The sequence below is a fragment of the Nonomuraea recticatena genome, assembly GCF_039533245.1.
Classification (GTDB): Bacteria; Actinomycetota; Actinomycetes; order Streptosporangiales; family Streptosporangiaceae; genus Nonomuraea; species Nonomuraea roseola.
Genome location: NZ_BAAATE010000036.1, coordinates 1 through 56,163 on the forward strand (window position 1 = coordinate 1; position 56,163 = coordinate 56,163).

A 56,163-nucleotide genomic window follows, 5' to 3' on the forward strand; every position below is an offset into this window, starting at 1 on the left:
TACTGCACTCGGGAGGGTGTGGGAGAGTAGGTCGCCGCCGCGCAATCTTTGTATGGAAGGGCTTCACCCGTTGGGTGGGGCCCTTTCTGCATTTCCGAGGTCGTTTCTGTTGTCCGGGCGGCCTCCCCTGACTGGCCCCTGGATCGGCTTCGTCACCTGCTACATCCCCTCCAACCCCTCGCCTGACGTTCACCGGACGCCCTGAATACGTCTCGACCGACCGCTTGAGCGCCTCTTCAGGACGCCCTGGCGGCGCTTGTCGCCGAGTCAGCTTCGAAGGGCAAGGTGTCGGTGCCCCTCATAACCGTGACAGCGCCCGGCCCGTCCTCGGGCCGTGGCGCCCAGACCCAGCGCCCCAGACCCAGCGCCCCACACAGGGTGATCCGCGGCCGGTGATCCGACGGGATGTTTCGGCCTCGACGGGATGTCTCGGCGCGGTTTCGTAAGACAGGCCGGATTACGGGGTCTCGCGTCCGTAGCCACGCCCTCTATGAGGCGGTGCTCGACGCAGCGGGCGCACTCCGTCGACTGCACGCCCTGGCACCACAGGTCCATTCCCGCCAACGGCGTTCACCGCTTGACTACACCGCATGCTCGTGTGCGCATCCGAAGTTGAGCGTCGCGTGACCGATTAGTTCGGGAGCCGATGGTGATGAGCAGTTGCTCTAGTTGGAGAGCGTCGCTGACTGTCTGCTCTTCGATCTGTCACTGGTCCTGCTGATGGAGAAGGGACATGATCTCAAGATTGTCAGAGGGCTCGGTTAGGTTGCCTGGCATGGAGTCTCAAGATCTTCTCGCCCATCTGCATCGTGAGCTGGTGGCGTTTCGAGCGTGTCTGGACGTCGATCTCGAGGCGCCGATCGAGCACTGCGGTGACTGGACGCTTCGTGATCTCGCCGAGCATCTGGGTGGGTCCAATCTGTGGGCGGCTGTGGCGGTCAGGGAGAGGCGGGGTGATTATGTGGCTCCCGCTGCTCCGAGAGATCGTGACGGGTTGCTGCGGTGGTTCGACCATGCGTCGGTGACCTTGCTTGAGGCGCTGGACGGTGATCCGGCGGCTGAGGCGTGGACGTTCCATCCGCCCGGCACGGTGGGGTTCTGGCGGCGGCGCCGGTGTCTCGAGGCGCTTGTGCACCGGTGGGATGCCGAACACGCTCTGGGTACGGCCGGCATCCTCGATCCGGAATTGGCGAGCGAGGGGGTGGCTGAGTTGTTCGACACGATCGCGCCACGACAGGTCATCCGGGGACGGACGCGTCCACCTGAGTGCGCGGTGCGGCTCGACGCGACCGACACAGGGTCGTCGTGGACGTACGGACCTGGGGCTCCCGTTGCCAAGGTGTCCGGTACGGCGGACCATCTGCTGCTGATGTTGTGGGGTCGGCGACCGATGACCGATGAGGTGTTGGTGTGGGAAGGCGACAGGGACGCGGGTCTCGAGGTGCTGACGGGTCCGCTGACGGGCTAGCGATCGACGCTGGCATCGAGGGCGACCGGCGAGGTGGGCCTGGGCCCCGGGGGTACGGCCGGTTCGCTGATGGGCTGGAGGCCGCCGCCGAGTGGGAGGGCGATCGGGTGAGGTCTTGGGTGCTGGCCGGTCCGCTGACGGGTTGGTGATTGCTTCCCGAGTGGGAGAGGCGACCGGCCAGGTGGGTCTGGGTCCCCTGGTACGGCGGCCGGTTCGCTGATGGGCTGGAGATTGCCCCCGAGTGGGCGGAGCGCCGGTGAGGCGGGTCTCGGGGTGCGGCAGGTGCGCTGATGGGCTGGAGGTCGCCGCCGAGTGGGAGGGCGATCGGGAGGAGGGCTTGGGTGTTGGCCGGTTTGCTGGCGAGATCTGAACAAAGTCGCGGGGGAGAGCGTCTCATACAGAGTGATGGCACTGGATGGAGGTTTTCTACGCGAATCGTCGTTCGCGAGGAATGTGAGGTGTCTTTGCGGGCAGTGACCGACGGCGCGGGACGGAGATCCTTCCGCGTGAGCGGTCACCACCGCGCGGAGGGCGAGCGCTCTCGGGGCGGGTCGCTGAAGGTGTGGGTCGGAGGAGGCTCCCGTGAGGGAGCGTCGGAGGTGCGAGTGAAGTGGTCTTGTGGGAGCGATCGCCGAGACGCGGAGGGGCACCTTCCGCGCCTCCGCCCACGGCCCGAGGAACAGCGTGCCTGTGAGCTCACGCTCAAGGGACAACGGTCCCGTGGTGCTTTGTCTGATGAACAGCGTGCTGGCGAGTTCACGCCCGGGGGACAGCGTGCCCGTGGCTCAGGGCTGGAGGAACGGCGTGCCGGCGAGTTCACGTCCACGGGGCAGCGTTCCCGTGGTTCCTGGCTTGGGGAGTTGGGTGCCTGCGACCTCCTGCCTGAGGGGCGGGGTGGCTGTGGCTCAGGGGTTGAGGAGCAGGGTGCCCTCCATCACCGTTACCGCGTGGCCGGCCAGGTCGACGCGGTCGCCTCGAAGGGTGGTGCGGACCAGGCCGCCTCTTGCCGACAGCTGGGCGCCGAGGAGGGAGTCGCGGCCGAGCCTGGCGGACCAGTACGGAGCGAGGGCGCAGTGGGCCGAGCCGGTGACCGGGTCCTCGGCCACGCCGACGCGTGGCGCGAAGAAGCGGGAGACGTAGTCCGCGGCGGTGGAGGAAGCGGCCTGGGCGGTGACGATCACGCCTCTGGCGTCCACGGATTCGAGGGCCGGAATGTCGGGCCTGAGGGAGCGCACGCTCTCCTCAGATTCGAGCTCCACCAGCAGGTCGAGCTGGCTGCTGCTCACGCTCACCACCGCAGCTCCAAGTGCCTTTTCGAGGCCGTCAGGAACTGTGGCAAGCGTCACTTCTTTGGCCGGGAAATCCATCGTGATCAGTCCGTCGTCGGATGGATTCACGGTGAGGATTCCACTCTTCGTCTCGAAATGGATCGCTCCGGTGGCCGCGCCTGTGGAATAGAGCACATGAGCCGTGGCCAGCGTCGCGTGACCGCACAGCGATACTTCGACCGCCGGAGTGAACCAGCGCAGCGAATTACCGAGCAGGAACGCCGTCTCCGACAGGCCCATCTCGGTCGCCAGAGACTGCATCCAGGTGTCGGAAGCGCCTTCGTTCAGGAGGCAGACAGCGGCAGGATTACCGTGGAATGCTGTGTCGGTGAAGGCATCGACCGTGAACAGGCGCATGTGGTCGATGATATAGGCGGCGATATCCAGTCGAAACCGGGACGCTTGCCGTACAAAATGGAATATGTGTTGGGCGTGTCGCATGGCGAACGCCGAAGCGTCGGTTACCGTCCAATGTGTAGGGACGTGCCGATTACGGTGAGTTCCTGAGGAAAGGACAAGCCGATGGGGGCAGTGCGCAAGGTGGTGAGCTACCTTGGCCTGGGCGGGATCGATCAATACGACGACGGCTACGAAGACGAGCAGTACGAAGATGAGTACGTGCCGGCTTCGGAGCGTGCCGCGAAGCGGTGGCGTGCCACCGTCGAGTCGTCGCGGATCGTGATGGTCCAGCCGCTGAAATACAACGACGCACCGATGATCGGGCAGCACTTCCGTGAGGGGCAGACCGTCATCATGGACGTCACCGGCATGCCCATGCCGGAGGCGACCAGGATGGTCGACTTCGCGGCCGGGCTGGCCTACGGGTGCGAGGGTCGGATCGAGCGCATCGCGGACCGGGTGTTCCTGCTCGCGCCCGCGCACGTGGAGATCGAGAACACCTGAGTCAAGCGGCGGCCCGTGAGGGCCGCTCTGTGAGCGTACGCTGGGCCGGCTGGGGGGCTGGTCTGGTGTGTCCGCAGGCGCTGCCGCTTGCTCGGGTGGGCGCTTGCCGGTTCCTGTGGAGCGGCGGGCGACTCCACCGCGGGTGCGGGCCTGCTGCGCAGAGGCCGGGCGCATGGCGAGGCCGGGCGCATGGCGAGGCCGGGCGCATGGCGAGGCCGGGCGCGCGAGGCGCGGGCTCTGTCCATGAGGCGACGAACCGGCCGCGCACCTCCAGATAGAACCGGCCGCACCCCCAGATGGCGGGAAGCGACACCGCGGGAAGACCGGCTAGGCGGCGCGGGGGCCGCGGCGCAGGAGGCGGATGAGGCCGGCGGAGTCCTCGGCGGCCTGCTTGGCCCGATCGTCCGCCTCGCGGGCGTACGCGTGCAGCGCCCAGATCGCCCCGTCCGCGAGGTCCTTGAGCTCGGCGAGTCGTGTCCCCACGTAGGCCTCGTCGGAGCGGCGCGCCTGCTGGAGCTCCCACAGTCGCCAGGCGCCCAGGCCCGCGCTGGCCACCCCCAGGACGGCCAGCGGCCACCACACCACGATCGCGCCCGCCACCAGGGCCACGCACAGCGCCATGAGCGAGTAGGCCAGCCACGGCGGCCGGCGCTCGGGGATCCCGTCGATGATGATCGCCCGTTCGGCGGCGGCCATCGACTCGGGGTCAGGCCCCTCCGGCAGCAGCACCAGGCGGTGGCCGAGGACGGGGACGGTGATGGAGTCGGGCGGCGTGAGCTGGGTGTCGGCCTCCAGCTCCGCGGCGACCTCGCGCAGGATCGGCGCGGCGACATGGAGCGCGATCGCGGCCAGGTAGGGGTCGGAGCCGGGCCGGAGGTCGTCGAGCAGGTGCCCGATGAGCGAGCCCATCGGGCCCGAGGGGCCGGCGAGACCGGCCAGCGAGCGGAGCACGGCCAGGGGCTCCTCTTCCGCCCAGGCGGTGGCCGGGGTGGCGGCGGAGTTGGTGAGCGGCGTGCGGGAGTCGTGCTCGGCCTGCCTGGTCATGGTGATCTCGGCGCAGCGGGCGCGCAGCCTGGACAGGCGGGCGGCGGCCTGGGCGGGCCTGGCCAGCTCGGGGATCTCGGCCAGCTCGGGGAAGTCGACGAGGGCGGCGGGCACCACGACCGAGGGCTCGCCGGGAGCGAGGGCCTGCAGCCACTGCGCGGTGTCGGCCTGCGTGGGGATGGCCAGGGCGTCGAGCTTGCGGAGGACGAAGATCTTGCCGGCCGGGCCGTACGCGCCTCTGGCGGCGGCCAGCCACAGCGCACGCTGGCCGTGGTTGACGGGGTGGTCCATCGACAGCTCGCCGAAGGCGGTGCCGAGCCAGGAGGCGTGGATGCGGTCGCCGTGCCCGGCGACGGCCAGGGCGAGGCAGAGGAACAGGGCGGTGTTGCGCTGGTCGCGGTTGGCGGCCGTGGTCAGCGGTTCGAGGGGGTCGTCGCCGGTGAGGATCGCGACGAGCGCCTGGACGGCAGGCGGCAGCCAGAAGCCGGGGATGTCCTGGAAGGCCGGGGTCATCGAGGGCGCGGTGCCGTTGGCCGCGAGGTTGGCGAGCAGAGCCTCTGTGTAGCGGTGGAGTTCAGTCGTGGCTGGCGGACTTGCGCTCAGTTCCGTTGCCAAGGTCGAGAACTCCCCCAATGTCGGCCTCACTTCATGACCGCGTAAAGCCTAGCCGGGGGGCGCGCCAACCATGGGGAGGCGCGCCCATCCCTTACATACGGTCCGGAACGGGGACTCCCAGGAGTTCCAGGCCGGTTTCCAGCACGCGCAGGGTCAGCGCGCAGAGGGCGAGCCTGGAGGCCCGCGTCTCGGCGTCGACGCCCTCCTTGAGGACAGGGCACTCCTCGTAGAAGGTGCTGAAGAGGCTGGCGGTCTCGAACAGGAAGGCGCTGAGCCTGTGCGGCTCGACCAGCGCCGCGACCTGGTCGACGACCGCGCCGAACCCGAGCAGGTGCAGCGCGAGCGCGCGCTCGGCCGGCACGCCGAGCACGATGGGGCCGCGAGCCGACTCCGGCTCCACCCCGGCCCTGCGGAAGATGGAGCGGATCCGCGCCGTGGCGTACTGCATGTAGGGGCCGGTGTTGCCGGCGAAGTTGAGCATGCGGTCGAAGTCGAAGACGTACTCGCTGTCGTGGCTGATCGACAGGTCGGCGTACTTGACCGCGCCCATGCCCACCGCGTGGGCGATCTCGCCCTTGGTCTCCTCGTCGTAGCCCCGGTCGGCGATGATCACACCGGCGCGGTCGACCGCCTCCTGGAGCAGCTCCATGAGCTTGACCGACTCGCCGGAGCGGGTCTTGAAGCGGCGGCCGTCCTTGCCCAGCATCATGCCGATCTGGACGTGCTCGGCGGAGACCGAGTCGGGCAGCCACCCGGCCTGCTCGGCGGCGGCGAAGACCATGCGAAAGTGGAGCGCCTGGTCGGCGCCGACGACGTAGAGGATGCGGTCGGCCTTGAGGTCGTCGACCCTGTAGCGGATCGCCGCCATGTCGGTGGAGGCGTAGCCGTAGCCGCCGTCGCTCTTGCGGATGATCAGCGGGAGCGGCTTGTCGTCCGAGCCGGTGAAGCCCGGAGGGAACAGGCACAGCGCGCCTTCGCTCATCACCGCGACGCCCATGGCCTCGAGGTCGTCGCAGGTCTTCTCGAGCATCGAGTTGTACATGCTCTCGCCCGCGATGTCGGCGTCGGTGAGCGTGACGCCGAGCATCTCGTAGACCTTGTTGAAGTAGCGGATGGTGGCTTCCATGAAGACGTGCCACAGCCGCATGGTCTCGGGGTCGCCCGACTGGAGCGTGGTGACCCGCTGGCGGGAGCGCGTCTTGAACGACTCGTCGCTGTCGAACTTGGCGCGGGCGGCCTGGTAGTACTCGGTGCCCTGGCCGGCCTCGAGCTGCGCGACCGCGGCCTCCTCGCCGATGTCGAGCAGGTGCTCGATGAGCATGCCGAACGGTGTGCCCCAGTCGCCGAGGTGGTTCTGGCGTACGACGGTGCTGCCGAGGTGCTCGTAGATGCGGGCCATGGCGTCGCCCACGATCGTGGTGCGCAGGTGGCCGACGTGCATCTCCTTGGCCGCGTTGGGCGCGGAGTAGTCGATCACGATGCGCTGCGGCGGGGTGGCCGTGCCGATGCCCGTGCGGGGGTCGGCGAGCATCTCGGTGGCCTCGGCCGTGATCCAGGCCGGGTCGAGGGTGATGTTGAGGAAGCCGGGGCCGCTGACCTCGACCGTGCCGGGGAAGTCGGCGAGCTGGTCGGCGATGGCCTGGGCGACCTCCCGCGGTGCTCGTCGCAGGCGCTTGCCCAGGCTCATCGCGACGTTCGCCTGGAAGTCGGCGAACTGGGAGGGCCTGATCAGCGGGTCTGCGTCGGCGTACTCGGAACCGAACGCGTTGGCCAGCGCCTGCTGGACGCGCTCGGTGAGCACTATCTGCGGGTCGGTCATGGTCTAAGGGTACCGGTGAGCTTGACTGCGGCGCTGATCGCAGCGGCGGCGACCGCGCCGATGGCGACGGCCGCCCAGCCGCCGGCTCCGAGGGCGAAGAACTGCCTGGTGAACGGGACGGCGAGGGCCAGCGCGAACAGCACGGCCATGACGCCGATCAGCAGGACCTTCCACGGCCTGAGCGGCCTGGCCACGAGCGCCAGGATCCACCAGGTGACGATGAAGAGCGTGACGACGGCCGAGGTGCGGTCGCCGCCGCCGGCCCAGAACGACAGCATGACCGCGGCGGCGGTGATCAACCCGGCCGGTACGGCGAAGCGCAGCACACGCGGCACGAACCCTGATTCGGCCCGCTCGAGCGTCGGCGCGAGGGCGAGGAAGAGGGCGGGAGCGCCGATGGTCAGCGCGTTGACCAGGGTCGAGTGCCTGGGCGCGAAGGGGAACATGACGCCGAGCACGCCCACCACGAGTGACAGCGCGATCGCGTAGAAGGTCTTGGTGAGGAACAGGTTGGAGACCCGCTCGATGTTGGCGAGCACCCTGCGTCCCTCGGCCACGACCTCGGGCAGGCTGTCGAACCTGTCGTCGAGCAGCACCACCTGGGCCACCGCCTTGGTGGCGGGGCTGCCCGCGCCCATCGCGATGCCGAGGTCGGCGTCCTTGAGCGCGAGAACGTCGTTGACGCCGTCACCGGTCATCGCCACCGTGTGACCGCGCGACTGCAGGGCCGCCACGAACTGCCGCTTCTGCTGAGGGGTGACCCTGCCGAAGACGGTGTTGTCCTCGAGGATCTCTGCGAGCTTCTCCTGGTCGTCCGGAGGAAGGGTCCTGGCGTCCACGGCCCGCTCGCCGCCGGGGATCTCGAGCGCTGCGGCGACCGCGCCGGGACTGTCCCCCGAGATGACCTTGACGGTGACGCCCTGGGCGGCGAAGTACTGGAGGGTCTCGTGGGCGTCGGGTCTGATCCGCTGCTTGAGCGTGATCAGCGCGACGGGCTCGTTCTCCTCCGTACGGCAGAGCGCGATCACGCGGGCGCCGGTCGCGGCCAGGGTGGCGGCGGTGCCGTACGCCTGGTGGTCGGGGGAGAGGAGCACGTCGGGTGCGCCTAGCGACCAGGAGCCGTGGCCGTCGAAGGTGGCGCCGCTCCACTTCCTCGCCGAGGAGAAGGGCACCAGCTCGGTGGCGGTCCAGCCAGGCGGGGATGCGTAGCCGGCCTGGATGGCCTGGGCGGTCGCGTTGGGGTGGGAGTCGACGTGGGCGAGGGCGCCGAGCGCGTCGTCGATCGGGGCGTCGTCGCGCAGCCTGATCACCTCGCCGAGCTCCATGCCGCCCGCGGTCAGGGTGCCCGTCTTGTCGAGGCAGAGCACGTCCACTCGGGCCAGGCCCTCGATGGCGGGCAGCTCCTGGACGAGGGCGTTGCGCTGGCCGAGCCGTACGACGCCGACGGCGAAGGCGATGCTCGTCATCAGCACCAGGCCCTCGGGGATCATGGTGACGATGCCGGCGACCGCCCCCGTGATGGCCGAGCCGAAGTCCTCGTCGTTGCGCACCTGGCTGTAGAGCAGCAGCGTGCCGATCGGGATGACCAGCCAGGTGATGTACTTGATGAACTTCGTGACACCGTCGCGCAGCTCGGAGTGGGCGAGGGAGAAGGCGCTGGCCTGCTCGGTCAGCTGGGCGGCGTAGGCGTCCTCGCCGACCCTCGTGGCGGTGAAGGCGCCCGAGCCCGCGACCGCGAAGCTGCCCGACAGCACCTGGTCGCCCGGCTGTTTGCGGACGGGGTCGGCCTCCCCTGTGAGCAGCGACTCGTCGATCTCCAGCCCCTGGGCGGCGACGACCTCGCCGTCGACGAGCAGCCTGTCGCCCGGGCCGAGCAGGATCAGATCGCCGAGCACGATGTGCCTGGAGTGGATCTGCTGGTCCCTGCCGTCCCTGCGGACGGTGACCGGCGCCTCGTTCACCACGGCGAGCCGGTCGAGCGTGCGCTTGGCTCTCAGCTCCTGAACGATGCCGATCATCGCGTTGGCCACGATGACCAGGCCGAACAGGCTGTCCTGCCACTCGCCGAAGATCAGGATGAGCGCCCACAGGACGCCGATGACGAGGTTGAACAGCGTGAGGACGTTGGCCCTGATGATCGCCGAGAGCGATCTGCTCGTCCGGCGCGGAACGTCGTTCGTCTTGGCGGCCGCTACCTGTGCGGACGTGAGGCCCTCCACACGATCCCCCCGAATGCCGTGGTGACGATCACCATAGCCGGTGGGGCCGAGGCGCCGTGGAGAGCCGTTCGCCGATCCTGGCGACGATGCCCTTGCGTGAGAGGGTGGCGGCCAGCTCGCACGCCGCGCTGACGGAGGCGGCCTTCGACGCCCCGTGCGCGACGACGACCGTGCCGTTGAGGCCGAGCAGGGCCGCGCCGCCGTACGCCTCGGAGTCGAGCCTTCTGGACAGGTCCTTGAGCCTGCCACGCTGCATGAGGGCGCCCATCCTGGCCATCGGGCTGGCGCTGATGGTCTCGCTGAGCTCGGTGAAGGCGTAGCGGACCGCGCCTTCCATCGTCTTGAGCGTGATGTTGCCGGTGAAGCCGTCGGTCACGATGACGTCGGCCGTGCCCGAGAGCAGGTCGTGGCCCTCGACGTTGCCGACGAAGTGGATGCCGGGGGTGGCTTTCAGCAGCTCGTGGGCGCGCTTCACGAGCTTGTTGCCCTTCTCGGGCTCGGAGCCGATCGTGAGCAGGCCGACGCGGGGGGTCTCCAGGCCGTAGGCGGTCTCGGCGTAGGCGGAGCCGAGATGCGCGAACTGCACCAGCATTTCCGGCTTGACCTCGGCGTTCGCGCCCGCGTCGAGCAGGATGGTGGGCGTGGGCCTGGTGGGCAGGGCGACGGCGAGAGCGGGCCTGATCACCGACTGCTGGGTCTTGAGCCTGAGCTTGCCCGTGGCGACGACACCGCCGGTGGAGCCGGCCGAGACCACGGCGGAGGCGTCGCCGCGCCTGAGCAGATGGCAGGCCACGGCGATGCTGGAGCGGGGGCGGCGCAGGCTGGCCAGGGCGCCTTCGTCCATGGCCAGCGCCTCCTCGGCCCTGATGATCGGGATCTCGGAGGTGGCGTCGTGGTCGGCCAGTGACTCGTAGAGCACGCGGGGGGAGCCGACGAGGACGATCGGCAGGCCGCGCTCCCTGACCGCATGGACGGCGCCTGCCACGATCTCGTGCGGCGCATGGTCACCGCCCATGGCGTCGAGCGCTATCGGCGGTTCGGAGTCTGGCACAGTTCGAATCGTATGGTTGTTATGCGAGATTCCAGTCAGTGACCCCGCGGGCCACGACGACCTTTCCAAAGGTCACCCTTCCGACGACCCTGATCACCGGCCCGCCGCTGCCCGCTCCGCCGGAGACCTGACGCTTGGCGAACAGCGCGGCCACCTCGTCGATGACCTCGGCGTCGTCGGGGACGCGGATGATGAGCTTGGCGGCGTAGGCGTTGACCGTCAGGGTGATCTCCCTGCCGGGCAGGACGGCATCGGACAGGTCGACGATGAGGGCGCCGTAGGTCGCGCTCAGCGTGGTGTGGCGGGAGGCGACCCACCGTCCCTTCCTGATGACCTTGCTGAAGACCGCTCTGACGGTCTGCTGATCGACCAGGGCGGGCCGAGAAGTGGTCGAGATGTCCGGAAGGTCGTGGATGATGGGGGCGAGCTCGCCGACGGTCTTGGCCGAGTAGGCGGCATCCAGCCGGTCGGCGTGCTCGACGCTGGTCAGTCTGCCCGTGGCGAGGGCCTCCCCGAGCACGGCCGCCACGCGGTCGCGGTCGGAGTCGGCGGCTCGCAGAACTGCGTCGTCGGTCACAGTCCGCCAGTCTATGTCCAATCGCGATATGTCGCGAGTGGTTGAGTCTCGACAGAAACTTGGGCCACGGCGGAACCAGAAGTGGTCTGTGCCGCGTCCGGGTATAAGGACCCGTAGACGCGCCACAGGGTCCACAGGTTTACATCCGATCGAACAAAAAAGATGGGAAAGGCCTAGTGATCTTGAACCAAGCGGGAACACGGCGCTTCAAGGCGTACACCTCCAAGCACCTCGAAGAGTTGCTGCAGCGTACGGAGCTGGACGAGGCGCAGCGGTTGAAGGTGAGGGCGGTGGCTACCGTGCTGCCCTTTCGGACCAACGCCTACGTCGTGGATGAACTCATCGACTGGTCGGCCGCACCCGACGATCCCATCTACCGCCTGGTCTTCCCGCAGGCGGACATGCTTCCCGCCCCTGACGTGGACAGGCTGGCCGACCTGCTGAAGGCCGAGGCGCCCAACGCGGAGATCCAGGCCGAGGCCAACAAGGTCAGGATGAAACTCAACCCGCATCCGGCGGGGCAACTCTCACTCAACGTGCCGCGCATCGACATGGAGCCCGTGCCCGGCATGCAGCACAAGTATCCCGAGACCGTGCTGTTCTTCCCCAAGCAGGGGCAGACGTGCCACGCCTACTGCACCTACTGCTTCAGGTGGGCGCAGTTCGTGGGCGACGCCGACCTGAAGTTCGCCTCCGACGACGTCGGGCAGCTCCTGTCCTACGTGCGCGCGCATCCCGAGGTCACCAGCGTGCTGCTGACCGGAGGCGACCCCATGATCATGGGTGAGTCCGTGCTCAGGCGCTACGTCGAGCCGCTGCTGGAGGTCGGGCAGCTGGAGTCCATCCGCATCGGCACCAAGTCGCTGGCCTACTGGCCGCAGCGCTTCACCACCGACCCCGACGCCGACGACACCCTGCGGCTGTTCGAGCAGGTGCAGGCGGCGGGCAAGAACCTGGCGTTCATGGCCCACTTCTCCCATCCGCGCGAGCTCGACTCACCGCTGGTGTCGCAGGCGGTCTCGCGCATCATCTCCTCGGGGGCGACCATCCGCACCCAGGCGCCGCTGATCAGGTCCATCAACGACGATCCCGAGGTGTGGTCGTCGATGTGGCGGCGCCAGCTCGGGATGGGGATGATCCCCTACTACATGTTCGTCGAGCGGGACACGGGGCCGCAGGACTACTTCGCGGTGCCGCTCGCCCAGGCGTACGAGGTCTTCAGGGACGCGTACGCGTCGGTGTCGGGGCTCTGCCGTACGGTGCGGGGGCCCTCCATGTCCGCGACGCCGGGCAAGGTCTGCGTGGACGGCGTCACCGAGATCGCCGGGCAGAAGGTCTTCGTGCTCCATCTCATCCAGGCGCGGGATCCCTCACTGGTCGGAAAGCCGTTCTTCGCTCATTACGACCCTCGGGCCGTGTGGCTGACCGATCTGCGACCCGCCTTCGCCGACCGATTCCCGTTCGAGACCGTCGTACAGGACGCTCTTCTGTCGGCCTGAGCGGTCAAGCGCATATCCCGCAACCGGAAAATCTGAACCCCCGGCCCGTGGCATTTGTTTTCCGAGCCGTTGTAACGGGCCGGTGGGGAGCGGTCGATCGTCTGGGAGACGTCGGCGGAATTTCGGAAATCCACCCTCTCTATATCCGGACTTGTCACCCGCCTTCTTGATCCGATGCTGGGGTCCCAACCCTCGCTACCGCCGAGTTTTCCGATCCTCCGGGCTACTCGCAGTGGTGATACAACTGCGTCAGTAGCTCAGCCGGACGGCGCGCGCTCCCTGTGGCGCCCATAGCGCGCACGCCGGCTTTCGGGGACTTCGATTCGCGATTCGAATAACGAACCTCGTGAATCGAAAACGAGCCGGGAAGGCAATCATGAAGCGCATTATCAAGACGGCGGTAGCCGTCGCCGTTTGCGGGCTCGCCGCGGCTGTGGCCGTGCCCGCGCAGGCCGACAACTCCATCCGCGTCAGCGGGAGCGGCATCGTCGAATCCTTCGGTGTCACGGGCAAGACGGCAGGGGTGCACAACTTCGCGCCGTTCACCGAGCGCGTCTCGGTGAGGAGCAAGATGCTGGGCGCCGGCGACGCGGCCGGGAGCGGTGTCCTGCTCAACGGCCAGGACGTCCCGACGGCACCGCAGACCGGGGACATCGACATCGAAGGCCCCTCCGAGGAGGGGGTCTACCACTTCATCGAGCGGGCGCTGGGCCTCTCCCCGAAGGATCTGGGCATCTCCCCGTCGGAGCTGTACGACGCCACGACGCGCAAGAACCCCGTCAAGCAGCCGGTCACCGACGTGGGGAATCTGCTCGACACCGTCAAGGACATCTACTCGGACTCCGACGCTCGTGAGGAGATGAAGAGCGCCGAGGACGAGCACATGACGGATGCGCTGAGGCTGGCGCCCGTGGTCCGCGAGGCGGCGCCCGCCGAGGTCGCGCCGATCGCCGACTCGCTGCCCGGTGTCGTGGGCGCCGCCACGCTCGACGAGGTCGCCCCGCTCGTCGATGCCACCACCGACGTCGTCGACAACAACACCCACAGGAGCGCCAACTCGGCCGGCGAACTGCAGGGCGCGGTGACCGAGTCGATCGCTCAGACGAACGACCTCGTCGCCCAGCACTGACAGCGGGGCGTCGTGGTGCCCTCCGCGCGATGCCTCCCCTGGCGGGGGTCGCACCCAGCACGCCTGACCGCGGACATGTCCTCCTGGTGCCGGTAGGGCAGGAACCGCGGGTCGCAGCCGGTGCCGGCGGGCGTGACACCGTACAGCAAGCCCGGCCGAGCGCCTGATCAGGTGCGTGGCCGGGGAGCGTCGCTCTCCGGAAGCGCCCCTTCCGCGCCGACACGGCGCCCGTGACACCATGAACCGTTCGACGAGATGGGACGGCACGTCGAACGGGCGGGGCGATCAGGGGCTGGAGAGAGAAACGGCGGCAGCCGGCACCGAACGGCTGGCGGGTGAGTGCCACGCGCTCACGGGACGGACCGCCAGCCGGTCGGCTCGCCGCTCTACACTCCGCGACGCGATCGTCACGGTTGGCTCCACGAAACCGGTGGCCCGGATCGGGCCACCGGTTTCGCCATGTGCGCCGCGACTGGTCCGCGGGCCGCGCTCAGCCCGCGGGACGGTGGAAAAACGACCGCAGGCTTGGCTCGGCCTGCGGTGGACAGGTGAGCGCCTGGCTCCACTCGCGACGTGGACGACCACGTGGGCCTGGCTCGGCCTCCGTGGCGGTGGACAGACGGCTGCGAGCCGGGCGCGGCCGACAGCGGCGGTGGAGGGACGGACGCGTCAGGTGATGCGGACGCCCGTGCGACGGGCGATCTGGGCCTGCAGCCTTGCCATCTGCCAGTGAAGCTCGATGAGTTGCTTGGCCAGCTCGGCCCTGGGAATCTCGGAAGGGTCCTCGATGGCCAAGTGGTCAATCGCGGTCGACAGCTCTCGCATCGCGCGCCCCCACTCCATCACGTTCCAGATCGAATTTACGTTCGAATCATAGCGGAACAGTGAGCGCGGCGTCAGTTGTTCGCCCCTCCAGACACTCAGACCTCGTACACAGGTGCGAGATAGCCTCTGGCGAGCGTGTTCGCGGTGATGTTGAAGCCGACCACCGCCGGCGGGGTGTCGGGGTCGAGTCCCAGCGAGTCGACGCCGAGCGCGTGCACCGCGAACAGATAGCGGTGCGGGAATCCGGGCGGAGGGGCCGCGCCGCCGTACGCCTTGATGGAGTAGTCGTTGCGCGAGTGCGTGCCGATCTTGGTGTCGGCCGTGCCCGCGCCGGTGGGCAGCTCGGTGACGTCGGCGGGGATGTCGAACAGCAGCCAGTGCCAGAAGCCGCTGCCCGTGGGGGCGTCGGGGTCGTAGCAGGTGACCGCGTAGCTCCTGGTGCCCTCAGGAGCGCCGGACCAGCGCAGGTGCGGGGAGAGGTTCTGGCCCCGCATGCCCCAGTCGTCGAAGACGTGGGCCTCGGAGAGACGCTCTCCGTCGCGGACGTCGTCGCTCTCGACGGTCAGGGCGGGGACTTCGGGCAGGAAGTCGTAGGGGATAGGTGGCCTTGCGGACAAGATGCACCTCCGGTGGATTCGCGGGTTGTCCGCTTCCCATCTTCCACCCGGGAGCGCCGCGGCGGTGATCGCCGCAGGCGCGTGTCAGCCCTTGTTGTATGCGGCGATGACCTCTTTGGGGTCACCGTCCATCTTGATCTTGCCCTTGTGCAGCCAGATGACCCTGTTGCAGGTCTCCTCGATCACCCTGAGGTCGTGCGCGACGAGGAAGACGGTGCCGGCCGACTCGCGGATCTGCTTGATCCGCTGCTCGCTCTTCTTGCGGAACTCCCTGTCGCCCGTGGCCAGCGCCTCGTCGATGAGAAGCACGTCGTGCGTCTTGGCCGAGGAGATGGCGAAGCGCAGGCGGGCGCCCATGCCGGAGGAGTAGGTGGACATGGGCAGCTGGACGAACTCGCCGATGCCGGAGAAGTCGACGATCTCGTCGTACTTCTCCTTGACCTGGGCGGGCGTCATGCCCATGGCGTAGCAGCCGAGGACGATGTTGCGCTCGCCCGTGAGCTCGCGCATGAGGGCCGCGTTGACGCCCAGCAGCGACGGCTGGCCGTCGGTGTAGACCGAGCCCGAGTGCGGCGGCAGCAGCCCCGCGATGGCCCGCAGGAGCGTGGACTTGCCCGAGCCGTTGCGGCCCACGATGCCGATGGCGTCGCCGTGGTAGGCCACGAAGGTCACGCCCTTGACCGCGTGGACCTCTTTCATCTGCGGGCGCCCCTGGCGCTTCAGCAGGCGCGTGAGGGCGTGTACGGCGTTGCCCTTCTCGTGGTCGCTGGTGGCGCCGTAGACGCGGTAGACGATGTGGAGGTCGTCGACGATGACGGTCGGTGTTCCCGTCGTGGGAGCCGGGGGCTCCGGGTTGGGGTGGACCCTGACGTCCTTGTTCGGGACGTTGGGCTCCTCAGCCTTCACTTGGGACAGCTCCTCGGTCAACTCAGCCACGGCCGTATCTCTCCTCGGCACGCCAGAAGTACCAGAAGCCGAAGGCGAGTGCGAACACCGCCCAGAATACGCAGCTCACCCAAGCCCACGTGGGAACAGGGTGGTCAGGGATCAGGATGTCCCGCATGAACTCGATGTAGGAGGCCGCGGGGTTCGCGTACATGATGTTCGCCACCCACTGCGGCATGTGCAGCGACTCGACCACCTTCTCCTGGATGGAGAAGAAGACACCCGAGGCGTAGAGCCAGGTGCGCATGATGAAGGGCAGCAACTGGTTCATGTCGCGCATCGAGGAGCCCATGCGGGCCATGGCGAGGCTGGCCCCGACGTTGAACATCGTCTGCAGCAGGAGCACGACGGGGATCATCAGCCAGAACAACGTGGGGAGCGAGCCTGTGGATACGACGACGAGCACCATGAGGATGCCCATGGAGATGGCCAGCTGCTGGAGCTCCTGGATCGCGTACGCGAGCGGGAGCGCGGCTCGTGGGAAGTGGAGAGCTCTGATCAGCGAGAGGTTGCCCGAGATCGACTTGGCGCCCGCCGTCACCGATCGCTGTGTGTAGGTGAAGACGAACATCCCCGTCAGCAGGAAGGCGGGGTAGTGCTCGATGTTCCCCTGTCCGCCGAGGATGAGGCCGAACATCACGTAGTAGATGGCGGCGTTCAGGAGCGGGGTCAGGACCTGCCACAGCTGGCCGAGGGCCGAGCTGCTGTACTTCGAGACGTTACGCGAGGTCGCGTACGTCATGATGAAGTGCCGCCGCTCCCACAACTGGCGCAGGTAGGCGGGAAACCTCGGTCGCGCGATGGCGCGACGAAGCCCATATCGCTTGGCGAGCTTGCTCAGCGGCTCCTGCCCGCTGCGGCCGCCCGCCTGGGCGTCCGCGACAGCGGATTCCGGCTGGCTCATGGCATGGACTCTATTGGATCCAGATAGGTGAGATGCCTCGCGCGACGGTTTGCCGCAGACACTTGGACGTCGCCTTGGGCGGACGGGTTCCAGGCGTCTGCCAAGACTTGGTCAACGGTAGCCCAGGAGTGGTGGCTATGTGGGGACGGCGTGAGCACTGTCTGGTGCGGTGTATTTTGACTCGACTGTTTGGCGCCGTACTTGTGCCGATTTGACCGGTTTCACCCCTATCTACGGGCGCTGGGGCAACGCTGAGTACGGGTGTGACGCCAGGCATACACACGTGTGACCGAACTGCAATGTGCCAGAGACTCGCTGGTGGCAAGTAGTGAGGGATAGTCGCGATCGACTGGCAGGGCGTCAGCTGGTTTGACCATGTCAGCCAAACCCGGGGGTTAGACAAGAACCCTCCGTCAGGCTGCCTAGGACTTCGCAGCTCAGCGCTTACGCCCACCTGTAGAGGGAGGAAGATCTACTGATGCGTGTTACTAAGGGCGCACGGATCGTCGCCGGTACCGCGCTGCTGGCCGTCGCAGTCGCCGCGTGTGGTGGAGGCGGCGGTGGCACGGCCACCAACGATGGGGGCGGCAGCTCTGCCCAGCCGGTCCGGGTCGACATCGCCAAGCCCCAGCACGAGCTCAGCCCCACCAACACCAACGACACCAGCGGTGCTGAGGTCCTCAACGCGCTGTTCGTCGGTCTCGTCGACTACGACAAGGATAAGAATGTCATCCTTCGTGGCGCTGAGTCCATCGAACCTGACGCAGAGTCCAAAATGTGGACGATCAAGCTGAAGGACGGCTACAAGTTCCACAACGGTGAGGCCGTCACGGCCAAGAGCTACGTGGACGCGTGGAACGCCGCGGCTTACGGCCCGAACGTCCAGGAAGGCGGCCACTTCTTCTCCGCCGTCAAGGGCTACGAGGACGTCGCTCCCGTCGACCCCGACGGCGAGGAGGGCCCGCAGAAGGCTCCCGAGCCCAAGGCCAAGACGCTCGCCGGTCTCAAGGTCGTCGACGACAAGACCTTCACGGTCGAGCTGGCGCACCCCTACTCCGGCTTCAAGACGATGCTCGGCTACACCACCTTCATGCCGATGCCGAGCTCCGCCTTCGACGGCAAGGGCGGCATCAAGAGGGAGTTCGGCGAGAACCCGATCGGCAACGGTCCGTTCAAGATGGCCAAGCCGTTCAAGCTCGCGACGGACACGACCATTTCGATGGTCCGTTATGACGAGTTCGTCGAGGGCAAGGCGAAGATCGACGCGGTCGAGTTCAAGATCTCCAGCGACAAGGGCACCTCGTGGAACGAGCTGCGCGCCGGCAACCTGGACATCATGGACCAGTTGCCGCCCGAGGCCATCGCCACGGCCAAGCAGGAGCTGGGTGACCGCTACATCGAGCAGCCGTCCTCCGGTGTGGGCTACTTCGGCTTCAACGCCAGGAACGGCGAGGCGTGGGCGAAGAACCCCGAGCTCCGCAAGGCCGTCTCGATGGCGATCGACAGGAAGACCATCACCGAGCAGGTCTTCTCCGGCACTCGCGTGCCCGCCGACGACTTCGTCAGCCCCATCGTCGCCGGCTACCGCAAGGGCGCCTGCGTCGAGTGCGTCTACGACCCCGCCAAGGCAAAGGCGCTGTGGGAGAAGAACGGCGGCGGCAAGGGCCCCGTCAGCCTCTCCTACAACGGTGACGGCGGCCACAAGGAGTGGATCGAGGCCGCGGCCAACAACCTGCGACAGAACCTCGGCGTCGAGGTGAAGGTCGACTCCTTCGAGTCCTTCGCGGCCATCCTGGACGAGCTGGACAAGGGCAAGGTCACCGGCGGTTTCCGCATGGCGTGGATCATGGACTACCCGTCCATGGAGAACTACCTGCGCCCGATCTTCGGCACCGGCGGCAGCTCCAACCACGGTCGCTACTCCAACAAGGACTTCGACGAGCTGCTCGTCAAGGGCGACTCGGCGAAGAGCGACGAAGAGGGCGTCAAGTTCTACCAGCAGGCCGGCGACATGCTGGTGAAGGACATGCCGTACATCCCGGTGTACTTCTACCAGACCAACGCTGGTTACTCCCAGAGGGTGAAGAACGTGACCATCGACCCGTTCGAGCGGATCGACCTCGCCAAGGTCGAGCGGGTTTCCTGACCATGACCCGCGCTCTCGGACCGGCTCCCACCAGGCGCCGGTCCGAGAGGCCCTGAACAACAGAGGGGCAGCCCGGAGGTTGCCGGGCTGCCCTTCGCAATGATCGGGAGACTTCATGGGCCGCTATGTGATCAGGCGCCTGCTCCAGGCGATTCCTGTTCTCTTGGGTTCCACCTTCCTCATCTTCTGCACCGTCTACGCTCTACCCGGCGATCCCGTGATGATCCTGGGCGGTGAACGCAGAATCGACCCCGTGCTCGCGGCGCAGCTGCGGGAGCAGTACGGTCTCAACGATCCGCTGATCGTGCAGTACTGGAACTACATCTCGGGCGTCTTCGTCGGCGACTTCGGCGAGACCTTCCAGGGCGTGCAGGTCGCCGACCTGTTCGCGGGCAAGTTCCAGGTCACCATCCAGCTCGCGGTGACCGCCCTGATCATCGAGGCGCTCGTCGGCCTGGGTCTCGGCCTGTACGCCGCGCTGCGTCGCGGCCGCTGGCAGGACCACGCCGTCCTCGCGCTCACGCTGCTGCTGGTCTCGGTGCCCACCCTCGTGAGCGGCTTCGTCCTGCAGCTCGTCCTGGGTGTCAAGCTCAAGACCGAGCTCGGCATCGACTTCTTCCCGATCTCGGGAACCGAGGCGGGGTGGCGCAGCTTCCTCGTGCCCGGCTTCGTGCTGGCGGGTACGTCGATCGCCTACCTGGTCAGGCTCACCAGGACCAGCCTGATGGAGACGCTCAGGGCCGACTACATCCGTACGGCCGTCGCCAAGGGCATGCCGCGCAGCAGGGTCCTCGGCAGGCACGCGTTGCGCAACTCGCTGATCCCGCTGGTCACCTATCTGGGCGCCGACCTCGGCACGCTGATGGGCGGCGCGGTGATCACCGAGGCGATCTTCAACCTGAACGGTATCGGCCAGCAGCTCTTCCAGTCGGTGGCACGGCGGGAGAACGCCGTCGTCGTCGGAGTGGTCACGGTTCTCGTCCTCGTCTACCTGATCGCGAACCTCATCGTCGACCTGCTGTACGCCGTCCTAGACCCCAGGATCCGTTATGAGTGAGCTGAACACTGCGGTGCAGGAGCCGAAGGCTCACCCGCGCAGGAAGCAGAAGGAGAAGAAGCCGAACAGCCTGTGGTCGGACGCGTGGTACGACCTGCGCAGGAACAAGGTGTTCCTGGTCGGCACGGCCATCGCCATCCTCCTGATCCTCATGGCGATCATGCCGGGAGTGTTCGCGCCGCAGAACCCCTTGGCGTGCAACCTGGTCGACGCCAGGCAGGGCATCAGCTCCGAGCACTGGTTCGGCATCGACAACCAGGGTTGCGACACCTTCTCACGGGTCATCCACGGCGCCAGGATCTCGATCCTCGTCGGCCTGCTGACCTCCGTGGTGACCGGTCTGATCGGTGGCGTCCTCGGGCTCATCGCCGGATTCTACGGGCGCTGGGTCGACGTGATCCTCTCCAGGCTGGCCGAGATCTTCTTCGCCATCCCCTCGATCCTCGGCGCGCTGCTCCTGCTGTCGGCCGTCGGCAGGGACGCCGCGGGCGTGTGGACGGTCGTGCTCGCGCTGGCGATCCTGGCCTGGCCGATGGTCCTGCGCATCATGCGCGCGGCCGTCATCACCGCCAAGAGCCAGGACTACGTGACCGCGGCGCGCGCGCTCGGCGCGAGCCCGTTCAGGATCTCGGTACGGCACATCCTGCCGAACGCCGTCGCCCCCGTCATCGTGGTCTGCACGATGAACCTGGGCGTGTTCATCGCGGGCGAGGCGGCGCTGTCGTTCCTCGGTGTCGGCATCCAGTCGCCCAACATCTCATGGGGTCTGATGATCGCCGACGCGCGCAACCGGTTCCTCATGGCGCCGGAGCCGCTGATCTTCCCGGCGATCTTCCTGAGCATCACGGTGCTGAGCTTCGTCATGATCGGCGACGCCGTACGAGACGCACTCGACCCGAAGCTGCGATAGAGAGGGGGGAATCGCGATGAAGAAGAGGTCAGCAACGGACGTGCTGCCCGCCGAGGGAGGGCTGGGCAACGAGCCGCTGCTCACTGTCGACAACCTGCACGTGGAGTTCCACACCAGGGCGGGCATCGTCAGGGCGGTCAACGGCGTCAGCTACTCGCTGAGCGCCGGCGAGACGCTCGCCGTCCTCGGCGAGTCGGGCTCGGGCAAGTCCGTGACCGCTCAGGCGATCATGGGCATCCTCGACATGCCGCCCGCGGTGATCCCCAAGGGGGAGATCCGCTTCCACGGCACCGACCTGCTCACGCTCTCGGAGGAGGGCAGGACCCAGGTCCGCGGCGAGCGGATCGCGATGATCTTCCAGGACGCGCTCTCCGCGCTCAACCCGGTCTTCAGCGTGGGCTGGCAGATCAGCGAGATGTTCAGGGTGCACAGGGGGATGAGCAAGCGCGACGGCATGAAGAAGGCCGTCGAGCTGATGGACAAGGTCCGCATCCCCGCGGCGCGGCAGCGCGTCAACGACTACCCGCACCAGTTCTCCGGCGGCATGCGCCAGCGCATCATGATCGCGATGTCGATCGCGCTGGACCCCGAGGTGCTGATCGCCGACGAGCCGACCACCGCGCTCGACGTGACCGTGCAGGCGCAGATCATGGAGCTCCTGGCGGAGCTCCAGCGCGAGAGCAACATGGGCCTGATCCTGATCACTCACGACCTCGGCGTGGTCGCCGACGTCGCCGACAAGATCTCGGTCATGTACGCGGGGCGCATCGTCGAGAACGCCCCGGTGCACGACATCTACAAGGCCCCCGCGCACCCGTACTCCAAGGGCCTGCTGGACTCGATCCCCAGGGTCGACCACAAGGGCCAGGAGCTCTACGCGATCAAGGGCCTGCCGCCCAACCTGCTCGACATGCCGACCGGCTGCGCCTTCCATCCCCGGTGTCCCTACCGGCAGGACAACTGCGTGACCGACGTCCCCCCGCTCTACGAGATCAGCGGCGTGCGCGGCAGCGCCTGCCACTACTGGAGGGAGGTCCTCGATGGCAGCCGCGGCTGACCGCATCCTCGAGGTCCGCGACCTGGTCAAGCACTTCCCCCTGACGAGTGGCGTCGTGCTCAAGCGGCAGATCGGCGCGATCAAGGCCGTCGACGGCGTCTCCTTCGACCTGAACAGGGGCGAGACCCTGGGCATCGTCGGCGAGTCCGGGTGCGGCAAGTCGACGCTGGCCAAGCTGCTGATGGCGCTGGAGCGGCCGACCTCGGGCTCGGTCAAGGTCAACGGGCGCGAGATCGCCAACGCCAGGGGCGGCGAGCTCAAGCGGATGCGCCGCAACATCCAGATGGTGATGCAGGATCCCTACACCTCGCTGAACCCCAGGATGACCGTCGGCGACATCGTCGGCGAGCCGTACGACATCCACACGGAGGTCGCGCCGAAGGGTGACCGTCGCAAGAAGGTGCAGGAGCTGCTGGAGGTGGTCGGCCTCAACCCCGACCACATCAACCGCTACCCGCACCAGTTCTCCGGCGGTCAGCGTCAGCGCATCGGCATCGCCAGGGGCCTGGCGCTCCAGCCCGAGGTCATCGTCTGCGACGAGCCCGTCTCGGCGCTGGACGTGTCGATCCAGGCACAGGTCATCAACCTGCTGGAGCGGCTGCAGCGCGAGTTCAGCCTGGCCTACATCTTCATCGCCCACGACCTGTCGGTGGTGCGCCACATCTCCGACCGGGTGGGCGTGATGTACCTGGGCAAGTTCGTCGAGCTCGGCAAGGACGCAGAGATCTACGACAGGCCCGCCCATCCCTACACCCAGGCGCTGCTGTCGGCCGTGCCCGTGCCCGACCCCGAGGGGCGCGAGCAGCGTGAGCGGATCATCCTGCAGGGTGACCCGCCCTCGCCCGCCAACCCGCCGTCGGGCTGCCGCTTCCGCACCAGGTGCTGGAAGGCGCAGGAGATCTGCGCCGAGCAGGAGCCGCTGCTGCAGATCAGGCCGGGCACGGCGCACGCGAGCGCGTGCCACTTCGCCGAGACGCACGACGTGGTGCACGTCAACTGAGTGAAAAGGGTGAGCCCTCGCCGGCGAGGGCTCACCCTTTCAGCGCACGGCGACGATCCCTTTCAGCGCACGGCGACGATCCCTTTCAGCGCACGGCGACGATCGCCGAGCCGTGGCCGAACAGGCCCTGGTTGACCGCGATGGCGGCCAGGGCGCCCTCGACCTGGCGGGCGCCGGCCTCTCCGCGCAGCTGCCAGGTCAGCTCGCACACCTGGGCGATGGCCTGGGCGGGGATCGCCTCGCCGAAGGAGGCCAGACCGCCGGAGGGATTCACCGGGATCCTGCCGCCGAGCGCGGTGTCGCCGGCCCTGAGCAGCTTGTCGGCCTCGCCCGTGGCGCACAGGCCGAGATCCTCCATCCAGTCCAGCTCCAGCGCCGTGGACAGGTCGTACACCTCGGCGAAGGACAGCTCCTCGGGCCCCAGGCCCGCCTCCTCGTACGCCGCCAGCGCCAGGGCCGTGCGGAAGGGGACGCTCTCCCGCACGGGCGGGTCGGTGGCGAAGTCGGGCAGGTCGAGAACGGTCTTGGGATAGGTCGGGGTGACCGTGGAGATCGCGGCGAGCGTGACGGGGGAGCGGACGCCCAGCCTGCGCGCGTAGGCGGCGGAGGCGAGTACCACCGCCGCGCCGCCGTCGGAGGTGGCGCAGATGTCCATGAGCCTCAGCGGATCGGCGACCATCGGTGAGGCGAGCACCTGCTCGACGGTGACGGGCGTGCGGTAGCGGGCGTTGGGGTTCAGCGCTCCCGCCAGCGCGTTCTTGACCTTGACGGCGGCGAAGTCGGCGGGTGTCGAGCCGTACAGGGCCATCCGCCTGCGGGCGTAGAGCGCGAAGTAGGCCGGGTTCGTGGCGCCGAGGAGGCGGAAGCGCAGCCAGTCGGGATCGTCCGGCCTGTCTCCTCCGACGGGGGTGAAGAAGCCCTTGGGGGTGGAGTCGGCGCCGACCACCAGGGCGACGTCGCACAGGCCTGCGAGGATCCTGGCGCGGGCCAGGTCCACGGCCTGGGCGCCTGAGGCGCACGCCGCGTAGCAGGAGGCGACGCGGGCGCCCGACCAGCCGAGCGCGCGGGCGTAGGTCGCGCCCGCGACGAAGCCGGGGTAGCCGTTCCTGATGGTGTCGGCGCCCACCACGAACTGCACGTCGGACCAGGCGACGCCGGCGTCGGCGAGCGCGGCCCTGGCGGCGGCCACGCCGTACTCCTGGAAGGGCCTGCCCTGCTTGCCCCACGGGTGCATGCCCGCGCCGATCACGACCACGCTCATCGCGGCGGCCCCCACATCCACACGCTCGGCCCGTCGGCGAGCGTGCCCTGTGTCAGTTCCAGCTCCATGCCGACCCGCAGGTCCTCGACGGCCAGGCCCTTGACCTGGCCGAGCACCACGATGCGCTCGCGTTCCAGCTCCACGGCCGCCAGCGTCACCGGCACGTACGGCTCGGCGGACACGAACGGCGCGGGCGGCGGATAGCAGGCGTTGGTGTAGGACCACACGGTGCCGCGTCTGGACAGCCGCTCCTCCACGAGCTCCTCGCCCTCGCAGCGCGGATCGCGGCAGAAGCCGTGGTGCGGAGGGAAGAAGACGGCCTGGCATGAGGTGCAGCGGGTGCCGAGCAGGTGGGTGCCGTCGAACCAGCCGGGGATCATAGAAGGCAGTATCACACAAGCGCTTGCTAGGTTCCTAGCGTCGTCCGCGCCCGCCGAGGACCACGACCCTGGCGGCCATCGCCGTCGCGAGCGCGAGCAGGGCGCTGATCACGACGGCCCTGGAGTCGGGGGCGGCCGTCGCAGGGCCGCCGCCGAAGTAGGGGGCCAGGCGCCGATTCTCGGCTGGTGAGCGGCTGGCCAGGCGTTCGGCGGCGTCGAGGGCCAGGGCCGCGTTCACGACCCCGTGCCCGTATGACCTGCTGTGCCCCTTCCTGCCCGCGCTGGCCTCGATCGCCCGGCGTACCTGTAAGGGGGTCAGGCCGGGCTGGGCGGACCTGATGAGCGCGGCGATGCCCGCCACCATCGCGGCGGCCGAGCTGGTGCCGTCGCCGATCACGTAGGAGTCGGAGCCGTCGGCGCTGACGATCTGGCTGCCCGGCGCGACCACCGACAGGTACTCCCTGCGGTTGGAGAAGCCGGCCACCTTCAGCTTCCTGTCCACGGCGCCGACCGCGATCACGCCTGGGTAGGCGGCGGGGAAGTTCTTCTTGTTGGGTCCGTCGCCGTCGTTGCCCGCCGAGGCGACCAGGACCGCGCCGGCCGCCAGGGCGTACTGCACCGCCTCCTCCTCGTCCGCCGAGCCCTCCCACGTGCCGCTCCCGCCGCCGAGCGACATGCTGATCACCTTGGCGCCGTGGTCGACGGCGTAGCGGATCCCCCTGGCCAGGGAGTCGCGTCCGCGGGCCCTCGTGCGCTGCTGCTCGCGACGCGGGTCGTCGTTCTCCAGCGTGACGCGCACCGACAGCACGGTGGACTCGGGAGCGATGCCGATGACCCCCTCCGCCCTGTCCTCGCCGTGCCCGCGACCGGCGATCAGACTGGCCATCGCCGTGCCGTGGTGCCCCCAGCGGTCCCTGCCCGTCTGCCCTGTGAGGTCGGGGCCCTTGACGACGGCGCCGGCGAGGTCGGGGTGGCGGGCGTCGACACCGGTGTCGAGCACCGCCACCGTCACGCCCCTGCCCTTGCTGACCTGCCACGCCTTGGCCATGTCGAGCGGCGCGAGCTGCCACTGCCGTTCGCGGGCGGTGGCGGCCACGTCGTCGGCCGCGGTGGGCGCGCTCGTGACGAGCAGCAGGACCGCCAGCAGCCCCGTGAACACCGTCCTCATCCGGTGAGCCGCCGATGGAGCGCCCTGGCGAGCTGCTCGGCCACGCCGCGCAGGCGTGGCGTGGCGGCCATGCCCCTGGTGTACGGCCTGCCGTCGCTGTAGCCGGCGGCGGTGAGCACGACGTAGCGATCTCGCCCGCTCTCCCTCGCGCCGGTGATGTACTGGCGCTGCCCGAACAGCTCGGCGGGGCCGCCCTGGACGGGGTAGGGCCGCACGGTGGCGGGCCTCGGGTCCGGCCTCCGCCCGGCGGGCGGCGCGCTCGGCCCCGCGGGTGGCGGGCCGGTGAGGACGGCGATGCCCGCCGTGGCGACGAAGGTCTGGGTGCTCTCGGTGTAGGTGGCGCGCAGGGCGGTCACGCAGCCGGGCAGGCGGGCGCCGTCCTGGAAGGCGGCGCACGGGGACTCGGGGGCGATGCCGACCAGCACGTAGGTGGTGCGGGCGCCTGAGGGGGTGGTGCCCGGCAGCTGGGCGGGGAAGATCTCGGCGGCGGGCCACAGGCGCCAGCGGTCGGACACGGCCGGCTCGGCCGGTGGCCAGAGCATGGTCATGATGGGGATCAGAGCGATGGACAGTCGGATCACGTCGACCTCGAAGGGAGGGGGAGAGGGACGCATTCGCGGTGCATTCTGGCACGCGACCGATGATTCAATCCGACGGTTCGGTAAACAGTCCGATACGCGGAGTAGTCGCCACTTTCACCCCTTCAACCACATCCACCCCCTTTGTCCCCTCGTTCACCGGAGGTCAGGGGAGGCGGACCTTGGCGGCAGCAGGCTTTGTCCCGCGCCCGCGCCCGAGGGTCAGGGAAGGGCGGAGAGGCGGACCCGGGGGGCAGGCTTCGCCACGCCCGTGCAGGGTCAGGGGAGGGCGGAGAGGCGGACGTGGGCGCCGGGCGGCAGGCCGAGTCGCTGGGCGGCGTCGCCCGAGTTCACGGCCAGCGCGATGAGGCCGGCCGAGTCGGTGAAGGCCACCAGGTCACCGGGAGGCACCGCGGAGAACGACTCGCGGAAGGGCAGGGCGAGCTGCCTGCGCCCGAGCCGCACTCCCACCGTGTCGCCCACGCGGACGCCGAGCGCGGCGAGGTCGCCGGCGGGGATGGACAGCTGGGTGTTGCCGTAGCGGTCCACCGAGACGACCTCGCCCTCCACCGCCCCCTCACGCAGGTGCGAGGTGGGCGAGGGCAGGGAGACCAGGCGCTCCAGTGACATCTCCGGCCCGACCTCGGCCAGCTTGCGCCCCATGCACAGGTGCGCGGCCACGGGCGAGAACACGTCGCGGCCGTGGAAGGTCGGCGAGACGGGGCTGAGGAACAGCTCGGTGTTGGTTATCTCGTAGGCGGCCAAGGCGCCCCCGCTGGCCCCGATCGCCCAGGAGAGCAGGCCGTTGTCGGGCCCGATGAAGATCCGGTCGCCGGCCTCGACCGCCACCGCGCGGCGGGCGCCTCCCGTGCCAGGGTCCACGATCCCGACATGGACGCCCGCGGGCAGGTAGGGAATGGTCTGCGCGAGAATCGCCGCACCCCTGCGCACATCGCCCGACGGCACCAGATGGCACACGTCGATCACGCGGGCCTGTGGCGCGATCCTGGCCATCACTCCGTGACAGGCCGCCACGTATCCGTCTTCGAGGCCGTAATCGGTGAGAAGGGAGATGACAGGGCTCACACTTGGCGACTGTACGTCTCCGCAACCGTCGTGAACACCCGCACTTGGGAGATTACGATGGGCCACGGGCCGCGCTGACCGAGGAGGAGACCATGGACACTGCACCGGTAAGCGGTGACAGTGCTGCCCAGGAACCGCCGCGCAAGCCCCTGTCCGAGCGCGACCTCCAGCTCCTCGCCTTCGAGCGCCAGTGGTGGCGTCACGCGGGCGCCAAGGAGCACGCCATCCGCGAGACCTTCGGGTTCTCCGCCACCCGCTACTACCAGTTGCTGGGTGATCTCATCGACAGGCCGGAGGCGATGGAGCACGACCCGATGCTGGTCAAACGCCTGCGCAGGCTGCGGGCGAGCAGGCAGAAGGAACGTGCGGCCCGCAGACTGGGCATGCGCCCCTGACTGCCTGGGTACGGCAGGCGCGTGATGAACAATCCAGCAATTCACGCCATGGTGCGCGATCCTGGCGGCGCGGTGATCGGGCTCGACTTCGACGGCACGCTCGCGCCGATCGTTCCCGATCCCGACGACGCCAGGATCCACCCCGCCGCCCCCGGTGTGCTCGCCGAGCTGGGCAGCCTGGTGAAGGCCGTGGTCATCGTGACGGGCAGGCCCGCGGCCACCGCGATCAGGTACGGCCCAGGCCTGGAGAAGGTCCCTGGCCTGGTGGTGCTCGGCCACTACGGCTTCGAGCGGTGGGAGGGCGGGAGAGCGAGCGCGCCCCCGCCGCCCCCCGGCGTCCTGCACGCGGAGGCCGCGCTGCCGCTCCTGCTGCAGCGGCTCGGCGTGGAGGGCGTGACGATCGAGGACAAGCAGCGGGCGGTGGCGGTGCACACCAGGCGCGCCCCCGACCCCCAGGGAACCCTTGAACGGCTGCGCGAGCCACTGGCGAAGCTGGCGGCCGCGCACTCCCTGGTCGTGGAGCCGGGCAGGATGGTCCTCGAGCTGAGGCCGCCCGGCATGGACAAGGGCCACGCGCTCGACCTGTTCCTGGCCGAGCGCGCGGCTCGCTCGGTGATGTTCGTGGGTGACGACCTGGGCGACCTGCCGGCCTTCGCGGCGGTGCGGGCCTCGGGGCTGCCCGGTGTGGCCGTGTGCAGCGGCTCTGCGGAGGTGACCGAGCTGGCCGCGCGCGCCGACCTGGTCGTCGACGGGCCCGACGGGGTCGTCGCGCTGCTGGCCGAGCTGGCCGCGGCCATCAGCGATTCGTCTGCAAGCGGGGCGCGCTAGCCTCGCGCGCATGTTGATGACGCTGGCCGTCACGGCCTCGCTCGTGCTGTCAGGCACCCCCTCCGCCGCCGAGCCGGTCTCCTTCCGCGGCGCCACGATCCAGGTCCCCTCCTCGTGGAAGGTCAGGAAGACCGACTGGGGAGCCCTCCACGTGCTCACCGGGGGCTGCGGCCGCCGCGCCATGGAGTGCAGGGGGTTCTGGCTGCTCGGCCCCTCGGGCATCAAGCACGCCTCGGAGAACAACCCGTTCAGGGTCGACCAGCCGTACCACCCGAGCAGCGGCGTGATGCCGTGCACGCACGACAAGCGCTACTACTCCTCTCCCATGCCGGCCAAGCCGAGCGTCTCGGGGCTGCGGCAGGTCGGCAGCGGACACAAGGCCTACTACCGGCAGTGGAAGGTCACCTGTCACACCGAGCGGGGCAGGCCGACGAAGATCTCCTATCCGCAGCGGATCTGGTACCTGCCGTCGTCGAAGATCCTCGTCGTCGACGAGTGGGACACCCCGGGCCTCGGGGCGATGCTCAGGCGCGCGTCCTGGCGCTGAGCACGCCGCCGACCGCCACCGCGACCAGCGCGGGGACGATGAGGAAGGCGGTGTGCGTGCCGAAGCCGTCGGCCAGCGCGCCGAGCGCGAACGGCCCCGCGCCCATCGCCATGCCCGCCCAGACGGGCGAGGCGGCCGCGGCGAGGTCGGGGCGGTCGCCCGACGCGGCGATCACCCCGGCCATCGCCAGGGGGAAGTGCATGGAGGCGCCGAGCCCGCAGATCACCAGCCCCGCGTAGGCCACGAGTGGCTGCGTGCTCAGCCAGAACAGCAGCCAGCCCGCCGCCGTCACCCCCAGCGCGCCCACCAGCACTCTGGCGGGCGACACGCGCAGCGCCAGCCGCGCGCCCGCGAACCTGCCGATCGCGAGCCCGCCGATGAAGGCGGTCAGCCCGGTGGCCGCGGTCGCGGCGCTGAGCCCCGTACGGCCCGCCAGCAGTTCGGCGCCGAACAGGTTGAAGCAGAACTCGATCGCCACGCAGCACGACAGCACCCCGCAGGCCACGTGGAAGCGCCAGTCCGGCCTGCCCGTGACTCTGGCAGGGACCGCGGGCCCTTCGCCCAGCCTGGTCCTGCCCACCGTGACGATCAGCAGTGCGGTGAGGGCGGGGGTGAACAGCAGGGCGGCCCGCCAGCCGAGCGCCGACTGGGCGGCGAGGCTGAGCAGGAAGGTGGAGGCCACGCCCACGACGACGGCGATCGCGTTGGCCTCGCTGATCGCGGCGGGGCCCGCGGGTCCGTGGTGGTCGCTGAGCGCGGCCATCGCGGTGTAGAGCATGACCGAGCCGAACCCTCCGGCCAGCGCGAAGCCCAGGAGCGTGAAGGGGAGCGAGGCGGACAGCATGACGAGCGTGACGCCGGCGTTCATCCCCGCCAGGCCGATCCAGATGACCAGGCGCCTGCCGTACGCGCGGGTGAGGAAGGGGAGGGCCAGGCCCGCGACGATGGTGGCGGCGGCCATGGCGGTGCCGTGCAGGGCGCCGACGGCGGCCGAGACCCCCAGGTCGACGCGGAGCAGGGGGAGCGCGGCGCTGAGACCGTAGACGAAGGTCGCGAACACGCTCATCTGGAGGTAGATGAACCAGGTGACGGTGTCTCTGGATAACGTCCTAGATGCTGGCAAGCTGCTCGCCGAGCCATCGCTGCGGGGGCAGCGCGGTGGCGGCGGCCTTGAGCCTCGCGCCGCGCCTCATCCGCTCCTCTTCCGGCATCTCCAGGCCCGTGAGCAGGGCGCGCGCCGTCTCGCAGACGTCGTAGGGGTTGACCACGAGCGCGTCGGCGCCGAGTTCGGCGGCCGCGCCCGCCTCGCGCGAGAGGACCAGCGCGCAGCGCGGCGACAGGATCGGGCCCTCCTTGGCGACCAGGTTCATGCCGTCGCGGATGGGGTTGACCAGCAGCACGTCGGCCAGGCGGTAGGCGGCGAGCGAGCGCGGATAGTCGTCGTTGACGTTGAGGATCAGCGGGTCCCAGTCCTCGGTGGCGTACTCGTCCTCGATCTCCTTGGCGCAGCGCTGCACGGCCGCGGTGTACTCCCGGTACTCGGGCAGGTCGTGCCGCGAGGGGTAGGCGAAGGCCAGGTGCACCACGCGCCCGTGCCACTCGGGGTGCGCGGCGAGGAACTCCCTGTAGGCCAGCAGGCCGCGGACGATGTTCTTCGACAGCTCGGTGCGGTCGATGCGGACGATCAGCTTGCGGTCGCCCACCTGCTCCCTGAGCGCGGCCATGTGCGACTCGACGTCGGGTTCGCAGGCCCTCTTCCACAGCTTCTCGCCGTCGACCCCGAGCCCGTGGACGCCGATGCGCGTGATGCGCCCCTCGTGGGAGACCGTCCTGCCGGAGACCTTGGCGTTCAGCAGGCTCTCGCAGCAGTCCATGAACGCGCGGGCCCATCGCTCGGTCAGGAACCCGGCGTGGTCGGCGCCCAGGATGCCCTCGAGCACCTCTCTCGCGACCTCGTCGGGCAGCAGGGAGAAGTACTCGGGAGGCGCCCACGGGGTGTGGCTGAAGTGCGCGATACGCAGGTCGGGACGCTCGGCACGGAGCATCGCGGGAGTGAGCGTCAGATGGTAGTCCTGCACCATCACCCTGGCGCCGTGGCCGGCCTCCTCCGCCAGCGCCAGCGCGAAGGCGCCGTTGTAGTCGCGGTAGGACTCCCACTCCTTCTCGAACCTGGAGCCGAAGTGGGGCGCGTTCGGGATGTCGTAGAGGAGGTGGTTGACGAACCAGAGCGTGGAGTTGGCCACCGCGTTGTAGGCGCGGTGGAAGGTGGCGGGCGGGATGTCCAGCATGCGCAACTTGCCGGTGTCGTAGCCGGCGTGGTCGAGGCGGCCACCGGGAGCCAGCCGTACGGCACTGCGGTCGCCGTCGGACAGCGCGGCGCAGACCCAGAGCACGCCTTCCTCTCTGGCCACCCCTGAGAGCCCTGAGACCAGGCCTCCCCCGCCGCGTTTCATGGTCAGCTCGCCGCCGTCGGAGACAGTGAAGGAGACCGGACCCCTGTTGGAGGCCACCAGGACGCTGTTCATGTGAACAACCATGACGCCCGACCATAGGATCTCGCTATGGCCCTAGATGAGCTAACCGAGGAACTGGCCCGCTCCGCGGCGGGCGGCGACCATCGCGCGCTTGGCGAGCTCCTGAAGCGCATCGAGCCCGACGTGCTGCGCCACTGCGCGCGCATCCTCCCCTACCACCAGGACGCCGAGGAGGCGTGCCAGGACACCCTGCTCGCGGTGGCCCGCAACATCGGCCGCTTCGAGGGCAGGGCCAGGTTCAGCACCTGGCTGCACATCGTCACCGCCAACTGCGCGCGCACCACCTACCGGTCGCTGAAGCGCAGGGCCGCCGAGCAGACCTCGGAGGAGCTGCCCGTCCAGAAGCCCGACGTACGGCGGGTCAGCGTCATCGCCGGTTCGCGGCTCGACCTGCTCGACGCCATGGAGGCGCTGGAGGCCGACAAGCCCGACCTGGCCCAGGCGCTGGTGCTGCGCGACATCGTCCAGCTCGACTACAACGAGGTCGCCGAGCAGCTCGGCATCCCGCTCGGCACCGCCAAGTCGCGCATCCACCAGGCGCGCAAGTACGTGCAGGCCGCGCTCGGTGATACTTATCGTCTCAGCTAGCGAGACGGTAGCCCGTGTCGCGAGCGTGGCCGGGTATGGTGATTGCCATAACTGAATATTGCTCATCCAGAGGGGTGGAGGGACCGGCCCTGCGAAGCCCCGGCAACCCTCCCGGACTGAACTCGTGAAGTGACGAGGCCGGCCGGGACAGGTGCCAATTCCGGTCTGTGGCCAAGGTGGTCGCAGACGAAGATGAGGGAAGGCCTCGCTTCATGTCGCTTGATTTCGGTCCTGCCGTCGCTCTGTCCTGCCGCGAGTGCGGCACCCGCTACGACCTGGGCCCGAGCTTCGCCTGCCTGGAGTGTTTCGGGCCACTCGAAGTGGCCTACTCCTTCGGATCCGTCACCCGTGAGGACATCGCGGCGGGTCCCGCGAACATCTGGCGTTACCGCTCGCTGCTGCCCGTCCCCACGGACGTGACCTCCAAGCAGAACATGAACCCTGGCTGGACGAAGCTTGTCAAGGCCGACAACCTGGGCAAGGTCCTCGGCCTGCGCGACCTGCACGTCAAGGACGACTCGGGCAACCCCACCCACTCCTTCAAGGACAGGGTGGTGGCCATCGCCGTCGAGGCGGCGCGCAACTTCGGCTTCCACACCCTTTCGTGCTCCTCCACCGGCAACCTGGCCGGAGCGGTGACCGCAGCGGCGGCCCGCGCGGGGCTCGACGCGTGCGTGTTCATCCCCGCCGACCTCGAGCAGGCGAAGATCGCCATGGCCAGGGTCTTCGGCGGCAAGCTGATCGGCATCGACGGCACCTACGACGAGGTCAACCGCTTCTGCTCCGAGCTCATCGGCGACCCGCTCGGCGACAAGTGGGGGTTCGTCAACGTCAACCTGCGGCCTTACTACGCCGAGGGGTCGAAGACGCTGGCCTACGAGATCGCCGAGCAGCTCGGCTGGGAGCTGCCCGACCAGATCATCATCCCGGTGGCCTCCGGCTCGCAGCTCACGAAGATCGACAAGGGCTTCAAGGAGCTGATCTCGCTCGGGCTCGTCGAGGACAAGCCCTACAAGATCTTCGCGGCGCAGGCGGCGGGGTGCTCGCCGGTCTCCACGGCCTTCAAGGCGGGGCACGACGTGGTCCAGCCGGTCAAGCCGAACACCATCGCCAAGTCGCTGGCCATCGGCAACCCCGCCGACGGGCCCTACGTGCTCGACATCGCCCGCCGTACGGGCGGGGCGGTGGAGGACGTCACCGACACCGAGGTGGTGTCGGCGATCAAGCTGCTCGCCTCGACCGAGGGCATCTTCGCGGAGACCGCGGGCGGGGTGACGGTCGGTGTGCTGAAGAAGCTCGTCGAGAGCGGGCGGCTCGACCCGTCGCTCACGACCGTGGTCCTCAACACCGGCGACGGGCTCAAGACGCTCGACGCCATCGCGGACGACGCCGCTCCCACGGCTGTGATCCGGCCGTCCCTCGACGCGTTCCGCGCGGCTGTCTGAAAGGAAAGGTACAAGTCATGAGCGTTTCGGTGCGGATTCCCACCATTCTGCGCACGTACACCGGCGGTAACGCGGAGGTGAGTGGCGAGGGCGACACTCTTCGTGAGGTGCTGCAGAAGCTCGATGCCGACTATCCCGGTATCGGTGCGCGAATTTTGGATGAATCGGGCAAGATTCGCCGTTTTGTTAACGTTTATGTGGGAGAAGAGGACGTCCGTTTTGTAGGCGGACTCGACAGCGCCACTCCGGCGGGAGCGCAGATCTCCATCATCCCGGCCGTGGCCGGCGGCTGACGCTTTCCTTGCCGACGACGCCCGTGGGGGGTTATGCCCCTCGCGGGCGTTTTTGGTGTTCAGGCCGTCACGAAAGTGGAATGTTTAACTACCTTTTTCGTGACGGGAAGAATGCCCGCTCGATTGACTCTGTTGTCCTACGGGTTTGCACAGGTATGGTCGAGGGCGATCGTCCGGCTGATTTCCCCATAAGTCATGCCGGTCGCGGATCTCGCGAGTGGAATGGGCGAGGTCCGGAGCCCAGTAAGAGGAGTCGGAAGTGGCGCAGGGCACCGTCAAGTGGTTCAACGCGGACAAGGGCTACGGCTTCATCGCGGTAGACGGTGGTAAAGATGTGTTCGTCCATTACTCAGCGATCATGATGGATGGCTACCGGTCGCTCGAACAGGGCCAGCGCGTCGAGTTCGAGATCACCCAGGGCCAGAAGGGTCCCCAGGCGGAGGCGGTCAGGGCGGTCTGACGCCCCACGTCGCCGGTATGCGCGGGCAGCTCACACGGCAACGCAGTCCGTGCGGATCTGCCACGTCCTGTACGTCGACTCAGCAGGCCCGATCCGCGTCAGCCGGTCGGGCCTGTGGCCATAGTCTGGGGCATGACCTGGGCATGTGTGTCGCTGGCTTGCACTCGACAGGGTAGAGTGCTAAACAGTTCGTTGGCACTCTCGTTGTGAGAGTGCCAGACACCGGGATCGAGACGATGGGGTCCGCCGAATGGAGTCGGACCCATGCCGTCGCGGGCGTCGGCTCGGTCCGCTGAAAGCCACCCTGCATCTGGGAGGTCTAGCCTTATGGCAGCCAAGATGATCGCGTTTGACGAGGACGCCCGGCGCGGTCTCGAGCGCGGTATGAACCAGCTCGCCGACGCCGTCAAGGTGACCCTCGGCCCCAAGGGCCGTAACGTCGTGCTGGAAAAGAAGTGGGGCGCTCCCACGATCACCAACGATGGTGTATCCATCGCCAAGGAGATCGAGCTCGAGGACCCGTGGGAGAAGATCGGCGCTGAGCTGGTCAAGGAAGTCGCCAAGAAGACGGACGACGTCGCGGGTGACGGCACCACCACCGCCACCGTGCTCGCCCAGGCGCTGGTCCGTGAGGGCCTCCGCAACGTCGCCGCCGGCGCCAACCCGATGTCCCTGAAGAAGGGCATCGAGGCGGCTGTCGAGCGCGTCAGCGAGGAGCTCTCCAAGCTGGCCAAGGACGTGGAGACCAAGGAGCAGATCGCTTCGACGGCCTCCATCTCCGCCGGTGACGTCGAGATCGGCAACCTCATCGCCGAGGCGATGGACAAGGTTGGCAAGGAAGGCGTCATCACCGTCGAGGAGAGCAACGCTTTCGGCCTCGAGCTCGAGCTCACCGAGGGCATGCGCTTCGACAAGGGTTACAACTCCGGTTACTTCGTGACCGACCCCGAGCGTATGGAAGCTGTCCTTGAGGACCCCTACATCCTCATCGTCAACTCCAAGGTCTCGGCCAACAAGGACCTGCTGCCCCTGCTCGACAAGGTCGTGCAGGCCGGCAAGCCGCTGCTGATCATCGCTGAGGACGTCGAGGGCGAGGCTCTGGCCACCCTGGTCGTCAACAAGATCCGCGGCCTGTTCCGCTCCGTGGCCGTCAAGGCTCCGGGCTTCGGTGACCGTCGCAAGGCCATGCTGGGTGACATCGCGACCCTGACCGGTGGTCAGGTCATCGCCGAGGAGGTCGGTCTCAAGCTCGAGTCCGCCACCCTCGACCTGCTGGGCCGCGCGCGCAAGGTCGTCGTCACCAAGGACGAGACCACCATCGTCGACGGCGCCGGTGACGCCGAGCAGATCGCGGGCCGGGTCAACGAGATCCGTGCCGAGATCGAGCGCACCGACTCCGACTACGACCGCGAGAAGCTCCAGGAGCGCCTGGCCAAGCTCGCCGGTGGCGTCGCCGTCATCAAGGCGGGTGCCGCGACCGAGGTCGAGCTCAAGGAGCGCAAGCACCGCATCGAGGACGCCGTTCGCAACGCGAAGGCGGCCGTCGAGGAGGGCATCGTCCCCGGCGGTGGCGTGGCGCTGCTGCAGGCCGGCACCAAGGCGTTCGACAAGCTCGAGCTGTCGGGCGACGAGGCCACCGGTGCGGCGATCGTGCGCAAGGCTCTTGAGGAGCCGCTGAAGCAGATCGCGATCAACGCCGGCCTCGAGGGCGGCGTCGTGGTGGAGAAGGTCCGCAACCTGACTCCGGGTGAGGGCCTCAACGCCGCGACCGGCGAGTACGTCAACATGTTCGAGTCGGGCATTCTCGACCCGGCCAAGGTGACGCGCTCCGCGCTGCAGAACGCCGCCTCCATCGCGGCGCTGTTCCTCACCACCGAGGCTGTCATCGCCGAGAAGCCGGAGAAGAACCCGGCAGCTCCCGCGGGCATGCCCGGCGGCGGAGACATGGACTTCTAAGTCCGCAACAAAGAGGGCGACCCTTCGGGGTCGCCCTTTTTCGCGCATACCGCAGTATGCTTCTTTTATGGCTGACACGACCCGCATCACGGTCACCCTCCCTGCCGAACAGGTGGCAGAGCTGAAGAAGCTCACCGACAACGTCTCCGGCTACGTGGCTGAGGCGGTCGCTCGTCAGCTCAGGCATCAGTTGCGCGGCGCCGAGTTGCAGCGGTACCAGGAGCAGCACGGCGAGTTTACCGACGAGGAGATGGCGGAGGCCACGGCGCGCATCTTCGGCGCCACGGCCTCCCGTGGTTCGGCGGATGCGTCTTGATCGGCCACATCGAAACGATCGTTCTCGACGCCGAGGGTTTGTCCGCATGGATGGCGCAGGATCGCAAGATCATCGCCATGATGCGGGTGTTCCAGGAGATCGGCAGCGAGTTCGTCGTCAGTGCGAACACCATCGTCGAGGTCAGCCATGCGCGAGTGAACCTTCAGCGACTGCAGTGGGCGCTGTCGCTGGTGAAGGTGGAGCCCGTCACGGAGGCCTCTGCGAAGGCGGCGGCGAAGCTTCTCAAGGCGGCCGGACTGCACGGCCACAAGTACGCCGTCGACGCGTCCGTCGCCGAGGTGGCTCTGCGTCAGCCAGGGCCTGTCGCCATGCTCACATCTGACCTGGATGACATGGCACGGCTGTGCGACGGCAGAGTTCGACTCATCGGCTGCTAGGGAGGGGCTTGACCCAGCGGCCCCACTGGGGCTGGCGGGAGTAGCCTGCGGCCCGCCAGGCGTGGTGGGCGAGCGTGTTGTCGTCGAGCACCATCGCGTCGGCCCTGAACGCGCCGAACGTCGCGAACCGCTCCTCGGCCCGCCGGATGAGCGCCGCGCCGATGCCCCTGCGCCGGTGCCCTGGATGGACGGCCAGGCGGTACAGATGCGCCCGCCAGCCGTCCCAGCCCGCGATCAGCGTGCCGACCAGGTGGCCGTCGTCCTCGGCGAGCAGCAGAGCCTCGGGGTCACGCTCCACCAGCGCCACGACCTTGTCCGCGGAGTCGTGGCGGTCGGTGCCCTCGGCGGCCTCCAGCCAGAACGCCAGGACGGCGGGGATGTCGTCCGCTCCGCCGAACCGTACTTTCACCTCAGACCTGCTCATGCCCCGCGAAGCTACCAGAACAGGGTGGTGAGGGCCCCGGGGTGGGTCCCCGGGGCGCGGACGTCCTTATGCCAGCTGGGCGGGGAGTGGCTTGGCGTGCAGGACGGTCAGGGAGGAGACCGCGCGGGTCAGCACCACGTACAGGCGGGCCAGGCCGCGCGGCTCGGCCGCGACGATGTCGGAGGGTTCGACCACGATGACGTGGTCGTACTCGAGACCCTTGGCCAGGGTGGCGGGGATGACCAGCAGGCGGTGTTCCTCGGTGGAGTCGGGGCCGAGGACGGCGTGCGGAAGGCCGGCGAGCTCCTGGGACACCGTCTCGACGAGGGAGTCGGGGACGATGACGCCGATCGAGCCCTCCCTGGTGAGTGCCTCACGGACCGCTTCGAGGACCTGGCCGTCCTGCCGTACTGACAGGGAGCCGAGGCCGGGACGAAGGGAGCGAGGGGCGGCGAGGTCGGGGGCGATCGAGGGGAGCAGCTGGGCGGCGTAGTCGAGCACCTCGCGGGGGACGCGGAAGCCCAGCGTGAGCTCGGTGACCTCGCCCGCCTCCTGGCCGAGGTGCCGGAGCACGCTCTTCCACGAGCGGGTGGACCACGGGGTGGTGCCCTGGGCGAGGTCGCCGAGGACGGTGGCCGAGCCGTTGCGGCAGCGCCGCCCCAGCGCCCGCAGCTGCATCTCCGACAGGTCCTGCGCCTCGTCCACGACCAGGTGGCCGAGGGAGGGGGTGCGCTCGATCAGGTCGGCCAGCTCGTCGAGCAGGGCGGCGTCTGCCACCGACCACTTGGCGGACTTCCACGAGTGGTGGGGCTTGCTCCAGAGCAGCAGCTCCTGCTCCTCCTGGGACAGGTCCGACCTGGCCGCCGCGGCCAGGAAGTCGGGGTCCGACAGCAGGCGGTGGAGCACCTGGGCGGGGGTCAGCTTGGGCCACACCGACTCGACCAGCTGCTTGACCGGCTTCGACCTGGCCACCGCGTCCTGCACCCTGTCGTCGGGGGAGTCGCCGCGCTGTTCCATCCGTACCAGCACCTGGTGGGCCAGGCGCTGAGCCAGGGCGGCGCGGCCGGGGCCGTACCTGGTGGTGCCGCGCAGCGAGGCGACCATCTCGCGCACCTCGTAGTCGGCCACCCTGAAGCGATGGACGCCCTTGGTGTAGACGAGGCCCTCGGTGGGCTTCACGATGTGCAGCCAGAGCGCCCGCTCCAGCACCTTGGCCATACGGGCGTCGCCCTTGGCGGCCGCCACCTCGGGCCGCTCGGGCGCGTCGTAGGAGCCGAGCAGCTCGGCGACGGTGGTCTGGTCGACCTTGACCTCGCCGAGGGCGGGAAGGACGGAGGAGATGTAGGACAGGAACGCCTTGTTCGGCCCGACGATCATGACGCCGGCGCGGGCCAGCTTCTCGCGGTGGGTGAACAGCAGGTAGGCGGCTCGGTGCAGGCCCACGGCGGTCTTGCCGGTGCCGGGGGCGCCCTGGACGCAGACGGTCTGCGTCAGCGCCGAGCGGACGATCTCGTCCTGGTCGGGCTGGATGGTGGCGACGATGTCGCGCATCGGACCGGTACGGGGGCGCTCGATCTCCTGGGTGAGGATCTTCGAGGGGCCGAGCTCGCCCCCTTCGGCCAGGGGCTCGTCTTCGAAGGCGGTGAGGTCGCCGCCCTGGTAGCCGAAGCGGCGCCGCCGTACGACGCCCATGGGGTCGGAGGGGCTGGCCTGGTAGAAGGCGCGGGAGACGGGGGCGCGCCAGTCGATGACCAGCGCGCGGCTGCCGCCGTCGTGGACGTGGCGGCGGCCGACGTAGATCGTGGCGGGCAGCTCGTCGCCGGCCTCGAGCCTTCCCTCGAGGTCGTCCGCGAGCTCTTCCTCGGTGGCGCGGTCGAGGCGGCCGAAGAACAGCGGGGTGTCGGGGTGGTCGGCGAGCGCGGCCACGCGCTGGTCGAGCAGCGACTGGAGGATCTGCTGCGAGACCCAGTCGCCCGCGGCGTCCGACGACAGCGACTGGGCGTGTTTGCGCATCGCTCTGAGCGCATCGCGGGACTCGGAGAGATGGGCTCGCTCGGCGGCGAGCACATCGGTGGGTATGTCGGGGGCCAACTGGTGTCCGGGCATGCGAAAGCGCCTCCCTATTCGTCGACGGAGGTGGTAAACAAGGCAGCGAATCGACTAGCTTACCGGCGAGGTCGGAGGCTTCCCATTCATTAATGCAGGAGGCAGTGTGAGGATCTCCCCGGTCATCCCGACCGTCGCCAGCCTCCTGCTGGCCGCCCTGTGGGGGCTGTCGGTCTTCGCCGGCTGGGGGCTCGAGGCGTTCTGCACCGACGAGGAGAGCTCGGCCGCGTGCGCGAGGCGCCTCGACACCGTCTCCACGGTCTCGGGGCTGTTCGCGGTCCTGGCGGCCTGCCTCACCGTGGGAGCGTGGCTGTTTCCGCTCCGATTCTGGGCGCTGATGGGGGGCGCGGTGCTGTCATGGCTGGCCGCGGCGGGTGTCCTGTTCTTCGGCGGGATGCTCGCCCAGTGATCGGCCGGGCGGTGGGTACGATGATCGGCGGCGCATCGTCCCAGTAATCGCAGGCCAAAAAGCGAAAAATCGGGGCATGTCCCGTTGATTCGGCGGATCATGGGGGTATGTGGCATCGCGACAGGTGTCGCCGGTAGGGGGTGGTCCAATTGTCGAAGGCCCGCGGAGTTTCGTGGACTTAGTGGTACGGCTCGCGCGAGACCTTCGCGCGAGCCCTTTCATCGGTGGACGTCATCGGCGGTTCACCGGTGGACGTCGACGGCGCCTCACTGGTGGACGTCGTCGGCGTCGATGATCTGGTAGGCGTAGCCCTGCTCGGCGAGGAAGCGCTGGCGATGGGCGGCGAACTCCTGGTCGACCGTGTCGCGGCTGACCACCGTGTAGAAGCGCGCGCCTCCGCCGTCGGCCTTGGGCCGCAGGACGCGCCCCAGCCGCTGCGCCTCCTCCTGGCGGGAGCCGAACGTGCCCGACACCTGGATGGCGACGGCCGCCTCGGGCAGGTCGATGGAGAAGTTGGCGACCTTGGAGACCACCAGGACCTGCAACTCCTTGTCGCGGAAGGCCTGGAAGAGCCTCTCCCGCTCCTTGATGCGGGTCTCGCCCTTGATCACGGGCGCGTTGAGGTGCTCGGCCAGCTCGTCGAGCTGGTCGATGTACTGGCCGATGACCAGCACCTGCTCGCCGAGGTGCCGCCTGACCAGCGCCTCTGTCACGCGCGTCTTGGACGGCGTGGTCGCGGCGAACCTGTAGCGCTCCTCGGACTCGGCCATCGCGTAGGCCAGGCGCTCCTCGTCGGAGAGCGTGACGCGCACCTCGACGCAGTCGGCGGGGGCGATCCAGCCCTGGTTCTCCATCTCCTTCCACGGCGCGTCGTAGCGCTTCGGCCCGATGAGGGAGAACACGTCGCCCTCTCTGCCGTCCTCGCGCACGAGCGTCGCGGTCAGCCCCACCCTGCGACGGGCCTGCAGGTCGGCGGTCATCCTGAAGATGGGCGCGGGCAGCAGGTGCACCTCGTCGTAGACGATCAGACCCCAGTCGCGCGCGTCGAACAGCTCCAGGTGGGCGTAGACGCCCTTCCGCTTGGTCGTCATCACCTGGTAGGTGGCGATGGTGACGGGACGGATCTCCTTCTTGGTGCCGGAGTATTCGCCGATCTCGTCCTCGGTCAGCGAGGTGCGCTTGAGCAGCTCCTGCTTCCACTGGTGGGCGCTCACCGTGTTGGTGACCAGGATCAGCGTGGTGGCCTCGGCCCTGGCCATCGCGGCCGCGCCGACGATGGTCTTGCCCGCGCCGCAGGGCAGCACGACCACGCCGGAGCCGCCGTGCCAGAAGGCGTCGGCGGCCTCCTGCTGGTAGGGGCGCAGCGCCCAGCCGTCCTGCTTGAGCTTGATGACGTGGGCCTCGCCGTCGACGTAGCCCGCGAGGTCTTCGGCGGGCCAGCCCAGCTTGAGCAGCGCCTGCTTGATGTTGCCCCGCTCGCTCGGGTGGACCGCGACGGCGTCGGCGCCGATGCGCTCGCCCAGCATCGGCTGGATCTTCCTCGAGCGCAGGACCTCCTCGAGGACGGCGCGGTCGGTCGAGGCCAGGACCAGGCCGTGCGCGGGGTCCTTCTCCAGGCGCAGCCTGCCGTAGCGCGCCATGGTCTCGGCCACGTCGACCAGCAGCGCGTGCGGCACCGGATAGCGGCTGAACCCGATGAGCGCGTCGACGACCTGCTCGGCGTCATGGCCGGCCGCTCGCGCGTTCCACAGCGCGAGCGGCGTGACGCGATAGGTGTGGACGTGCTCGGGCGCGCGCTCCAGCTCGGCGAAGGGCGCGATCGCCTTGCGACACTCGTCGGCCCGCTCGTGGTCGACCTCGAGCAGCAAGGTCTTGTCGGATTGGACGATCAGCGGGCCGTCGTTCACAGGCTTCCCCCGGGGTTGGTACTGCTACCGCATATCCAACACCCGGCGACCGACAGTTAGTCCAGGTTTCCCGAGACTCCCAGCGCGATGATGACGCCGAAGCCGAGAACGACCAGCGCGACGTTGATGCCGACGCTGATCCAGGTCCACTTCAGCAGGTTGCGTGCCTTCTCGGGGTGCGTGTCGACCTGGCCGAGCGCGATGCCCGACATGATCGCTCCCGCGATGCCGCCAGGGGTGATGTAGCAGCTCAGCGCGAGCACGATGCTGATGACCAGCGCGACGATGGCATGCGTGCGCGGGCCCTGCTGGGGCGGCGGGTAGCCGTAGCCGTAGCCGGGCGGGGGCTGCTGGCCGTACGGCGGGCCGTAGGGCTGCTGCTCACCCGAACCGTGAGGGCCCTGGTTGTACGGCGAGCCGTACGGCATCTGCTGGCCGTAGGGGCTCTGGTCGCCGGAGTTCTCTGGGGTGTAACCGCTGCTCACTGAGTCACCTTTTCGTTTTCTGGCCCGTCAACAGATATCACGAAATCAGGTGACAGTTCGGCACTCCCTAGAGAAGGCGGGCGCGCAGCGCCTTCCTGTCCAGCTTGAGCACGCTGGTCACGGGGATGTGGTCGGTGAAGTGGATCTCCCTCGGATATTTCACTCTGCCGACCCGCTCCCGCGCCCAGGCGATCAGCTCTTCCTCGGTGGCCTCGCCGCCGGGACGCAGTTGGACGAAGGCGACGACCTCCTCGCCGTGCAGAGGGTCGGGACGGCCGACCACCCCTGACATCACGACGTCGGGGTGGGCGTTCAGCGCGTCCTCCACATCGCGAGGGAAGACGTTGAAGCCGCCCCTGATGATCAGGTCCTTCTTCCTGTCCACGACGTAGAGGTAGCCGTCGTCGTCCATGCAGCCGATGTCGCCCGTGCGCAGCTCGCCGTCCACGATGGGGGAGTCGAGCCCGCCCCAGTACCCGAGCATCAGCGAGCGGCCCGCCACGCAGATCTCGCCGATGTCGCCTGCCTCCACCTCCTCGCCCTCGTCGTCCCTGATCGTGATCGTGTAGCCGGGAAGGGGCAGGCCGACGCTGCCGGGCCTGCGCCTGCCAGGAGGGTTGAAGGTGGTGACGGCGCTGGTCTCGGTCAGGCCGTAGCCCTCGAGGATCTGCACGCCAGGCATCCGCCGTTCGAACTCCCTGAGCACGTCGCGGCCCAGCGGGGCCGCGCCGCAGGTGAGATGGCGCAGGTCGGGCAGCGGGGTGTCCTCGAGCGGCTCGGCGAGCAGCATCTGGAGCATGGAGGGGACCACCGTGCCGTACTGCACGCGCTGCTCGGCGGCCAGCGACAGGAAGGCCTTCGGGTCGAACCAGCGCATCAGGACGCCCTGCTGCGGCTCGGGGGCGTGCATGCCCGCGATGGTGACGATCAGGCCATAGGCGTGGGAGAGCGGGACGGGGACGATCGCCCTGGTGACCCCTGGCTGGTAGGCCAGGTCGAAGGCGTCCTTGGCGACCTGCCAGAGACCGCCGTGGCTGAGCATGACGCCCTTCGCCCTGCCGGTGGTTCCGCCGGTGTACATCACCGCGGCCAGGTCGGAGGGGTCCCTGGGCAGCGGGCCGTGCTCGGCCTGCTCCAGCTCGTCGGTGTCCACGAAGACCCTGATCCCCTGGCCCGCGGCCTGGACGGTCTCCAGCAGCTCAGGCGAGGTGACGACCGCGGTGGCGCCGCTGTCGGACAGGATGTGGCGCAGCTCGTCGGCGCCGACCAGGAAGACCACGGGGACCACCACGGCGCCCGAGGCCCAGACGGCCTGGTAGACGACGCCGACGTCGGGGCTCGTGGCCATCATCACGACGACCCTGTCGCCGGGGCCGACGCCCGCCTCGATCAGGCCGCCTGTGACGCGTCTGGCGCGCTGGGCGAGGGTGTGGCTGCGGTGCCACTCTCCTTCGTAGAAGACCGACTCGTGGTCGTCGAACCGGCTCCACGACTCCTCGGCCAGACGGCCGAGCGTTTGTTCCTTCACACTTCTCACGGTGATCCGCACGGGCCTCCGAGTCAACCGCCCAGAGTGATCATCCGTCCGTCACTCGGGGGATCGCGGCCTACGGGAGACCCCGGTGGTCACCCCTCGGTCGTGTCTTCGAGAGCTCCTGGATCGTCGGGACGTGACAGAGGATCAGGAGAGGTTCGAGACGCCGGTGATGCGATGGAGGGCGAAGCGGTGGACGGCCGCGCGGGTCTCGTCGTAGGCCGTGAGGTAGCCGCCCTCCATCCGGGCCGGCTCCAGGATGCGGCTGGTGGCGTTGCCCTGGGAGTCGAGGTAGCCGATCCACACCCGCACCCCCTGCCTGATCGCCTCCTGCAGGGTGGAGATGGTGGCCGTGGCGGGACCGCGGGGCACCGCGCCGTCGGGCGCGTCCACAGGTCCGCGCCGGGCCTCGCCCGCCCGCATGGCCCGTACGGCCGCCGCCACCACGTCGGGGTCGAGCCCGTTGAACGACGACACCGCCCTGGCCACCGGCACGCCCTCGGTCCGCCTGGTGTCGAGCTGGGTGATGATGACGTCCCCGTCGAGTGATTCGGCGACGGGCGCGAACCCCATCGCCCTCAGCGAGTCGACGAGCGAGGCCCTGGAGGTGCGCGAGGCGATGACCGTGGGAGCCAGGCGCCTGAGCCTCAGCGGGACCGCGCGGCGGTCGGCCATGAGCTGGTCGAGCATGGAGGGGTCGTCACTGCGGATGTAGGCGCTGGCCGTACCGACGCGCATCCTGCCGTGCCTGCGCGCCACGTCCGCCACCAGGTACGACAGCGGCTGCGGCACAGGGGTGGCCGAGTGGCGGGCGAGCATGGACAGCAGCTCGTCGGCCCCCTGCCCGGCGTCGAGCGCCCGCCTGATGGAGCCCTCGCCGAACCGGTAGACGGTCGCGCCTCCCGTGGACTCCACGTCGGCGGCGAGCGTCAGCCAGCGCGCCAGGTCGCTGGTGAGCGGTCCCGGCGCGACGGCGGTGAGGTCGGCCTGGAGCAGCACGTGGTCGACGGGCTCGGGAAGCAGGGGAGCGAGGACGGCGGCGGCCTCCTTCGAGCCCGACAGCAGCGCGCGGCCGTGCGCCGACAGCACGCCGAGCCCGGTGAAGCCCAGCTGCTCGGCCTCGCGCAGGGTGAAGTCGGTCAGCTGCTCGCGCAGCGCGCCACGCCGCCTGGGCTGCTCCCAAGCCAGCCGCCGCAGCACGGACTCGCGGGACGGCGCGAGCCCGGGGGCGGTGGCGAGCACGCGCAGCGTCGCCTGCCGTACCTCGGGGGCGGAGGAGCGGCGCAGGTCGGGGTGGAGGGCGTTGAGCAGGCGGTCGCGCTCGTCGCGTTCGCCCACGATGCCGGGCACCCTGTCGGTGTGCAGCCAGGTGACGGCCAGCGTGACCCAGCGCTCCTCCGTGGCCCTGACCCGCCAGCTGTCGTAGCCCGCGGTGGGCAGCCACTCGCCGTCGACGTTGCCGCCCGCGGCGATCAGGCCCGCCGCGTGTGCCACCTCGATGACCAGGGCGGTGGCCCATTCGGGCAGGTCGAGCTGGGTGGCGGTGCGCTTGAGGTCGCGCACCCCGAGGCCGCCCGTGCGCAGCACGCCGGGAGCGTCGAGGCTCCACCTCTCGCACAGCTCCTCGACCGCCCGCGTGAACGTGAACGCCTGGCCCGCCGCCGTCCTGTCGGCGAGGGAGCCGGGACGCTCCGCGCCCTCGAGGGGCGGCGGCACGGGCGACAGGTCGCGGTGCACGCGGCCTTCGCGCAGGTAGAGGCCGACCTCGCGGGGCAGCGCCACGCTGTCTTCTCCGGTGGCCGCGAGCAGCCCCCTGGCGAGCAGCTCCTCGATCGGCGAGCGGGCGGTGGCCAGGCGGACGGCCCTGCGGGCGTTGGGCACGCGGCCGCTCGGCGGCCCCCACGCCAGCTCCTCCAGCGCCTTCCTGGCCGGAGGCGAGACCTCCTCGACCAGCTTGGCGGGCTCGGCGAGCGCGGCGCGCAGCCGCTCCTTGCCGCCGCCCTCGGTGCCGGGGGCGATGTCGTCGGCGATCTCCTCCAGCTGCTCGGGCGGGTGATGCCTGAACACCTCGGTGACGGGAGGGCCGAGCCCCGCGGGGTCGTCGAGCACCTTGCGCACGCCCGGCGCGAGGGCCAGGGCGCCGTCGGGGCCGTAGACCAGGGCGAGGGCGCGCAGGCGCTCCAGCGTGTCGTCGAGGGGGAGGTCGTCCTCTCCTGTCGCCCTGGCGAGCAGGTCGTGGAGGGAGTCTTTGGTGAGCTCATCAGGGTGGACGGCGAGCGTCTCGACCACGGCCAGCGCGAACCTGTCGAGCCGGTCGAGGGCGCGGCCGATCGCCGAGGGGCTGCCTGCCCGCGCGGCCAGCCCTTCGAGGTGGGCGGGGACCGGCGTGATCAGCTCGGGGCGCGCGGACACGAGCGCGCCGAGCTGATCGTCGGTGCGCTCCCTGATCCACTGAGTGAACTCCATCATTGCAATGGTATGTTCCTGCGGATTCGGGCAGCATGGCATGCGTGATCGAACGGGCCGACCAGCTCGTCCTGGACTACGTCAGCAAGGCGGCCGACGCCGCTCACGGCGTGCTGCGCCAGGACCACAGGCTCGACTTCGTCCAGCGGCTGCGGGCCCGCATCGAGTCGGAGCGGAGCGGCAGCGAGGACCCCAAGGTGGTGGCCAGGGTGCTGGCCAGGTTCGGCGATCCTGCTGCGCTCGTCGAGCGCGAGGCCCGCAGGCTCTCCTCCGGCGGCGAGGTGCCGAGGATCCAGGCCGAGCCCGAGGTGCGGCCCGCCGAGAGCGACACCGCCGTCTTCCCCCGCGTGGTCGACGACGTCCCGCCCGGTGTGGCGCGCGGCATGCGAGAGGCGCGGGAGAGGCTGACCGGCAGGACCGAGCGCGGCCTGCCGTTCGCGGGCCTGCGCAGGGCGGTGATGGCGGGGGCCAACCCCATGGCCACGGGCGGCAGGGACGCCAGGACCGTGGTGAAGGGGCATCCGCGCGAGGTGCTGGCGATCGGGCTGCTCCTGCTGGCCGCGCTGCTGGTGCCGATGAGCCTCCCGTCCGTGGCGATCTTCCAGGTGCCGGTGATCGTCTGGGCGGCGGGGGCGGCGACCGTCCTGACGAGCGACAGCTGGTCCTTCAGGGACAGGATGATCGGGATCGGCGCTCCCATGTTCGGCTACGGCGTGGGCGGGGTGGTGATCGGCGCACTGAGGGTGGGGGGTGAGAGCGGCTTGTCCGCCTTCCTCGCCCAGTTCTACGCGGTCAGCGGGATCATGTTCATGATCTTCACCGGTCTGGGCGTGGTCTGGCTCGCCTATCGCCTGTGGGATCTCAGCTGACCGGCGCGTGCGCGGGAGCGGGCAGCAGGCCGACGGCCAGCCGTACCCACGCGGAGACGAACTGGTCCTTCTCGGCGTGACCCGGTGTCTCGCCGACCGTCTCCTGGAACAGCCGGTAGTGCACGACCGCGCCGCCGAGCACCGCGCCGATGCCCGTCCAGTCGAGGTCGGCCTCCGCGTATTCGGGCTGGGCGCGGAACCAGCCGGTGATCGCGTCGAACATCGGCTGCAGCAGGCCCTCGCGCACGACCGCGACCAGCTCGGGGAACTGGCTGAGATCGCGGAAGAACACCCTGGTCAGCTCGCTCTCCTCGCGGACCTTCGCCAGCCCGGCCCTGCACACCAGGGACAGGCGCTCCTCGAGGTCGGCGGAGCCCTCCATGCTGCTGAGCTCGGCCAGGCTGTCGGCCACCTGGATGCGGGTGCGCGCGGCGTGCTCGTGCATCGCGGCGGCGAGCACCTCGTACTTCGACTTGAAGTGCCGGTAGAGGCCTCCCGCCCCAGGGGAGAGCCCGGCGGCGGCCTCGATCTCGGCCACCGAGGTGGCGGAGTAGCCCCGCTCCGCGAACAGCCTCAGAGCCTCGTCGACGATCCGCTCGCGCGTGGATCTGGTCATGTCGTTCCTAGTACCTCCATCTAATGAGAGACGTGCTCATCAGACCGCCACCCCTACGTGCCAGTCAGGGCCCCGGCGGTGGTCCGATTGGCGCGTTTCTCATCAGTAAGGACCATAGTCGTTACGGTGACACGCGCCGGATCAGGCTCGCCACCGCCGAGCCGAGGACGAGCCACACCACGGCGGCCAGACCGTAGTTGACCAGGACCTGCCAGCGCGCGTCTGCCAGCCTGAACAGGTCGGACATGCCGAGTGACAGCGTGGTCGCCACGGACTCGACGAACTGGACGAGAGAGTTGGCCGGGTTGGTGGGGAAGATCCTGAAAGCGATGTAGAGGGCCAGGACGAGCGCGGCGGCCCTCGAGACGACCTTGACGGCCCACACGGCGACGTCGGCCGCGCGCTGACGGGCGGTCGGGGCCGGCCTGACGGCGGGCCGGTGCGGTCGGGTTTCAGCCATGGCCGCTCCCTCCGATAAGTAATTCCTTTCTGCCCACTTCAACGCTTCCATACCAGCGACCGTTACTCTTCACGGGTGGGGAAATCAGTGGGGTTTGACCTCGATATGACGCTGGCCGACACCAGATCGGGTATCGCGGCCGTCTTTGACGAGCTCGCCGTACGGCTGGGCGTGGTCATCGACAGCGCGGTGGTGATCTCCAGGCTCGGCCCTCCGCTCGAACTGGAGCTGGCCAACTGGCTGCCCGAGGAGGACATCCCCGGCGCGGCGGCGCTGTTCAGGGAGCTCTATCCCGACGTCGCCCTTCCCGTGCACACCGCCATGAGCGGCGCCCACGAGGCGATCAAGGCGGTGCGGGAGGCCGGAGGCGGGGTGATCGTGGTGACGGGCAAGAACATCCACGACGCGAGAAGGACCGTCGACCTGCTCGGGTTCGACGTGGACGAGGTGGTCGGATCGGTGTTCGGCGCGGGCAAGGGCGGGGCGCTCGCGCGGTTCGGCGCGGACGCCTATGTCGGGGACCACGTCGCGGACATCGAGGCGGCGCGAGCGGGAGGCGCCGTCAGCGTGGCGGTCGCGACGGGTCCCTACACCGTGGGAGAGCTGCGTGATCACGGGGCTGATGTGACGCTGTCGGATCTGACCGAGTTCGCCGCCTGGTTCGGCGACTGGAATTAGCGCGCATTTACCCGGTCGCTCTCCGGGCTCGGTGGGCATAACCTACTTCCATTCATCTTTCCCGACAGTACGAACGAGGTCCCCCCTGTGCCGAGTGGCAAGGTCAAGTGGTACGACGCCGACAAGGGTTTCGGCTTCCTCACCCGCGACGACGGCGGTGAGGTCTTCGTCCATTCCTCCGCGCTTCCCACTGGCGCGGAACCGTTGAAGCCCGGACAAAAGGTCGAGTTCGGTGTGGCCGAGGGCCGCAGGGGACAGCAGGCGCTGTCGGTGCGGATTCTCGAGCAGCCGCCGACCCTGGCCAAGACGGTCAAGCCGAAGGGCAAGCGGAAGAAGCCCGACGAGATGGTCGTGATCGTCGAGGACCTCATCAAGCTGCTCGACGTCATCTCCGAGTCCTACCAGCGGGGCAAGCAGCCCGACCCCGTGCACTCCAAGAAGATCGCCCAGGTGCTGCGAGCCGTGGCGGACGACCTCGACTGATCAACCGCTGTGCGGGTTGGTCAACGGCTTGGTGGTCGCCGTCGGGTCCTTGGTGGCGGGCGCCTGCCTGGCCGCGGGCGGCGTCGACGCGCTCACCTTGGCCGCACGCGCCCTGACCCGCACTCTCCTGCGCACCACGAGCCAGCCGAGGGCCAGGGCAAGCACGACGGTGAGCCCGGTGAGCCCGCCGGGGCCCGTCGACCAGTCCGACACCAGCAGGCCGATCAGCCCGCCGAACACCCAGGCCAGCTGAAGGAGCGCCTCGACCACGCCGAAGGTCGACGAGCGCACCTCCTCGCCGATCTCGCGCTGCACGATCGCGTCGAGCGCCAGCTTGCCGAGCTCCTGGGCGAAGGCGGCCACCAGCGCCACCGCGACGGCGGCCCACAGGCCGAACAGGAAGGCCGTCACGCCCGCCGTCACCGTGGTCACGGCCAGCGTGAGCAGCACGATGACCTGGGGCGAGTGGTTGCGCGCCCAGTTGGCCACGGCCGCGCCCGCCAGGCCGCCGAGCCCCGCGGCGCCGGCGAGGAGGGCGATGGTGGTGGTCGCGGGCAGGTCCTTGAGGTGCTCGTCCTGCACGAGGAAGAGCAGGTAGAACAGCAGGAAGCCGGAGAAGAGGCGGATGGCGGCGTTGGCCCTCATGGCCTCGGTGACGGCGGGACCGACGTTGAGCAGCGTCCGCCAGCGCGCCCTCTCGCCGCCCTCCTCCTCCTCGAGGTCGGGGGAGTCGACGTGGCGCGGCAGCCGTACCGCGAAGACGCCGAGCACGAGGAAGACCACCATCGCGATGCGCAGCACCCACGCCGCGCCGAGCCACGCCGTGAGGCCCGCCGCCGTGGGCACCGCGACGCCCGCGGCGACCAGGGAGAACAGCGCCACCCTCGCGTTGGCGCTGACCAGCGTGATGTCGGCGGGCAGCACGCTCGGCATGATCGCCGCGCGCGAGACGTTGTAGGCCTTCGACAGCACGAGCACGCCGAGGGCGCCCGCGAAGAGGGTGAGCACGTCGCCGGGGCCCACGGCCGCGGCCATGGCGAAGCACAGCAGCCCTCTGGCGAACAGCGTGCCCGCCATCACGTAGCGGCGGCCCGACCTGAACTTGTCGAGCACGGGCCCGACGAAGGGCGCGACCACCGCGAAAGGGATCATCGTGATCACCAGGTAGAGCGCCACCTGGCCGCGCGCCTCGTTGACCGGCAGGCCGAAGAAGATCGTGCCCGCCAGGGCGAGCGTGACCAGGGAGTCGCCCGCGCTGTTGGCGGCCGTCAGCTCGATCAGCCTGCCCAGACCGGTGCGGTCGGCGCCGTGCGCGTGCGTGAGCCTGCGCGTGGCGTGACCGACCCGCTGGGCGCCGCTCGCGGTGGCGAGCCCCATGCGCCTGGTGCCGCTCGCCGTCCTGCGGCCGGCGCGCATGGACGCCCGGCCCGCTTCGGCCAGCACGTGCCCCACCCGTCTCGCTAGCGTCCACACACGATCCACGCTAACCAGTCTTACCTGACATGGGTGCTCGCACGTCCCGTCATGGGTGAGAATGGAGTGTGAGCGAACAGCACCTTTCGGCGAGGGCGCGCCGATGACCAGGACCAGGACCCGCGTCGCCGCGCCCGACCAGGCCTGTGTCGCCGCCGTCGACCTCGCGAGAGAGACCGCGAGGGAGCTCGCCAAGCCAGGGGAGCCTGGAGAGCACCTCGGGTTCGAGGGCCAGGGCGACCGGATCGTCACCCACTACTTCGCCTGCCTCGACCGCGCCTACCGAGGCTGGCGCTGGGCCGTCACCGTGACCCGCGCCTCCCGCGCGAAGAACGTCACGGTCAGCGAGGCCGTGCTGCTGCCCGGCGCGGGGGCCCTGCTGGCCCCCGAGTGGCTGCCGTGGAGCGAGCGGCTGCTGCCCGGCGACCTGGGCGTCGGCGACCTGCTGCCGACCGCGGAAGACGACGACAGGCTCGTCCCCGGCTTCACGAGCGCCGACGACGAGATCGACCACCAGATGATTTTCGAGTACGGCCTGGGCAGGGCCAGGGTGCTGTCGGCCATCGGCAGGGACCGCGCCGCCAAGCGCTGGCACTCGGGCACGTCCGGGCCGCACACACCGATCGCGCACGCCGCTCCCGCGCAGTGCTCCACCTGCGGCTTCTTCTGGCCGCTCGCGGGTGGCCTGCGGGGCGAGTTCGGCGTGTGCGCCAATGAGTACGCCCCCGACGACGGCAAGGTGGTGGCCGCCGACCACGGCTGCGGCGCCCATTCCGAGGCCGCCGTCATGCCGCCGCCCGTCGAGCAGGCCACGCCGATCCTCGATGACCTGGGTTACGACCTGATGGAGGACGAGGCGGGCTCGGTCGACGAGTCGGCCTCGGAGGAGCTCGGCCACTCCTGATCGGCTCCTGATCCGGATTGTCGGCGAGGAGCGCTAGCCTTCGGGGGCCCGTCTCTCGATTAGGAGTTTGCCCCGTGGACACCTTTGGCACTGACCGGATGCGCGCCGCCGTACTCACGGCTTGGAAGGCCTCGCCAGCGCGCTTCCGTGAAGACGCCAACGCCGAGGAGGACTTCGCCCTCGGCGGCTACCGTGACCGTCTGATCGTCGAGCTGGCGCAGAACGCGGCCGACGCCGCCCTTCGGGCGGGCGTGCCCGGTGTGCTGCGCCTGGAGCTGCGCGACGGCGTGCTGACGGCGGCCAACACCGGCGCGCCGCTCGACGCGGCGGGGGTCGAGGGCCTGTCCACGTTGCGGGTGTCCGCCAAGCGCGACCACGTGGGCGCCGCCGGACGCTTCGGCGTGGGCTTCGCCGCCGTGGTCTCGGTCTGCGACGCCCCCTCCGTCGGCTCACGCTCCACCGGTGCGGTGCGCTGGTCGCGCGAGGAGACGACGGCGGTGGTGGCCGCCGAGCCGGTGCTCGCGGGCGAGCTGGCCAACCGCGAGGGGCACGTGCCGCTGCTGCGGCTGCCCTTCCCCGACTCCTTCGAGGTCCCCGAGGGGTTCGAGACGCTCGTACGGCTGCCGCTGCGCCCCTCCGCCGTCGAGGCCGTGCGCCACATGCTGCAGGAGGCCTCGCCCGCGCTGCTGCTCGGCATGCCCGCGCTGACCGCCATCGAGATCGTGGTCGACGGCATCACCCGCACGGTCGAGCCCTCGGGGTGGCACGTCGTCTCGGTCTCGGGGGAGTTCTCTCCCGACGAGGTCGCCGCCTACTTCGCCGACAGGCCGACGGAGGAGCGGGCCAGGCCCTACTGGTCGGTCCGTTGGGCGGTGCCCGAGCAGGAGGGGCCGCTGCCCGTCCCGCAGGTGGTGCACGCGCCCACGCCCTCCGACGAGCCGCTCGACCTGCCCGCGCTGCTCATCGCCTCGTTCCCGATGGCCACCGACAGGCGCCACGTCGCCAAGGGGCCGCTGACCGACTTCCTGATCGCGCGCGTCGCCGAGGCCTACGTGCTCCTGCTGGAGGAGCTGCCGCGCACGCCGAGACTGCTCGAGCTGGTGCCCGCGCTGATGGGCAAGGGCGAGCTCGACGCCCGCATCCGCCGCGCGATCCTGCGCCTGCTGCCCGACGTCCCCCTGCTGCCCGCGCTGTCGGCGCCGCCGCCCGTGGTGCAGTCGCCCTCGTTCGAGGACGCGGCGCTCTACGACCCCGACGCCGCGTGGCAGGTCGAGCACCCCGTGCGCGAGCCCTCCGACGACGGCTGGGTGGTCTCGGGCAGGGAGGCCTCGGTCGTCAACGGCTCGGGAGAGCTGCTGGCGGTGCTGGCCTCGATCGTCCCCGGCCTGCTGCCCGCAGGGTGGCCTGCCAGGCACCCGGCGATGGCCTCGCTCGGGGTGCGCAGGGTGGAGCTGGCCGAGGTGGTCGACCAGCTGTCGGGCGAGGCCATCGAGGGGCGCGATCCCGCGTGGTGGCGATCGCTCTACGACGTGCTGCCCGCCGACGACCCCGAGGCGCTGGGGGCGCTGCCCGTGCCGCTGGCCGACGGCCGCCTGGTGCGGGGTCCGCGTGGCACGCTGATCCTGACCACGCCGCTCGACCTGGCCCCGCTCGGGCTGCGCATCGTCCATCCCGACGCGGCGCACCCGCTGCTGCTGCGCCTGGGCGCCTTCGAGGCCACGCCGCGCGCCGTCCTCGACGACCCGCACACCAAGAACGCGGTGGCGCAGTCGATGGACAGCGACGACCCCGACGCGGTGGCGAGGGCCGTGCTCTCCCTCGTCGACGCCGCGGGGCTGACAGCGGGCGAGGAGCCGTGGCTGTCCGAGCTGGCGCTGCGCGGCTCCGACGGCTCGCTCTACCCCGCGGGCGAGCTGCTGCTGGCCGAGGGCGCGCTGGCAGGGCTGCTCGCCGACGACGCGGGTTTCGGCACGGCCGACTCCTCCTACGACTCGCGCGTGCTGACGGCGGTCGGCGTGCTCGACGGGTTCGCCGTGGTCAACGACGCCGACGTGCTGCTCGACCTCGACTCCTGCGACCACGACCTCGACGAGGAGGACCTGTGGCTCGAGTCGCTGCCCCCCTTCGACCTGCCTCCCGTCGTGCCGGAGTTCACCGCCATCCGCGACCTCGAGCTGGTCGCCGACTGGCCCGCCGCCCTCGCCCTGATCACCAGGCCGCCGTTGAGGGGCGCGCTGCTGCCGCTGCGCATCGACGGCCTCGAGGTGCCCTCCTACACCGCGTGGTGGCTGTCCACCCACCCGGTTCTCGGTGGGCGGCGCCCGCTGGAGCTGCGCCTGCCAGGCGCCGACCCGCTGCTGACCGGCCTGTACGACGAGGCGCCCGAGGGGCTCGACCACGGCGCGCTGGCCATGCTGGGCGTCCGCACCACGCTGACCGACCTGCTGGCCTCGCACGGTGGCCCTGAGGAGCTGCTGGAGCTACTGGCCGACCCGTCGGTCACCGTCGATCGCGCGCAGCTGCGGGCGCTGTGGATGGCGCTGGCCGCCGTCGATCCTTCGCGGGTGGCGCCGCCCTCCTCGGTGCGGGCGGTGCTCGGTGGCGACATCGTGGTCGCCTCCGCCGACGACGCCGTCGTGGTCGAGGCGCCCGACCTGCTGCAGCTGGTGACCGACAGGCCGCTGGTCCTGGCCCCGTTCGACCTGGCCGAGGCGCTGTCGGAGCTGCTCGACCTGCCGCTGGCGGGTGAGCTGGTCTCGGGCACGGTGACCTCCACGGGCACCGAGCGTCCCGTGCCGAAGGAGGTCAGGGAGCTGCTGCCCACGGCTCCCACCCGTTACGTGGAGCACGAGAAGCTGCTGGTGGACGGCGTGCCGTGCGCGTGGCGCTACTTCGACGGCATGGTCCACTGCGACGGGGCAGACGGGCTGGCGCGCGGTCTGGCCTGGGCGACGGGGCAGTGGAACGACCGCCTCGCGGTCGCGGCGCTCCTTCGCAATCCGGGCGATGTCCCCCTGCTGCTGGCCGAGGCCGACCTGTCCTAGCGGGTCAGGTCAGCAGGGAGCCAACCACGACGATCAGCAGGAGCAAGCCGAGCACGGCGGGGAGAAGCCAGAAGCGAGGACGGTCCACGCCGTGCAGCCTAGCCCCGCTCGGCGGGTGCGAGAGCCCAATGGCCGAGTGACTCATACCTCACCGTGGGGCCCGGGTGGCTGCGCATGAGGTGGATCGAGTCGGCCGACCACGGCGACCCCGCGAACGACGACAGCGCCTCCACCAGGGGGCGCAGGTCGGTGGGCTGCCTGGCGCGGGCGAGCGTGAGGTGGGCGTGGAAGCGCTTCTCGTCGGTCTGTACGGCTCCCGCGCGACGCCCGGCGGCGGCGGCCGAGCCTGCCAGCCGTACGAGGGGGTCGCCGCTGACGCCGAGCCAGAAGACCCGCTTGGAGAACGCGCCCGCCCCCTCGAAGGCCAGGCGCTTGGCGGGGTGGCGCGAGGCGGCGCGGGCCAGCCGTACCTCGAGGTCGGGGAGGGCGCGCTCGGGCACCTCGCCGTAGAAGGCGAGCGTGAGGTGCCAGGTGGCGCGATCGACCCAGCGCAGGCCCTCCACCACGTGGGTGCGGCCGGCCAGCGCGGCGGCCACCTCGTCGAGGATCTCGGGTGGCGGCAGGATCGCCGCGAACAGTCTCACGGGTCGATTGTGCCCCGCGCGGGGGGTGTGGCTCCGGCCCGCGGGGTGTGGAGGCGCGGGCCGGAGAGTCGTCAGGCGGTGGCGAGCGCCACGCGGGTGCGGCGGGCGCCGATCATGCGGGTGAGCAGGATGGCCAGGCCGGTGCCCACGAGCGTGAGCAGTCCGCCGATCATGACGCCCACGCGGGGGCCGCCCAGGTCGGAGATCCAGCCGATCAGCGGCGCGCCGATCGGGGCGCCACCGGTGAAGACCAGCACGTAGATGCCCATGACCCTGCCGCGCATCTCTGGCGAGGTGGACATCTGGACCAGCGAG

53 protein-coding genes and 1 riboswitch (1 of these 54 only partly in view) are annotated in these 56,163 nt (G+C 69.6%); of the genes, 25 read left to right on the forward strand and 28 right to left on the reverse strand.

The features are described 5' to 3' along the window. Positions 1 to 775 precede the first annotated feature (775 nt). The gene (locus ABFX50_RS41920; RefSeq protein ID WP_346154745.1) at positions 776 to 1,468 is read left to right on the forward strand and encodes a maleylpyruvate isomerase family mycothiol-dependent enzyme; all 693 of its coding nucleotides are present in this window, start codon (positions 776 to 778) and stop codon (positions 1,466 to 1,468) included. Positions 1,469 to 2,373: 905 nt separating this feature from the next. Here the strand turns inward: ABFX50_RS41920 and ABFX50_RS41925 are convergent. Beyond that, positions 2,374 to 3,153, reverse strand: a complete 780-nt coding sequence (locus ABFX50_RS41925; protein WP_346154747.1) for a PhzF family phenazine biosynthesis protein — start codon at positions 3,151 to 3,153, stop codon at positions 2,374 to 2,376. A 165-nt stretch (positions 3,154 to 3,318) separates the two neighbouring features. On the opposite strand from ABFX50_RS41925, the gene ABFX50_RS41930 reads away from it, so the two are divergent. Then, entirely contained in the window at positions 3,319 to 3,699 is a 381-nt protein-coding gene (locus ABFX50_RS41930; protein WP_183654494.1) for a cell division protein SepF, read from the forward strand. Positions 3,700 to 4,026: 327 nt separating this feature from the next. Here the strand turns inward: ABFX50_RS41930 and ABFX50_RS41935 are convergent, their stop codons facing one another. The 5 genes from ABFX50_RS41935 to ABFX50_RS41955 form a co-directional block, all read right to left on the reverse strand. Beyond that, positions 4,027 to 5,358, reverse strand: a complete 1,332-nt coding sequence (locus tag ABFX50_RS41935; RefSeq protein ID WP_346154750.1) for a hypothetical protein — start codon at positions 5,356 to 5,358, stop codon at positions 4,027 to 4,029. Between the two features lie 91 nt (positions 5,359 to 5,449). Beyond that, complete coding sequence (argS, locus tag ABFX50_RS41940; protein ID WP_346154752.1) at positions 5,450 to 7,177, reverse strand: arginine--tRNA ligase; 1,728 nt, start codon at positions 7,175 to 7,177, stop codon at positions 5,450 to 5,452. After that, positions 7,174 to 9,396: an HAD-IC family P-type ATPase gene (locus tag ABFX50_RS41945; protein ID WP_346154754.1), complete on the reverse strand. Its 2,223-nt coding sequence runs from the start codon at positions 9,394 to 9,396 to the stop codon at positions 7,174 to 7,176. The genes argS and ABFX50_RS41945 overlap by 4 nt, the downstream gene beginning before the upstream one ends. A gap of 28 nt (positions 9,397 to 9,424) precedes the next feature. Next, a complete protein-coding gene (plsX, locus tag ABFX50_RS41950) occupies positions 9,425 to 10,477 on the reverse strand; it encodes a phosphate acyltransferase PlsX (protein ID WP_428834727.1) in 1,053 nt (350 codons plus the stop codon). Then, a complete protein-coding gene (locus ABFX50_RS41955; RefSeq protein WP_312895776.1) occupies positions 10,467 to 11,024 on the reverse strand; it encodes a DUF1707 SHOCT-like domain-containing protein in 558 nt (185 codons plus the stop codon). The genes plsX and ABFX50_RS41955 overlap by 11 nt, the downstream gene beginning before the upstream one ends. A gap of 176 nt (positions 11,025 to 11,200) precedes the next feature. On the opposite strand from ABFX50_RS41955, the gene ABFX50_RS41960 reads away from it, so the two are divergent. Both ABFX50_RS41960 and ABFX50_RS41965 read left to right on the forward strand, forming a co-directional pair. After that, positions 11,201 to 12,523: a KamA family radical SAM protein gene (locus ABFX50_RS41960; RefSeq protein WP_346154759.1), complete on the forward strand. Its 1,323-nt coding sequence runs from the start codon at positions 11,201 to 11,203 to the stop codon at positions 12,521 to 12,523. Between the two features lie 376 nt (positions 12,524 to 12,899). Continuing rightward, entirely contained in the window at positions 12,900 to 13,652 is a 753-nt protein-coding gene (locus ABFX50_RS41965; RefSeq protein WP_346154760.1) for a hypothetical protein, read from the forward strand. Between the two features lie 669 nt (positions 13,653 to 14,321). Here the strand turns inward: ABFX50_RS41965 and ABFX50_RS41970 are convergent. The 4 genes from ABFX50_RS41970 to ABFX50_RS41985 all read right to left on the reverse strand — a co-directional run bounded on the left by ABFX50_RS41970 (position 14,322) and on the right by ABFX50_RS41985 (position 16,943). After that, positions 14,322 to 14,477: a hypothetical protein gene (locus tag ABFX50_RS41970; RefSeq protein ID WP_183654507.1), complete on the reverse strand. Its 156-nt coding sequence runs from the start codon at positions 14,475 to 14,477 to the stop codon at positions 14,322 to 14,324. Positions 14,478 to 14,572: 95 nt separating this feature from the next. Further along, positions 14,573 to 15,094 carry a YbhB/YbcL family Raf kinase inhibitor-like protein gene (locus ABFX50_RS41975; protein ID WP_346154763.1) on the reverse strand — a complete coding sequence of 174 codons (522 nt, stop codon included), beginning with the start codon at positions 15,092 to 15,094 and terminating at the stop codon, positions 14,573 to 14,575. An 84-nt stretch (positions 15,095 to 15,178) separates the two neighbouring features. Next, positions 15,179 to 16,030, reverse strand: a complete 852-nt coding sequence (locus tag ABFX50_RS41980) for an ABC transporter ATP-binding protein (protein ID WP_183654510.1) — start codon at positions 16,028 to 16,030, stop codon at positions 15,179 to 15,181. After that, positions 16,023 to 16,943, reverse strand: coding sequence for an ABC transporter permease (locus tag ABFX50_RS41985; RefSeq protein ID WP_346154765.1), 921 nt, complete (start codon positions 16,941 to 16,943; stop codon positions 16,023 to 16,025). Before ABFX50_RS41985 ends, ABFX50_RS41980 begins: the two co-directional genes overlap by 8 nt. A gap of 478 nt (positions 16,944 to 17,421) precedes the next feature. Here ABFX50_RS41985 and ABFX50_RS41990 point away from each other — a divergent pair, with 478 nt between their 5' ends. From ABFX50_RS41990 to ABFX50_RS42010, 5 genes are all read left to right on the forward strand, one after another. Next, entirely contained in the window at positions 17,422 to 19,089 is a 1,668-nt protein-coding gene (locus tag ABFX50_RS41990) for a peptide ABC transporter substrate-binding protein (protein ID WP_346154767.1), read from the forward strand. A gap of 115 nt (positions 19,090 to 19,204) precedes the next feature. Then, positions 19,205 to 20,146: an ABC transporter permease gene (locus ABFX50_RS41995; RefSeq protein ID WP_346154769.1), complete on the forward strand. Its 942-nt coding sequence runs from the start codon at positions 19,205 to 19,207 to the stop codon at positions 20,144 to 20,146. Next, positions 20,139 to 21,056, forward strand: coding sequence for an ABC transporter permease (locus ABFX50_RS42000; RefSeq protein WP_346154772.1), 918 nt, complete (start codon positions 20,139 to 20,141; stop codon positions 21,054 to 21,056). Before ABFX50_RS41995 ends, ABFX50_RS42000 begins: the two co-directional genes overlap by 8 nt. 16 nt (positions 21,057 to 21,072) lie before the next feature. Continuing rightward, a complete protein-coding gene (locus ABFX50_RS42005; RefSeq protein WP_346154773.1) occupies positions 21,073 to 22,113 on the forward strand; it encodes an ABC transporter ATP-binding protein in 1,041 nt (346 codons plus the stop codon). Beyond that, the gene (locus tag ABFX50_RS42010) at positions 22,097 to 23,113 is read left to right on the forward strand and encodes an ABC transporter ATP-binding protein (protein WP_183654525.1); all 1,017 of its coding nucleotides are present in this window, start codon (positions 22,097 to 22,099) and stop codon (positions 23,111 to 23,113) included. Before ABFX50_RS42005 ends, ABFX50_RS42010 begins: the two co-directional genes overlap by 17 nt. Positions 23,114 to 23,198: 85 nt before the next feature. Here ABFX50_RS42010 and ABFX50_RS42015 read toward each other — a convergent pair whose 3' ends face one another. The 5 genes from ABFX50_RS42015 to ABFX50_RS42035 form a co-directional block, all read right to left on the reverse strand. Then, positions 23,199 to 24,374, reverse strand: a complete 1,176-nt coding sequence (locus ABFX50_RS42015; protein ID WP_346154774.1) for a lipid-transfer protein — start codon at positions 24,372 to 24,374, stop codon at positions 23,199 to 23,201. Then, the gene (locus ABFX50_RS42020) at positions 24,371 to 24,754 is read right to left on the reverse strand and encodes a Zn-ribbon domain-containing OB-fold protein (protein WP_346154776.1); all 384 of its coding nucleotides are present in this window, start codon (positions 24,752 to 24,754) and stop codon (positions 24,371 to 24,373) included. The genes ABFX50_RS42015 and ABFX50_RS42020 overlap by 4 nt, the downstream gene beginning before the upstream one ends. Before the next feature lie 34 nt (positions 24,755 to 24,788). Further along, complete coding sequence (locus tag ABFX50_RS42025) at positions 24,789 to 25,922, reverse strand: S8 family serine peptidase (RefSeq protein WP_346154778.1); 1,134 nt, start codon at positions 25,920 to 25,922, stop codon at positions 24,789 to 24,791. Continuing rightward, on the reverse strand, positions 25,919 to 26,470 hold the full coding sequence (locus tag ABFX50_RS42030) for a hypothetical protein (protein WP_346154779.1): 552 nt from the start codon (positions 26,468 to 26,470) through the stop codon (positions 25,919 to 25,921). The genes ABFX50_RS42025 and ABFX50_RS42030 overlap by 4 nt, the downstream gene beginning before the upstream one ends. A gap of 309 nt (positions 26,471 to 26,779) precedes the next feature. Next, positions 26,780 to 27,586, reverse strand: a complete 807-nt coding sequence (locus ABFX50_RS42035) for an SAM-dependent chlorinase/fluorinase (RefSeq protein ID WP_183654541.1) — start codon at positions 27,584 to 27,586, stop codon at positions 26,780 to 26,782. Positions 27,587 to 27,678: 92 nt separating this feature from the next. Between ABFX50_RS42035 and ABFX50_RS42040 the strand changes: the two genes are divergently transcribed. The 3 genes from ABFX50_RS42040 to ABFX50_RS42050 are packed head-to-tail and all read left to right on the forward strand — an operon-like array spanning position 27,679 to position 29,356. Continuing rightward, positions 27,679 to 27,981, forward strand: a complete 303-nt coding sequence (locus tag ABFX50_RS42040) for a DUF3263 domain-containing protein (protein WP_183654544.1) — start codon at positions 27,679 to 27,681, stop codon at positions 27,979 to 27,981. A 24-nt stretch (positions 27,982 to 28,005) separates the two neighbouring features. After that, a complete protein-coding gene (gene otsB / locus ABFX50_RS42045; RefSeq protein WP_346154782.1) occupies positions 28,006 to 28,809 on the forward strand; it encodes a trehalose-phosphatase in 804 nt (267 codons plus the stop codon). A gap of 10 nt (positions 28,810 to 28,819) precedes the next feature. Next, positions 28,820 to 29,356, forward strand: coding sequence for a hypothetical protein (locus tag ABFX50_RS42050; protein WP_346154784.1), 537 nt, complete (start codon positions 28,820 to 28,822; stop codon positions 29,354 to 29,356). Here ABFX50_RS42050 and ABFX50_RS42055 read toward each other — a convergent pair. Together ABFX50_RS42055 and ABFX50_RS42060 are read right to left on the reverse strand one after the other, a co-directional pair. Next, positions 29,334 to 30,422, reverse strand: coding sequence for an MFS transporter (locus ABFX50_RS42055; protein ID WP_346154786.1), 1,089 nt, complete (start codon positions 30,420 to 30,422; stop codon positions 29,334 to 29,336). The genes ABFX50_RS42050 and ABFX50_RS42055 overlap by 23 nt on opposite strands. A 43-nt stretch (positions 30,423 to 30,465) precedes the next feature. Then, a complete protein-coding gene (locus ABFX50_RS42060) occupies positions 30,466 to 31,881 on the reverse strand; it encodes an alpha,alpha-trehalose-phosphate synthase (UDP-forming) (protein ID WP_346154788.1) in 1,416 nt (471 codons plus the stop codon). A 36-nt stretch (positions 31,882 to 31,917) separates the two neighbouring features. Here ABFX50_RS42060 and ABFX50_RS42065 point away from each other — a divergent pair, with 36 nt between their 5' ends. The 7 genes from ABFX50_RS42065 (at position 31,918) to ABFX50_RS42095 (ending at position 37,346) form a co-directional block, all read left to right on the forward strand. Then, positions 31,918 to 32,478 carry an RNA polymerase sigma factor gene (locus ABFX50_RS42065; protein ID WP_183654570.1) on the forward strand — a complete coding sequence of 187 codons (561 nt, stop codon included), beginning with the start codon at positions 31,918 to 31,920 and terminating at the stop codon, positions 32,476 to 32,478. A gap of 59 nt (positions 32,479 to 32,537) precedes the next feature. Then, positions 32,538 to 32,677: riboswitch (SAM riboswitch) on the forward strand. Positions 32,678 to 32,690: 13 nt separating this feature from the next. Then, a complete protein-coding gene (thrC, locus tag ABFX50_RS42070; protein ID WP_346154791.1) occupies positions 32,691 to 33,923 on the forward strand; it encodes a threonine synthase in 1,233 nt (410 codons plus the stop codon). 17 nt (positions 33,924 to 33,940) lie between these two features. Further along, positions 33,941 to 34,216, forward strand: coding sequence for a MoaD/ThiS family protein (locus ABFX50_RS42075; RefSeq protein WP_183654576.1), 276 nt, complete (start codon positions 33,941 to 33,943; stop codon positions 34,214 to 34,216). Positions 34,217 to 34,475: 259 nt separating this feature from the next. Next, on the forward strand, positions 34,476 to 34,676 hold the full coding sequence (locus tag ABFX50_RS42080; protein ID WP_173525743.1) for a cold-shock protein: 201 nt from the start codon (positions 34,476 to 34,478) through the stop codon (positions 34,674 to 34,676). Positions 34,677 to 35,003: 327 nt separating this feature from the next. Beyond that, positions 35,004 to 36,632: a chaperonin GroEL gene (gene groL, locus ABFX50_RS42085; protein WP_346128427.1), complete on the forward strand. Its 1,629-nt coding sequence runs from the start codon at positions 35,004 to 35,006 to the stop codon at positions 36,630 to 36,632. Positions 36,633 to 36,699: 67 nt separating this feature from the next. Beyond that, positions 36,700 to 36,948 (forward strand): type II toxin-antitoxin system CcdA family antitoxin, encoded by a 249-nt coding sequence (locus tag ABFX50_RS42090; protein WP_346128429.1) that lies wholly within the window; start codon positions 36,700 to 36,702, stop codon positions 36,946 to 36,948. Then, positions 36,945 to 37,346 (forward strand): PIN domain-containing protein, encoded by a 402-nt coding sequence (locus tag ABFX50_RS42095; RefSeq protein ID WP_346154794.1) that lies wholly within the window; start codon positions 36,945 to 36,947, stop codon positions 37,344 to 37,346. Before ABFX50_RS42090 ends, ABFX50_RS42095 begins: the two co-directional genes overlap by 4 nt. Here ABFX50_RS42095 and ABFX50_RS42100 read toward each other — a convergent pair. Then, a complete protein-coding gene (locus ABFX50_RS42100) occupies positions 37,333 to 37,770 on the reverse strand; it encodes a GNAT family N-acetyltransferase (protein ID WP_346154796.1) in 438 nt (145 codons plus the stop codon). The two genes, ABFX50_RS42095 and ABFX50_RS42100, sit on opposite strands and share 14 nt — an antisense overlap. Before the next feature lie 66 nt (positions 37,771 to 37,836). After that, positions 37,837 to 39,876, reverse strand: a complete 2,040-nt coding sequence (locus tag ABFX50_RS42105; RefSeq protein ID WP_346154798.1) for a HelD family protein — start codon at positions 39,874 to 39,876, stop codon at positions 37,837 to 37,839. 106 nt (positions 39,877 to 39,982) lie between these two features. Here ABFX50_RS42105 and ABFX50_RS42110 point away from each other — a divergent pair, with 106 nt between their 5' ends. Next, entirely contained in the window at positions 39,983 to 40,285 is a 303-nt protein-coding gene (locus tag ABFX50_RS42110) for a hypothetical protein (RefSeq protein WP_346154800.1), read from the forward strand. Positions 40,286 to 40,551: 266 nt separating this feature from the next. Here ABFX50_RS42110 and ABFX50_RS42115 read toward each other — a convergent pair whose 3' ends face one another. The 4 genes from ABFX50_RS42115 to ABFX50_RS42130 all read right to left on the reverse strand — a co-directional run bounded on the left by ABFX50_RS42115 (position 40,552) and on the right by ABFX50_RS42130 (position 46,677). Beyond that, positions 40,552 to 42,192 carry a DNA repair helicase XPB gene (locus ABFX50_RS42115; protein WP_346154802.1) on the reverse strand — a complete coding sequence of 547 codons (1,641 nt, stop codon included), beginning with the start codon at positions 42,190 to 42,192 and terminating at the stop codon, positions 40,552 to 40,554. A gap of 56 nt (positions 42,193 to 42,248) precedes the next feature. Beyond that, complete coding sequence (locus ABFX50_RS42120) at positions 42,249 to 42,677, reverse strand: hypothetical protein (protein ID WP_346154804.1); 429 nt, start codon at positions 42,675 to 42,677, stop codon at positions 42,249 to 42,251. A gap of 67 nt (positions 42,678 to 42,744) precedes the next feature. Beyond that, positions 42,745 to 44,205, reverse strand: a complete 1,461-nt coding sequence (locus ABFX50_RS42125) for a class I adenylate-forming enzyme family protein (RefSeq protein ID WP_346154806.1) — start codon at positions 44,203 to 44,205, stop codon at positions 42,745 to 42,747. Between the two features lie 153 nt (positions 44,206 to 44,358). Further along, positions 44,359 to 46,677, reverse strand: coding sequence for a helicase-associated domain-containing protein (locus tag ABFX50_RS42130; protein WP_346154808.1), 2,319 nt, complete (start codon positions 46,675 to 46,677; stop codon positions 44,359 to 44,361). A 44-nt stretch (positions 46,678 to 46,721) separates the two neighbouring features. Here ABFX50_RS42130 and ABFX50_RS42135 point away from each other — a divergent pair, with 44 nt between their 5' ends. Then, positions 46,722 to 47,546, forward strand: coding sequence for a hypothetical protein (locus ABFX50_RS42135; RefSeq protein WP_183654603.1), 825 nt, complete (start codon positions 46,722 to 46,724; stop codon positions 47,544 to 47,546). Here ABFX50_RS42135 and ABFX50_RS42140 read toward each other — a convergent pair. Both ABFX50_RS42140 and ABFX50_RS42145 read right to left on the reverse strand, forming a co-directional pair. Next, the gene (locus tag ABFX50_RS42140) at positions 47,539 to 48,162 is read right to left on the reverse strand and encodes a TetR/AcrR family transcriptional regulator (protein ID WP_183654608.1); all 624 of its coding nucleotides are present in this window, start codon (positions 48,160 to 48,162) and stop codon (positions 47,539 to 47,541) included. The genes ABFX50_RS42135 and ABFX50_RS42140 overlap by 8 nt on opposite strands. Positions 48,163 to 48,283: 121 nt before the next feature. Beyond that, complete coding sequence (locus tag ABFX50_RS42145; RefSeq protein WP_346154811.1) at positions 48,284 to 48,622, reverse strand: hypothetical protein; 339 nt, start codon at positions 48,620 to 48,622, stop codon at positions 48,284 to 48,286. 75 nt (positions 48,623 to 48,697) lie between these two features. On the opposite strand from ABFX50_RS42145, the gene ABFX50_RS42150 reads away from it, so the two are divergent. After that, complete coding sequence (locus ABFX50_RS42150) at positions 48,698 to 49,300, forward strand: HAD family hydrolase (protein WP_346154813.1); 603 nt, start codon at positions 48,698 to 48,700, stop codon at positions 49,298 to 49,300. An 87-nt stretch (positions 49,301 to 49,387) separates the two neighbouring features. Next, the gene (locus ABFX50_RS42155) at positions 49,388 to 49,783 is read left to right on the forward strand and encodes a cold-shock protein (protein ID WP_183654616.1); all 396 of its coding nucleotides are present in this window, start codon (positions 49,388 to 49,390) and stop codon (positions 49,781 to 49,783) included. Here ABFX50_RS42155 and ABFX50_RS42160 read toward each other — a convergent pair whose 3' ends face one another. Then, complete coding sequence (locus ABFX50_RS42160; RefSeq protein ID WP_346154816.1) at positions 49,784 to 51,256, reverse strand: MFS transporter; 1,473 nt, start codon at positions 51,254 to 51,256, stop codon at positions 49,784 to 49,786. 103 nt (positions 51,257 to 51,359) lie between these two features. On the opposite strand from ABFX50_RS42160, the gene ABFX50_RS42165 reads away from it, so the two are divergent. Together ABFX50_RS42165 and ABFX50_RS42170 are read left to right on the forward strand one after the other, a co-directional pair. After that, positions 51,360 to 52,160 (forward strand): DUF3027 domain-containing protein, encoded by an 801-nt coding sequence (locus tag ABFX50_RS42165; protein WP_183654619.1) that lies wholly within the window; start codon positions 51,360 to 51,362, stop codon positions 52,158 to 52,160. Positions 52,161 to 52,258: 98 nt separating this feature from the next. Further along, a complete protein-coding gene (locus ABFX50_RS42170; RefSeq protein ID WP_346154864.1) occupies positions 52,259 to 55,204 on the forward strand; it encodes a sacsin N-terminal ATP-binding-like domain-containing protein in 2,946 nt (981 codons plus the stop codon). 98 nt (positions 55,205 to 55,302) lie between these two features. Here ABFX50_RS42170 and thpR read toward each other — a convergent pair whose 3' ends face one another. Beyond that, positions 55,303 to 55,848 carry an RNA 2',3'-cyclic phosphodiesterase gene (thpR, locus tag ABFX50_RS42175; RefSeq protein WP_183654621.1) on the reverse strand — a complete coding sequence of 182 codons (546 nt, stop codon included), beginning with the start codon at positions 55,846 to 55,848 and terminating at the stop codon, positions 55,303 to 55,305. Positions 55,849 to 55,919: 71 nt separating this feature from the next. Next, positions 55,920 to 56,163, reverse strand: partial view of an MFS transporter gene (locus ABFX50_RS42180; RefSeq protein WP_346154818.1) — the 3' end only. Its footprint extends 977 nt past the window's final position; 244 of the gene's 1,221 nt are visible here — the last part of the coding sequence; its start codon lies beyond the right edge, outside the window; the stop codon is at positions 55,920 to 55,922.

Coding starts and splice junctions, on each gene's coding strand:
- ABFX50_RS41920 (WP_346154745.1), top strand. CDS start 776: ATGGAGTCTCAAGATCTTCTCGCCCATCTGCATCGTGAGCTGGTGGCG.
- ABFX50_RS42040 (WP_183654544.1), top strand. CDS start 27,679: ATGGACACTGCACCGGTAAGCGGTGACAGTGCTGCCCAGGAACCGCCG.
- ABFX50_RS42000 (WP_346154772.1), top strand. CDS start 20,139: ATGAGTGAGCTGAACACTGCGGTGCAGGAGCCGAAGGCTCACCCGCGC.
- ABFX50_RS42140 (WP_183654608.1), bottom strand. CDS start 48,162: ATGACCAGATCCACGCGCGAGCGGATCGTCGACGAGGCTCTGAGGCTG.
- ABFX50_RS42130 (WP_346154808.1), bottom strand. CDS start 46,677: ATGGAGTTCACTCAGTGGATCAGGGAGCGCACCGACGATCAGCTCGGC.
- ABFX50_RS42075 (WP_183654576.1), top strand. CDS start 33,941: ATGAGCGTTTCGGTGCGGATTCCCACCATTCTGCGCACGTACACCGGC.
- ABFX50_RS42165 (WP_183654619.1), top strand. CDS start 51,360: ATGACCAGGACCAGGACCCGCGTCGCCGCGCCCGACCAGGCCTGTGTC.
- ABFX50_RS42060 (WP_346154788.1), bottom strand. CDS start 31,881: ATGAACAGCGTCCTGGTGGCCTCCAACAGGGGTCCGGTCTCCTTCACT.
- ABFX50_RS42030 (WP_346154779.1), bottom strand. CDS start 26,470: ATGACCATGCTCTGGCCACCGGCCGAGCCGGCCGTGTCCGACCGCTGG.
- ABFX50_RS42050 (WP_346154784.1), top strand. CDS start 28,820: ATGTTGATGACGCTGGCCGTCACGGCCTCGCTCGTGCTGTCAGGCACC.
- ABFX50_RS42105 (WP_346154798.1), bottom strand. CDS start 39,876: ATGCCCGGACACCAGTTGGCCCCCGACATACCCACCGATGTGCTCGCC.
- ABFX50_RS41930 (WP_183654494.1), top strand. CDS start 3,319: ATGGGGGCAGTGCGCAAGGTGGTGAGCTACCTTGGCCTGGGCGGGATC.
- ABFX50_RS41995 (WP_346154769.1), top strand. CDS start 19,205: ATGGGCCGCTATGTGATCAGGCGCCTGCTCCAGGCGATTCCTGTTCTC.
- ABFX50_RS41985 (WP_346154765.1), bottom strand. CDS start 16,943: ATGAGCCAGCCGGAATCCGCTGTCGCGGACGCCCAGGCGGGCGGCCGC.
- ABFX50_RS42170 (WP_346154864.1), top strand. CDS start 52,259: ATGCGCGCCGCCGTACTCACGGCTTGGAAGGCCTCGCCAGCGCGCTTC.
- ABFX50_RS42090 (WP_346128429.1), top strand. CDS start 36,700: ATGGCTGACACGACCCGCATCACGGTCACCCTCCCTGCCGAACAGGTG.
- ABFX50_RS42100 (WP_346154796.1), bottom strand. CDS start 37,770: ATGAGCAGGTCTGAGGTGAAAGTACGGTTCGGCGGAGCGGACGACATC.
- ABFX50_RS42025 (WP_346154778.1), bottom strand. CDS start 25,922: ATGAGGACGGTGTTCACGGGGCTGCTGGCGGTCCTGCTGCTCGTCACG.
- argS (WP_346154752.1), bottom strand. CDS start 7,177: ATGACCGACCCGCAGATAGTGCTCACCGAGCGCGTCCAGCAGGCGCTG.
- ABFX50_RS42055 (WP_346154786.1), bottom strand. CDS start 30,422: ATGAGCGTGTTCGCGACCTTCGTCTACGGTCTCAGCGCCGCGCTCCCC.
- thrC (WP_346154791.1), top strand. CDS start 32,691: ATGTCGCTTGATTTCGGTCCTGCCGTCGCTCTGTCCTGCCGCGAGTGC.
- ABFX50_RS41990 (WP_346154767.1), top strand. CDS start 17,422: ATGCGTGTTACTAAGGGCGCACGGATCGTCGCCGGTACCGCGCTGCTG.
- groL (WP_346128427.1), top strand. CDS start 35,004: ATGGCAGCCAAGATGATCGCGTTTGACGAGGACGCCCGGCGCGGTCTC.
- ABFX50_RS41925 (WP_346154747.1), bottom strand. CDS start 3,153: ATGCGCCTGTTCACGGTCGATGCCTTCACCGACACAGCATTCCACGGT.
- ABFX50_RS42005 (WP_346154773.1), top strand. CDS start 21,073: ATGAAGAAGAGGTCAGCAACGGACGTGCTGCCCGCCGAGGGAGGGCTG.
- ABFX50_RS41970 (WP_183654507.1), bottom strand. CDS start 14,477: ATGCGAGAGCTGTCGACCGCGATTGACCACTTGGCCATCGAGGACCCT.
- ABFX50_RS42020 (WP_346154776.1), bottom strand. CDS start 24,754: ATGATCCCCGGCTGGTTCGACGGCACCCACCTGCTCGGCACCCGCTGC.
- ABFX50_RS42065 (WP_183654570.1), top strand. CDS start 31,918: ATGGCCCTAGATGAGCTAACCGAGGAACTGGCCCGCTCCGCGGCGGGC.
- otsB (WP_346154782.1), top strand. CDS start 28,006: ATGAACAATCCAGCAATTCACGCCATGGTGCGCGATCCTGGCGGCGCG.
- ABFX50_RS41965 (WP_346154760.1), top strand. CDS start 12,900: ATGAAGCGCATTATCAAGACGGCGGTAGCCGTCGCCGTTTGCGGGCTC.
- ABFX50_RS42010 (WP_183654525.1), top strand. CDS start 22,097: ATGGCAGCCGCGGCTGACCGCATCCTCGAGGTCCGCGACCTGGTCAAG.
- ABFX50_RS42145 (WP_346154811.1), bottom strand. CDS start 48,622: ATGGCTGAAACCCGACCGCACCGGCCCGCCGTCAGGCCGGCCCCGACC.
- ABFX50_RS42015 (WP_346154774.1), bottom strand. CDS start 24,374: ATGAGCGTGGTCGTGATCGGCGCGGGCATGCACCCGTGGGGCAAGCAG.